The 55,485-nt window shown below is 68.0% G+C and carries 48 protein-coding genes, 2 tRNA genes, 2 rRNA genes and 9 pseudogenes (2 of these 61 only partly in view); 33 read left to right on the forward strand and 28 right to left on the reverse strand.

All coding sequences use genetic code 11. The features are described from left to right. From CSW63_RS02415 to CSW63_RS02425, 3 genes are all read left to right on the forward strand, one after another. Positions 1-951: ribosomal RNA gene (locus tag CSW63_RS02415) — 23S ribosomal RNA — on the forward strand (it extends 1,835 nt beyond the left edge of the window). A gap of 103 nt (positions 952-1,054) precedes the next feature. Then, positions 1,055-1,169: ribosomal RNA gene (gene rrf / locus CSW63_RS02420) — 5S ribosomal RNA — on the forward strand. A gap of 62 nt (positions 1,170-1,231) precedes the next feature. After that, positions 1,232-1,308: transfer RNA gene (locus CSW63_RS02425), tRNA-Met, on the forward strand. 55 nt (positions 1,309-1,363) lie between these two features. Here the strand turns inward: CSW63_RS02425 and CSW63_RS02430 are convergent. Beyond that, on the reverse strand, positions 1,364-2,845 hold the full coding sequence (locus CSW63_RS02430; RefSeq protein WP_099502898.1) for an inorganic triphosphatase: 1,482 nt from the start codon (positions 2,843-2,845) through the stop codon (positions 1,364-1,366). 95 nt (positions 2,846-2,940) lie between these two features. Between CSW63_RS02430 and bioB the strand changes: the two genes are divergently transcribed. Then, the gene (gene bioB / locus CSW63_RS02435; protein WP_099502896.1) at positions 2,941-3,966 is read left to right on the forward strand and encodes a biotin synthase BioB; all 1,026 of its coding nucleotides are present in this window, start codon (positions 2,941-2,943) and stop codon (positions 3,964-3,966) included. A 133-nt stretch (positions 3,967-4,099) separates the two neighbouring features. After that, positions 4,100-4,269: pseudogene (locus CSW63_RS23625) on the forward strand (hypothetical protein); the annotation flags it as partial. On the opposite strand, the pseudogene CSW63_RS24055 reads toward CSW63_RS23625, so the two are convergent. Together CSW63_RS24055 and CSW63_RS02445 are read right to left on the reverse strand one after the other, a co-directional pair. Next, positions 4,261-4,474 (reverse strand): annotated as a pseudogene (locus CSW63_RS24055) (hypothetical protein); the annotation flags it as partial. The pseudogenes CSW63_RS23625 and CSW63_RS24055 overlap by 9 nt on opposite strands. 78 nt (positions 4,475-4,552) lie before the next feature. Then, positions 4,553-4,704, reverse strand: a pseudogene (locus CSW63_RS02445) (hypothetical protein). Between the two features lie 60 nt (positions 4,705-4,764). Between CSW63_RS02445 and CSW63_RS02450 the strand changes: the two are divergent. After that, positions 4,765-5,229 (forward strand): annotated as a pseudogene (locus tag CSW63_RS02450) (DoxX family protein); the annotation flags it as partial. A gap of 87 nt (positions 5,230-5,316) precedes the next feature. Then, positions 5,317-5,682: a hypothetical protein gene (locus CSW63_RS02455; RefSeq protein WP_062098601.1), complete on the forward strand. Its 366-nt coding sequence runs from the start codon at positions 5,317-5,319 to the stop codon at positions 5,680-5,682. A gap of 578 nt (positions 5,683-6,260) precedes the next feature. Here the strand turns inward: CSW63_RS02455 and CSW63_RS24060 are convergent. From CSW63_RS24060 to CSW63_RS02470, 4 genes and pseudogenes are all read right to left on the reverse strand, one after another. Continuing rightward, positions 6,261-6,360: pseudogene (locus CSW63_RS24060) on the reverse strand (hypothetical protein); the annotation flags it as partial. A gap of 11 nt (positions 6,361-6,371) precedes the next feature. Beyond that, positions 6,372-6,442, reverse strand: a tRNA-Thr gene (locus tag CSW63_RS02460). A gap of 75 nt (positions 6,443-6,517) precedes the next feature. Continuing rightward, positions 6,518-7,111, reverse strand: a complete 594-nt coding sequence (locus CSW63_RS02465) for a Swt1 family HEPN domain-containing protein (protein WP_062095111.1) — start codon at positions 7,109-7,111, stop codon at positions 6,518-6,520. Next, positions 7,108-7,821 carry a DUF5343 domain-containing protein gene (locus CSW63_RS02470; protein WP_127846925.1) on the reverse strand — a complete coding sequence of 238 codons (714 nt, stop codon included), beginning with the start codon at positions 7,819-7,821 and terminating at the stop codon, positions 7,108-7,110. The genes CSW63_RS02465 and CSW63_RS02470 overlap by 4 nt, the downstream gene beginning before the upstream one ends. A gap of 320 nt (positions 7,822-8,141) precedes the next feature. Here CSW63_RS02470 and hisS point away from each other — a divergent pair, with 320 nt between their 5' ends. The 3 genes and pseudogenes from hisS to hisG all read left to right on the forward strand — a co-directional run bounded on the left by hisS (position 8,142) and on the right by hisG (position 11,730). Next, positions 8,142-9,626, forward strand: coding sequence for a histidine--tRNA ligase (gene hisS, locus CSW63_RS02475; protein WP_062095109.1), 1,485 nt, complete (start codon positions 8,142-8,144; stop codon positions 9,624-9,626). Beyond that, a pseudogene (locus CSW63_RS02480) lies at positions 9,607-10,774 on the forward strand (ATP phosphoribosyltransferase regulatory subunit); the annotation flags it as partial. The gene hisS and the pseudogene CSW63_RS02480, both read left to right, overlap by 20 nt. Next, entirely contained in the window at positions 10,771-11,730 is a 960-nt protein-coding gene (gene hisG / locus CSW63_RS02485) for an ATP phosphoribosyltransferase (RefSeq protein WP_062095105.1), read from the forward strand. The pseudogene CSW63_RS02480 and the gene hisG, both read left to right, overlap by 4 nt. 416 nt (positions 11,731-12,146) lie before the next feature. Here the strand turns inward: hisG and CSW63_RS02490 are convergent, their stop codons facing one another. Then, positions 12,147-13,049 (reverse strand): LysR substrate-binding domain-containing protein, encoded by a 903-nt coding sequence (locus CSW63_RS02490; protein WP_062095103.1) that lies wholly within the window; start codon positions 13,047-13,049, stop codon positions 12,147-12,149. 120 nt (positions 13,050-13,169) lie between these two features. On the opposite strand from CSW63_RS02490, the gene CSW63_RS02495 reads away from it, so the two are divergent. Then, a complete protein-coding gene (locus tag CSW63_RS02495) occupies positions 13,170-14,174 on the forward strand; it encodes a sodium-dependent bicarbonate transport family permease (protein WP_062095100.1) in 1,005 nt (334 codons plus the stop codon). Positions 14,175-14,254: 80 nt separating this feature from the next. Here the strand turns inward: CSW63_RS02495 and CSW63_RS02500 are convergent, their stop codons facing one another. Then, entirely contained in the window at positions 14,255-15,010 is a 756-nt protein-coding gene (locus CSW63_RS02500; protein WP_127846926.1) for a hypothetical protein, read from the reverse strand. 244 nt (positions 15,011-15,254) lie between these two features. On the opposite strand from CSW63_RS02500, the pseudogene CSW63_RS24065 reads away from it, so the two are divergent. Beyond that, positions 15,255-15,320: pseudogene (locus CSW63_RS24065) on the forward strand (hypothetical protein); the annotation flags it as partial. Between the two features lie 99 nt (positions 15,321-15,419). Here the strand turns inward: CSW63_RS24065 and CSW63_RS02505 are convergent. The 9 genes from CSW63_RS02505 to CSW63_RS02545 form a co-directional block, all read right to left on the reverse strand. After that, a complete protein-coding gene (locus CSW63_RS02505; protein WP_062095097.1) occupies positions 15,420-16,625 on the reverse strand; it encodes a TonB family protein in 1,206 nt (401 codons plus the stop codon). Then, positions 16,622-16,984: a BlaI/MecI/CopY family transcriptional regulator gene (locus CSW63_RS02510; protein WP_062095094.1), complete on the reverse strand. Its 363-nt coding sequence runs from the start codon at positions 16,982-16,984 to the stop codon at positions 16,622-16,624. The genes CSW63_RS02505 and CSW63_RS02510 overlap by 4 nt, the downstream gene beginning before the upstream one ends. 189 nt (positions 16,985-17,173) lie before the next feature. After that, positions 17,174-19,291, reverse strand: coding sequence for a M13 family metallopeptidase (locus tag CSW63_RS02515; RefSeq protein WP_062095092.1), 2,118 nt, complete (start codon positions 19,289-19,291; stop codon positions 17,174-17,176). Between the two features lie 213 nt (positions 19,292-19,504). Further along, positions 19,505-20,077: an SCO family protein gene (locus tag CSW63_RS02520; protein ID WP_062095090.1), complete on the reverse strand. Its 573-nt coding sequence runs from the start codon at positions 20,075-20,077 to the stop codon at positions 19,505-19,507. Continuing rightward, positions 20,077-20,532: a copper chaperone PCu(A)C gene (locus tag CSW63_RS02525; RefSeq protein ID WP_062095087.1), complete on the reverse strand. Its 456-nt coding sequence runs from the start codon at positions 20,530-20,532 to the stop codon at positions 20,077-20,079. Before CSW63_RS02525 ends, CSW63_RS02520 begins: the two co-directional genes overlap by 1 nt. A 2-nt stretch (positions 20,533-20,534) precedes the next feature. After that, complete coding sequence (locus CSW63_RS02530; protein ID WP_062095085.1) at positions 20,535-21,935, reverse strand: PepSY domain-containing protein; 1,401 nt, start codon at positions 21,933-21,935, stop codon at positions 20,535-20,537. 65 nt (positions 21,936-22,000) lie between these two features. Beyond that, on the reverse strand, positions 22,001-24,070 hold the full coding sequence (locus CSW63_RS02535; RefSeq protein ID WP_099502890.1) for a TonB-dependent receptor domain-containing protein: 2,070 nt from the start codon (positions 24,068-24,070) through the stop codon (positions 22,001-22,003). A 98-nt stretch (positions 24,071-24,168) separates the two neighbouring features. Next, positions 24,169-24,588, reverse strand: a complete 420-nt coding sequence (locus tag CSW63_RS02540; RefSeq protein ID WP_062098019.1) for a DUF2946 family protein — start codon at positions 24,586-24,588, stop codon at positions 24,169-24,171. A 61-nt stretch (positions 24,589-24,649) separates the two neighbouring features. Beyond that, positions 24,650-25,102, reverse strand: coding sequence for a MaoC family dehydratase (locus CSW63_RS02545; protein WP_062098022.1), 453 nt, complete (start codon positions 25,100-25,102; stop codon positions 24,650-24,652). Between the two features lie 55 nt (positions 25,103-25,157). Between CSW63_RS02545 and CSW63_RS23630 the strand changes: the two are divergent. Next, a pseudogene (locus tag CSW63_RS23630) lies at positions 25,158-25,279 on the forward strand (hypothetical protein); the annotation flags it as partial. 39 nt (positions 25,280-25,318) lie between these two features. Here the strand turns inward: CSW63_RS23630 and ybaL are convergent. Next, the gene (gene ybaL / locus CSW63_RS02550; protein ID WP_062098024.1) at positions 25,319-26,995 is read right to left on the reverse strand and encodes a YbaL family putative K(+) efflux transporter; all 1,677 of its coding nucleotides are present in this window, start codon (positions 26,993-26,995) and stop codon (positions 25,319-25,321) included. Positions 26,996-27,066: 71 nt separating this feature from the next. Between ybaL and CSW63_RS02555 the strand changes: the two genes are divergently transcribed. The 11 genes from CSW63_RS02555 to CSW63_RS02610 all read left to right on the forward strand — a co-directional run bounded on the left by CSW63_RS02555 (position 27,067) and on the right by CSW63_RS02610 (position 39,224). Further along, a complete protein-coding gene (locus CSW63_RS02555) occupies positions 27,067-27,315 on the forward strand; it encodes a helix-turn-helix domain-containing protein (RefSeq protein WP_062098038.1) in 249 nt (82 codons plus the stop codon). A 52-nt stretch (positions 27,316-27,367) separates the two neighbouring features. After that, positions 27,368-29,167 carry a cation:proton antiporter gene (locus CSW63_RS02560; RefSeq protein WP_062098026.1) on the forward strand — a complete coding sequence of 600 codons (1,800 nt, stop codon included), beginning with the start codon at positions 27,368-27,370 and terminating at the stop codon, positions 29,165-29,167. A 43-nt stretch (positions 29,168-29,210) separates the two neighbouring features. Beyond that, positions 29,211-30,038, forward strand: coding sequence for a class I SAM-dependent methyltransferase (locus tag CSW63_RS02565; RefSeq protein WP_062098028.1), 828 nt, complete (start codon positions 29,211-29,213; stop codon positions 30,036-30,038). A gap of 111 nt (positions 30,039-30,149) precedes the next feature. Further along, complete coding sequence (locus CSW63_RS02570; protein ID WP_062098030.1) at positions 30,150-30,791, forward strand: TetR/AcrR family transcriptional regulator; 642 nt, start codon at positions 30,150-30,152, stop codon at positions 30,789-30,791. Continuing rightward, a complete protein-coding gene (locus tag CSW63_RS02575; protein ID WP_062098032.1) occupies positions 30,788-31,768 on the forward strand; it encodes an HlyD family secretion protein in 981 nt (326 codons plus the stop codon). Before CSW63_RS02570 ends, CSW63_RS02575 begins: the two co-directional genes overlap by 4 nt. Further along, positions 31,765-32,685, forward strand: coding sequence for an ABC transporter ATP-binding protein (locus tag CSW63_RS02580; RefSeq protein WP_062098034.1), 921 nt, complete (start codon positions 31,765-31,767; stop codon positions 32,683-32,685). Before CSW63_RS02575 ends, CSW63_RS02580 begins: the two co-directional genes overlap by 4 nt. Beyond that, positions 32,682-33,836, forward strand: a complete 1,155-nt coding sequence (locus tag CSW63_RS02585; protein WP_062098036.1) for an ABC transporter permease — start codon at positions 32,682-32,684, stop codon at positions 33,834-33,836. The genes CSW63_RS02580 and CSW63_RS02585 overlap by 4 nt, the downstream gene beginning before the upstream one ends. Positions 33,837-34,172: 336 nt before the next feature. After that, positions 34,173-35,381: an OmpA family protein gene (locus CSW63_RS02590; RefSeq protein WP_099502888.1), complete on the forward strand. Its 1,209-nt coding sequence runs from the start codon at positions 34,173-34,175 to the stop codon at positions 35,379-35,381. Positions 35,382-35,867: 486 nt separating this feature from the next. Then, positions 35,868-37,751 carry a ribonucleoside-diphosphate reductase subunit alpha gene (locus tag CSW63_RS02600; protein ID WP_062096127.1) on the forward strand — a complete coding sequence of 628 codons (1,884 nt, stop codon included), beginning with the start codon at positions 35,868-35,870 and terminating at the stop codon, positions 37,749-37,751. 165 nt (positions 37,752-37,916) lie between these two features. After that, positions 37,917-38,795: a lipid A-modifier LpxR family protein gene (locus CSW63_RS02605; protein ID WP_062096125.1), complete on the forward strand. Its 879-nt coding sequence runs from the start codon at positions 37,917-37,919 to the stop codon at positions 38,793-38,795. 84 nt (positions 38,796-38,879) lie between these two features. Continuing rightward, the gene (locus CSW63_RS02610; protein WP_062096123.1) at positions 38,880-39,224 is read left to right on the forward strand and encodes a hypothetical protein; all 345 of its coding nucleotides are present in this window, start codon (positions 38,880-38,882) and stop codon (positions 39,222-39,224) included. A gap of 3 nt (positions 39,225-39,227) precedes the next feature. Here the strand turns inward: CSW63_RS02610 and CSW63_RS02615 are convergent, their stop codons facing one another. Then, positions 39,228-40,949 carry a serine hydrolase gene (locus CSW63_RS02615; RefSeq protein WP_062096121.1) on the reverse strand — a complete coding sequence of 574 codons (1,722 nt, stop codon included), beginning with the start codon at positions 40,947-40,949 and terminating at the stop codon, positions 39,228-39,230. 77 nt (positions 40,950-41,026) lie between these two features. On the opposite strand from CSW63_RS02615, the gene CSW63_RS02620 reads away from it, so the two are divergent. Further along, complete coding sequence (locus CSW63_RS02620; protein ID WP_137803505.1) at positions 41,027-41,416, forward strand: hypothetical protein; 390 nt, start codon at positions 41,027-41,029, stop codon at positions 41,414-41,416. Here the strand turns inward: CSW63_RS02620 and CSW63_RS02625 are convergent. From CSW63_RS02625 to divL, 6 genes are all read right to left on the reverse strand, one after another. Then, positions 41,405-42,670: a patatin-like phospholipase family protein gene (locus tag CSW63_RS02625; RefSeq protein WP_062096119.1), complete on the reverse strand. Its 1,266-nt coding sequence runs from the start codon at positions 42,668-42,670 to the stop codon at positions 41,405-41,407. The two genes, CSW63_RS02620 and CSW63_RS02625, sit on opposite strands and share 12 nt — an antisense overlap. 16 nt (positions 42,671-42,686) lie before the next feature. After that, positions 42,687-43,388: a hemolysin III family protein gene (locus tag CSW63_RS02630; protein WP_062096118.1), complete on the reverse strand. Its 702-nt coding sequence runs from the start codon at positions 43,386-43,388 to the stop codon at positions 42,687-42,689. A 118-nt stretch (positions 43,389-43,506) separates the two neighbouring features. Beyond that, positions 43,507-44,277, reverse strand: coding sequence for a sulfite exporter TauE/SafE family protein (locus tag CSW63_RS02635; protein WP_062096117.1), 771 nt, complete (start codon positions 44,275-44,277; stop codon positions 43,507-43,509). A gap of 68 nt (positions 44,278-44,345) precedes the next feature. Continuing rightward, positions 44,346-45,392: an aspartate-semialdehyde dehydrogenase gene (locus CSW63_RS02640; RefSeq protein ID WP_062096116.1), complete on the reverse strand. Its 1,047-nt coding sequence runs from the start codon at positions 45,390-45,392 to the stop codon at positions 44,346-44,348. 97 nt (positions 45,393-45,489) lie between these two features. Beyond that, on the reverse strand, positions 45,490-45,567 hold the full coding sequence (locus tag CSW63_RS02645) for a hypothetical protein (protein WP_127847006.1): 78 nt from the start codon (positions 45,565-45,567) through the stop codon (positions 45,490-45,492). Positions 45,568-45,694: 127 nt separating this feature from the next. After that, positions 45,695-48,004, reverse strand: a complete 2,310-nt coding sequence (divL, locus tag CSW63_RS02650; protein WP_062096114.1) for a cell cycle protein kinase DivL — start codon at positions 48,002-48,004, stop codon at positions 45,695-45,697. A gap of 183 nt (positions 48,005-48,187) precedes the next feature. On the opposite strand from divL, the pseudogene CSW63_RS02655 reads away from it, so the two are divergent. The 3 genes and pseudogenes from CSW63_RS02655 (at position 48,188) to CSW63_RS02665 (ending at position 49,676) form a co-directional block, all read left to right on the forward strand. After that, positions 48,188-48,588: pseudogene (locus tag CSW63_RS02655) on the forward strand (metallopeptidase family protein). Further along, entirely contained in the window at positions 48,585-48,992 is a 408-nt protein-coding gene (locus CSW63_RS02660; protein WP_062096113.1) for an SWIM zinc finger domain-containing protein, read from the forward strand. Before CSW63_RS02655 ends, CSW63_RS02660 begins: the two are co-directional and overlap by 4 nt. Positions 48,993-49,052: 60 nt before the next feature. Continuing rightward, on the forward strand, positions 49,053-49,676 hold the full coding sequence (locus CSW63_RS02665; RefSeq protein WP_062096111.1) for a class I SAM-dependent methyltransferase: 624 nt from the start codon (positions 49,053-49,055) through the stop codon (positions 49,674-49,676). On the opposite strand, the gene CSW63_RS02670 is transcribed toward CSW63_RS02665, so the two are convergent. After that, positions 49,673-50,389 carry an NAD-dependent deacylase gene (locus CSW63_RS02670; RefSeq protein ID WP_082749471.1) on the reverse strand — a complete coding sequence of 239 codons (717 nt, stop codon included), beginning with the start codon at positions 50,387-50,389 and terminating at the stop codon, positions 49,673-49,675. The genes CSW63_RS02665 and CSW63_RS02670 overlap by 4 nt on opposite strands. 153 nt (positions 50,390-50,542) lie before the next feature. Between CSW63_RS02670 and CSW63_RS02675 the strand changes: the two genes are divergently transcribed. Both CSW63_RS02675 and CSW63_RS02680 read left to right on the forward strand, forming a co-directional pair. Then, positions 50,543-51,670: a ferritin-like domain-containing protein gene (locus CSW63_RS02675; RefSeq protein WP_062096107.1), complete on the forward strand. Its 1,128-nt coding sequence runs from the start codon at positions 50,543-50,545 to the stop codon at positions 51,668-51,670. Positions 51,671-51,863: 193 nt separating this feature from the next. After that, positions 51,864-52,409, forward strand: coding sequence for a lipocalin family protein (locus CSW63_RS02680; RefSeq protein WP_062096105.1), 546 nt, complete (start codon positions 51,864-51,866; stop codon positions 52,407-52,409). 79 nt (positions 52,410-52,488) lie between these two features. Here CSW63_RS02680 and phyR read toward each other — a convergent pair whose 3' ends face one another. Then, the gene (gene phyR / locus CSW63_RS02685; RefSeq protein ID WP_062096103.1) at positions 52,489-53,289 is read right to left on the reverse strand and encodes an anti-anti sigma factor/receiver protein PhyR; all 801 of its coding nucleotides are present in this window, start codon (positions 53,287-53,289) and stop codon (positions 52,489-52,491) included. Between the two features lie 227 nt (positions 53,290-53,516). On the opposite strand from phyR, the gene CSW63_RS02690 reads away from it, so the two are divergent. The 3 genes in view from CSW63_RS02690 to CSW63_RS02700 are tightly spaced (each overlapping or abutting the next) and all read left to right on the forward strand, a layout consistent with a single transcriptional unit that may run on beyond the window. Then, positions 53,517-53,702 carry a NepR family anti-sigma factor gene (locus CSW63_RS02690; RefSeq protein WP_082749470.1) on the forward strand — a complete coding sequence of 62 codons (186 nt, stop codon included), beginning with the start codon at positions 53,517-53,519 and terminating at the stop codon, positions 53,700-53,702. Next, a complete protein-coding gene (locus CSW63_RS02695) occupies positions 53,699-54,310 on the forward strand; it encodes a sigma-70 family RNA polymerase sigma factor (protein WP_062096101.1) in 612 nt (203 codons plus the stop codon). The genes CSW63_RS02690 and CSW63_RS02695 overlap by 4 nt, the downstream gene beginning before the upstream one ends. Then, positions 54,307-55,485, forward strand: partial view of a sensor histidine kinase gene (locus CSW63_RS02700; RefSeq protein ID WP_062096099.1) — the 5' portion only. 528 nt of this gene lie beyond the right edge of the window; the window shows 1,179 of its 1,707 coding nt (coding positions 1-1,179); the start codon lies at positions 54,307-54,309; the stop codon falls past the right edge of the window. The genes CSW63_RS02695 and CSW63_RS02700 overlap by 4 nt, the downstream gene beginning before the upstream one ends.

Consider the following 55,485-nt stretch of genomic DNA (forward strand, 5'->3'; position numbering starts at 1 on the left):
AAATTCCTTGTCGGGTAAGTTCCGACCTGCACGAATGGCGTAACGACTTCCCCACTGTCTCCAGCATAGGCTCAGCGAAATTGAATTCCCCGTGAAGATGCGGGGTTCCCGCGGTCAGACGGAAAGACCCTATGAACCTTTACTGCAGCTTCGCCTTGGCGTTAGCAGCAACATGTGTAGGATAGGTGGGAGGCTATGAAACCGGGGCGCCAGTTCCGGCGGAGCCATCCTTGAAATACCACCCTTATTGTTGCTGACGTCTAACCGCGGCCCGTTATCCGGGTCCGGGACATGGCGTGGCGGGCAGTTTGACTGGGGCGGTCGCCTCCCAAAGTGTAACGGAGGCGCGCGATGGTGGGCTCAGACCGGTCGGAAATCGGTCGTCGAGTGCAATGGCATAAGCCCGCCTGACTGCGAGACTGACAAGTCGAGCAGAGACGAAAGTCGGCCATAGTGATCCGGTGGTCCTGCGTGGAAGGGCCATCGCTCAACGAATAAAAGGTACTCTAGGGATAACAGGCTGATTTTGCCCAAGAGTCCATATCGACGGCAAAGTTTGGCACCTCGATGTCGGCTCATCACATCCTGGGGCTGGAGCAGGTCCCAAGGGTTCGGCTGTTCGCCGATTAAAGTGGTACGTGAGCTGGGTTCAGAACGTCGTGAGACAGTTTGGTCCCTATCTGCCGTGGGTGTACGAGACTTGAGAGGATCTGTCCCTAGTACGAGAGGACCGGGATGGACACACCTCTGGTGGACCTGTCATGGCGCCAGCTGTGCAGCAGGGTAGCTAAGTGTGGAATAGATAACCGCTGAAAGCATCTAAGCGGGAAACTAACCTCAAAACAAGGTCTCGCTGAGAGCCGTGGAAGACCACCACGTTGATAGGCCGGGTGTGGAAGTGCGGCGACGCATGGAGCTTACCGGTACTAATAGCTCGATAGGCTTGATCGTTCTTCAGTCAAACCCATGCACAAGCATGGCTCTACTTCAGACACTGATGTCTTCTTCACAATCACTGCCCTCGAAAGAGGGCTGTCGATATCCTTTTCGCTGACCTGGTGGCTTTGCCGGGGGTTCCCCACCCGATCCCATTCCGAACTCGGTCGTTAAGTCCCCCTGGGCCAATGGTACTTCGTCTCAAGGCGCGGGAGAGTAGGTCGCCGCCAGGTCCGCCAAAAGGATATCAATCACAAGTCCACGAACCCTCCCTCACAATCAACAAACACCCTGACGCGGGGTGGAGCAGCCCGGTAGCTCGTCAGGCTCATAACCTGAAGGTCACAGGTTCAAATCCTGTCCCCGCACCCAGTGGTCTGATCGTAAGCAAACCGCCTTCGGGCGGTTTTTTGCGTTTAGCGTTCCCTCACCATAACGGATCGGCCGCTACGAGATGGCTCAGCGCTTCCCGGGCGGCCTGGACTAGCTCAGCCTCCTCGTCGGGGAGTACGACCCGGGCGGCGTTGAGAGCGAGCGCGGGGTCCCCATGAGCTGCGGTGTCCACCAAGGCCTTGCGTACAGCGCGATCGTTCAAAGCCCCCAACGTGTCCTGGACCGCCTTGGCGGCTTCGAGCAGACGTTCCGCCCGACGCGGATGTTCAGGAAACAGCGCCGCGAGGTCCTCGAGGGCGTAGCGCAGGGTCTTACCCTTCAGGCGCAGCTTGTGCCGTCCATGCGCGTCGAGCTCGTCGAACCGCTTGGCGGTCTTGCGGATCCGCCGGCTGTGACGGGCGAGCGCTTCGGCGGCGAAGACCCTGGCGGACTCGTTGCGCCGATCGGCGAGGCCAGGATCAGACGTCCAGGCGCCGGCTTCGAGCCAGGCGGCGGCGTCCAGCAACACACCCCGCGCGCGCGGGCTCTCCAACGCCGCTTCCATGCGCAGGTAGGCGCTGGCCCGGGCGGCGTTCAGGCCGCGTTCGAAGGCGTCGCGGCCCTCGAAGATCGCGCCCTGGGCCGAGCCCTCCCACACCTCGCCGATGAAGACGTCGAGATCGCGCGCCGCGTCCAGTTCGCCGGCCAGCCAGGCGAGTTCCGTGTCAAGCGCGCGCGCGGCGTCGTCGCCGGCGAGAGGCTTGAAGATCTTCAGCATCGCCCGCAGGCGGCGGGTCGCGACGCGGGCCCGGTGTACGCCATCGGGGGCCGGTCGTTCGCGCAGGGCCTCCAGCGCCGCGCAGAGCTGGGCCAGGCCCGCCTGGCCGATCGTCTGCAGGGCCTCGCCCACCGTCGCGCCGGTGGCCAGGGCCACCGGGCGGCGACGCGGCGTCGGCGTCGCGTCCCCGGCCGCCAGACTATAGCCGCGCTCGGCCTTGCTGATCAGCGACAGGCGCAACGGCGCATGCCGGGCCAGGGTGCGCGCCAGATCGAACAGCGCCTGCGCCTCGCCCGCCTTCAATTCGAGCTCGAGCTCGCAGACGACCGCGTGGCGGTCCCCGGCGCTGAGCTCGCCGCGATCCAGCGCCACCTCGATCAGTGTCTCGCCGACGCGGACGAGGCGGATCACCCGCTCTACCCGCGTGGTGAACACCGGCGCCAGCGCCGCTTCGGCCAGTATCTGGGCCACCGGCGTGCGGGCCAGGGCGCCGCGATCGGGGGCGGGGCCGGCGATCGTCTCCTCCCATTCGCCGCGCGAGAACACCCCGCCGGCCGAGGCCGATTTCAGGGTCTGCTTGCGCCCGCCCTCGCCGTCGCGCACCCGCAGGCCAAAGCCGGCCCGGCGCAGCGCATGATCGGCGGTGTCGTAGTAGGTGGCGTCGAGCTGGCGCACCGCGCCCTCGCCGTCCAGGGCGCCAAGGATCGCCTCGGCCGCCTCGGGCGGGATCAGGAACTTCAGCTCGATCTCGCGATCCATGATCGGAGCCTCTTCAACCGCCGCGCCCGGCCCGTCGCCATGACCTCTAGCGGAACTCTTGCCAACCGTCATGCGTCGGTCCAAACGTCCCGGCCATGAGTGAGATCAACGCTTCCCCCTGCCACGACTGGACGCTTGCCGAGGTCGAGGCGCTGTTCGCCCTGCCGTTCATGGAACTTGTGTTCCAGGCCGCCAACGTCCACCGCGCCCACTTCGATCCTTCCGAGATCCAGCTGTCGCAGCTGTTGTCGGTCAAGACCGGCGGCTGCGCCGAGAACTGCGGCTATTGCAGCCAGTCGGCCCACTTCAAGACCGGCCTCAAGGCCGAGAAGCTGATGGCCGCCGACGACGTGGTGGCCAAGGCCCGCGCGGCCCGCGACGGCGGCGCCCAGCGCTTCTGCATGGGCGCAGCCTGGCGCGAGCTGAAGGACCGCGACCTGCCCAAGCTCACCGAAATGATCGGCGAGGTGAAGGCCCTGGGCCTGGAGACCTGCGCCACGCTCGGCATGCTGACCGCCGACCAGGCGAAAGCCCTGAAGGCCGCCGGCCTCGACTACTACAACCACAACCTCGACACCGGTCCCGACTACTACAAGGACGTGGTGACCACGCGCACCTATCAGGAGCGCCTCGACACCCTGGCCCATGTGCGCGACGCCGGCATGAGCACGTGCTGCGGCGGCATCGTCGGGATGGGCGAGCAGCGCCGCGACCGCGCCGGCCTGCTGCACCAGCTGGCCACCCTGCCGGCCCACCCCGACAGCCTGCCGATCAATGGCCTCGTCCCGGTCAGCGGCACCCCGCTGGGCGACAAGGTCCTGTCGGAAGGCAAGGCCATCGACGCCATCGAGTTCGTCCGCACCATCGCGGTCGCCCGCATCGTCTGCCCCAAGTCCATGGTCCGCCTGTCGGCCGGTCGCGAAGGCATGAGCCGCGAGCTGCAGGCCCTGTGCTTCATGGCCGGCGCCAACTCGATCTTCGTCGGCGGCAAGCTCCTGACCACCCCGCTGCCCGGCCAGGACGAGGACAGCGCCCTGTTCCAGGACCTGGACCTCAAGCCCATGGGCGGCGCCGTCCGGGTCGAGGCCAAGGCCGACGCCGGCCTGGTGGCGGCGGAGTAGGGCGGCCGCTCAATCCTCCCCCTGGCGGCGGAGGTGTCCGCGCAGAGGACGGAGGGGGAAGTCCTGCTGACCCCCCTCTGTCGTCCCTTCGGGCCGACACCTCCCCCGCTGGGGGGAGGATTTGCGACATGCGTCCGCCGCTTCACGCGATCACTCGCTGAAGGTCTGGAAAGGGACGCGGAGCGCCGGACATCCGTCCGGAGTTGATTGATAAATACCGTTTCGACGAAGCCCGACGCTCCGCGCAGCCGTTGTCCGCCAGCGTCCCGGGAAGGTGGCCCTGTTCAGGCCTTGTCGGGACCCGGGCGCTTCCGTTTCCGGCAGCGCCCGGTGATCGAAGAGGGACGAACCCTTTCCCTCGACCACGCCGACGGCGGGCGGGCCTGACCAGCATCAGGTCCCCGGACCGTCCGAGTAACCCCCTCGAACCTGTCCCCGCTCGACCGCCCCCCGCCGCCGCAAATGGTCGCTGGCCATGCGCCCTTTCCTCGCGACGAGGTGAGACCAGTATGGGGCGGGTCTCAACGCCGGGGACAAGTCTGGGCGTAAAAGTGAGAAGCGATTGATTTCATTGAGATCGTCTTCGTCAATTCCGAGCGTTCACGCCCGCCAATCCCCATAACCCGTGTCATCCCGGGCGGCGAAGCCGACCCGGGACCCAGGGGTTGCAAGAGCGCCGCGCTTCGTCACCCCCTGGGTCCCGGCGCTCCGCGCTGCGCGCTGCGGCCGGGATGACACGGTATGTCTGGCGGACGTTGTGCGTCTCTCCTCTCCCTTTGGGAGAGGGATTTCTCCGCGCTCCCCTGTCGGCTTTCGCCCGCCTCGTCCGTCCTTGGCCAAAACGGAGAGGCCCACCGCATGCGCGAGAAGATCATCCCCTGGGCCGGCTGGATGCTGACCGGCGCCTTTTCCCTGTTCATCGCCGGGGCGTCGATCGCGCCCAAGCTGCTGCATCACCCGGCGGCGACCACCACCTTGCAGGCCCTGGGCTGGGACCCGCGCCATACGCTGATGATCGGGCTGGTGGAGCTTGCGTGCCTGGTGCTTTACCTCGTTCCGCCCACGCGCCTCTTGGGCGCGGTGCTGTTCACCGGCCTCCTGGGCGGGGCGATGGCGACCCAGATCCGGGCCGCGAGCCCGCTGTTCAGCCACACCCTGTTTGGCCTGTATCTGGGTGTCTTCCTGTGGGGCGGCCTGTGGCTGCGCGACCCGGCGCTGCGGGCGCTGTTCCCGGTGCGGCGGGGCCCGCGCCTCGACGGCTGAGGCGCGCGCGCCCCCCCTGGCCCCTGCGCCGTTTGCCGCTAACCTGCCAGCCCAACGAAGAGAGACGGCGGGAGGGGCCGAACCGACATGGCGCGCTGGATTTTCAGGATCGCGGCGATCTATGGGCTGATCGCCCTGACGCCGCTCTATTTTCTGGAGGCCCGGGTTGCGGCCCCGGCCCCGCTGCTGGCCCATCCCGAGCACTTCTACGGCTTCATTGGCACCGCCCTGGCCGCCCAGGTGATGTTCCTGGTCATCGCCAGCGACCCGGCGCGCTACCGGCCGCTGATGCTGGCCGGCGTGCTGGAGAAGCTGGCCTTCGGGGTTCCGGTCTGGTGGCTGTGGACCCAAGGCCGCGTCATCGCCCCGACCCTGGTGTTCGCCAGCATCGACCTGACCCTGGCCGCCCTGTTCCTGTGGGCCTGGCGCCGCACGCCGAAGACGGCGGGGTAGGGGAGAAGCGGCCGGAGGGGACGTTCTGCTGGTCCGCCCCTTCCCGTCAGACCGGTTCCCTCTCCCAGCGGGAGAGGGTGGCCCCGGCGAAAGCCGGGGTCGGGAGAGGGGTTACGCGGTCTGCCGCCCTGCCGGCGCGCCGTCGGGCGCCGTACCCCCTCACCCCGACCCTCTCCCCATGGGAGAGGGCTTCACACCCGCCAAGCCCGTCGTCATCCCACGTTTCATGGGCGGGACCCATTTGTCCGCCGCACGGGCGGAGATCACCCGCGCTCTCATGTGTGAAAGCTGAACCATGGGTCCCGCGCTTAAAGCGCGGGATGACGGTGTTTATGATTGGAAAGGTCAGTGAAAAGCCGACCGCCTTGAGGTCGGGCCAAGCCTTACATCTCTTGGAGGCTGCAGCGTGCTGGACGGGCCGGGTGGGTCAAGAGACCCGGTTCCCTCTCCCAGCGGGAGAGGGTGGCCCCGGCGAAAGCCGGGGTCGGGAGAGGGGTTACGCGGTCTTCCGCCCTGCCGGCCCGCCGTCGGACGCCGTACCCCCTCACCCCGACCCTCTCCCCATGGGAGAGGGGGCTGGGCGGCGGCGCGAAGCGCAGTACTTGAGCAACCGGGGTCTGCCAAGCGATCGTCTCGCCGTGAGATATAAGGAGGGCGCGTCGCCTTCCGGGGCGACATCGAAGAGGTGTCGGAGAGTGGCAGGGCTCGAACCTGCGACCCCCCGATTACCGATCGGGTGCTCTACCGCTGAGCTACACCCTGATAGGAGCGTTGCACGCCCCTGTCTCCTATATGGTGTGCATGTAGCATTCCGCAAGCTCAGCGTGCTGCAGTCCTATTCCATTAATTTGTACCAGTCTCGGATGGCGAGCTTCAATCGGATCGCTTCCTCCTCTGGGAGGAAGTTACAATGCGCGATCGGTCCTCGAACCAAGTTCAGGCGATTGATGACCCGAAGTACTCGATTTCGAGTTGCGTTTGAGAACATGCCTGAGAATGTATCCCAGTTATCCCGGACAATCTCGCCCAACTCACCGAATGTTGTGTAGTCTATTAGCCTGTCCGACCTGGGTGGTAGGCCTTCTGAAGCTTCTCGGTCGTAGTTCTTCTGAGCGTTATCTCGCACGGCTTGAGGTACAGCGGTTTTCCACCACTCACGGCCTTTCGCGTCGATCATTGTGGACTCGATAAGGTCCCGCATGTCATTTTCGAGCGCATAGAAAAGCTTGTAGAACTCGCTCATTCGCTCCGCATCTTGCAGCGTCTCAAAATCCACTTGCTTAAGGTAGTCTGCTACCAGTGAGTCAGCTTGTGCTTCGAGCGCTCCCCGAGTTTTCCCTACGCGCTGCTCCGAGAAGGCGGAGCGTAATCCATGAGTAATGATTGCGCTTTTTAGAATAAAAAGCTCTATGTCGCGCTCGATGCTCATCGTAGAAGATTGTCGCGAAGGCTTTTGAATATGGCATTGAATACAGCAATATTCTCTGTCTCAGGTAGAACAATGTTTATCTGATACGAAAGGCCAATCTTTCCCCTGAAGGGAGGGTTGTCTTCGTGATTGGTCTCTCCGGTGCTATCGCGGCCATTTTCCTGTTTGGATGGGTCGTCGTTCTGGGAAACATCCCCCGAGATGAAGCCTCTTATTGCATCGAAAGACGCATACATGAGGCGAACGATGGAGTCCGTCTTCTTTAGGCCGGTAATCTCGACAATTGTGTCTTTTACCGAGGCTTCGTCTGCTTTGTGAATATATTCGTTGCGCTTAAAAAGTTCGCCGAAGGCATTTTTCAGTCCTTCGTAGGCCGCTTGAGACCGGCCGCTATCAGTTTTAAATTTTGAATAGAGGATAGTAGGCGTTCCATCTGCATTGATGAACTGCATCTTTTTCAAGAATGGTGGGACAGCCCGGGCGGATCCGCCTGTCAATTTGAGTATGGTTTCCATGTAGTTCGCGCCAAAATTATCTGGGCGCTCGGCAGGTATTATTAGTTCTAGCGCCTTCTTCAAGACGCCTGGAGACGTGCTGTAAGGAATGCCGCCTTTAATCTCGCGGCGCTCGGATTTTTCTTTGCCGTTCTCAGTGCTGTCAGATTGGTCCGAACTAACCTGCTCGGAATTTTCGCCTGTGCCTTTAGCCATCTCCGTCTCCCTTGGATTGAGCATAGCTAAAGTGAGCGTTGCTGCAATGTTACTTTGCGCGGAATGCGGGAGGTGGTTTGGGGGTACATCTTGTTTGTCTAACAACCACCCTTCCCCCCACGCCCCATCTCCGCTACACCGCCCCCGCAATGACCCGCACGCCGCACCATCACGGCCACCACCACCATCCGACCTCGCCTCGCGGGATCGGCCGGGTCCGCGCGCTCTAAAGCCGAGCGTACCCAGCCAGAGCCCCGCCTAGCGGATGGGGCTTTGTGACAAGCGCCATCCGTCGAAGCCTAGATCACCAGGACCGACGAATGACCGACACTCCCGACACCAACACCGACTTCCGCCCCGAGGCCCGCGCCCCCCGCGGCTTCGCCGACAAGCGCGCGCGCGACCTGCGGGCTGAGCGGGCGATCCTGGAGGCGGTGTCGGCGGTCTATGAGCGCTACGGCTTCGAGGCGCTGGACACCGGGGCGTTCGAATATGCCGACGCGCTGGGCAAGTTCCTGCCCGACAGCGACCGGCCCAATGAGGGCGTCTTTGCGCTGCAGGACGACGATGATCAGTGGATGGCGCTGCGCTATGACCTGACCGCGCCGCTGGCCCGCTTCGCCGCCCAGACCTGGGAGACCCTGCCCAAGCCCTTCCGCCGCTACGCCTATGGGCCGGTGTGGCGCAACGAGAAGCCGGGGCCGGGGCGCTTCCGCCAGTTCATCCAGTGCGACGCCGATACGGTGGGCTCGGCCCGTCCGGAGGCCGACGCCGAGATCATCGCCATGGCCGTCGAGGGGCTGGAGGCCGCGGGCCTGCCGCGCGGCACGGCGGTGCTGAAGATCAACAACCGCAAGCTGCTGAACGGCCTGCTGACCGCCGCCGGGGCCGACAGCGCCGGCCAGAAGCTGGCCGTGCTGCGCGCGGTCGACAAGCTGGACCGCCTGGGCGTGGACGGCGTGCGCCTGCTCCTGGGCGAAGGGCGGCTGGACGAGAGCGGCGACTTCACCAAGGGCGCGGGGCTGAAGGGCAAGGCCGTCGACCAGGTGCTGGACTTCGTCCAGGCCGGCTCGAAAGGCGGTCGTTCGGCGACGCTGGACAATATCGCCCGCGTGGTGGCCGGCTCGGCCGAGGGCGACGAGGGCCTCTTGGAGCTGTCGCGGATCGACGCGGCCCTGACCAGCCTTGGCATCGCCGACGACCAGGCCTTCATCGATCCGTCGATCGTGCGGGGGCTGGAATACTACACCGGCGCGGTGTTCGAGGCCGAGCTGCTGCTCAGCACCACCGACGAGAAGGGCAACAAGGTCACCTTCGGCTCGATCGGCGGCGGCGGGCGCTATGACGATCTGGTGGCGCGGTTCACCGGCAATGTGACCCCGGCGACGGGCTTCTCGTTCGGCGTGTCGCGCCTGGCGGCGGCGCTGCGGGCGGCCGGGCGTGAGCCGGGCGGGTCGGCGCGCGGGCCGGTGGTGGTCATCGCCTTCGACGACGCGCACATGCCCGAATACTTCAAGGTGGTGGGCGAGCTGCGCGCGGCGGGCATTCCGGCCGAGGTGTATCTGGGAACCTCGGGCATGCGGCCGCAGATGAAGTACGCCGACCGTCGCCTGTCGCCGGCGGCCATCATGCTGGGCGGCGACGAGATCGCGGCCGGCACCGTGACGATCAAGGACCTCGATCTTGGCCGCGAGCTCGCCTCGGGCGTGGCCGACAACGCCGCCTGGAAGGCCGAGCGTCCGGGCCAGCAGACGATCCCGCGCGGCGAGCTGGTGGCCGCCGTCCGCAAGATCATCGGGGGTTGAGGGTGAGGCTCGAGCGTTCCATTCCGGCCGACGCGCTGGACGCCATCCGCGCCCCTTTGCTGGACGCCGGCGCGGTGCTGACCGACGCCCCGGTGCTGCAGCCGCTGGGCCTGCTGCTCGACTTGGCCGGCGAGGCCATGCGCTCGCGGCTGTTTGTGGTGTCGGGCGAGGCGGGCGAGGAGGCGTGCCTGCGTCCCGACTTCACCGTCGCCGTGGCCCGCCAGCACTTCGAGGGCGGGGGCGGGGCGGGCCGTCGCCGCTATGAGGGCAAGGCCTTCCGCGTGGCGCCGCGCGGCTCCGACCGCGCCGAAGAGTTCCTGCAGCTGGGCGTCGAGGCCTTCGAGGGCGGTGACCGTATCGCCGCCGACGCCGAGATGGCGGCCCTGGCCTGGGCCTCGGCCACGGCGGGCGGGCGCGAGGATCTCTCGCTGGTGCTCGGCGATGTGTCGCTGTTTTCGGCTTTCGTCGACAGCCTGGATCTCGCGCCGCCGCTGGCCGCGCGCCTGAAGCGGTCGTTCGCCAAGCCGCGCCAGCTGAAGGCCGAGCTCGACGGGGATGTGGCCGCGCCGACCGGTGAGCAGTCGCGCATTGCGGCGCTGCTCGCGGGTCTGCCTGAGGCCGAAGCCGCCTCGGTGCTGCAGGAGCTGTGGTCGCTGGCCGGCATCGAGCCCGTCGGCGGTCGCCGTCCCGCCGAGATCGCCCGCCGCCTCGTCGAAAAGGCCGACGCCGCCAAGGCCGGGCGCCTGGATCCCGAGCCCGCCGCCAAGGTCCGCGCGTTCCTGGCGGTCTCGGACCGTCCGGACGCGGCCCTGTCGGCCATCGCGGCCCTGGCCGGTCCCAAGGCGGGCGCGCTGAGCGCGGTCCTCGACGGCTGGCGCGCGCGTCTGGCCGGCATGGCGCAGCGGGGCGTGGCCCTGGAGCGCGCCACGCTGACCGCCGCCTTCGGCCGGGCGTTCGGCTACTACGACGGCTACCTGTTCGAGATCCGCTCGGCCTCGCTGGGCGACGAGCGCCCCGTCGCCGCCGGCGGCCGCTATGACGGCTTGCCCCTTAAGCTAGGCATTGGCAAGCTGGGCGTTGCGACCGACACCGGCGCGGTCGGCTTCATGATCCGCCCCGCGCGGGCCTATGCGGGAGGCGGCGAATGAGCTCCGCACCGATGATCTTCGCCATTCCCTCCAAGGGCCGCCTGAAGGACCAGGTCGAGGCCTGGCTGGCGGACTGCGGCTTCAAGCTTGAGATGACCGGCGGCGCGCGCGGCTACTCGGCCGAGCTGTCGGGCCTGCCGGGCGTGTCGGTGCGGCTGCTCTCGGCCGGCGACATCGCCGCCGGGCTCGACTCGGGCGACCTGCATCTCGGCGTCACCGGCGAGGATTTGCTGCGCGAGCGCGGCGACGACATGGACAGCCGGGTGATGCTGCTGCGCGCCCTCGGCTTTGGCCGCGCGGACCTGGTGGTGACCGCGCCGAAGAACTGGCTCGACGTCGACACCATGGCCGATGTCGACGAGGTCGGGCACGCGCATCTGGCCCGCACCGGCCGCCGCCTGCGGGTGGCGACCAAGTACGTCACCCAGACCCGCGCCTTCTTCGCCCGCCACGGCGTCGCCGACTACCGCATCGTCGAAAGCAGCGGCGCCACCGAGGGGGCTCCGGCCGCCGGCGCCGCCGAGCTGGTGGTCGACATCACCACCACGGGCGCGACCCTGGCCGCCAACGGGCTGAAGATCCTGTCCGACGGGGTGATCCTGAAGAGCCAGGCCCAGCTGACCGCCTCCCTGACCGCCGGCTGGAACGGCGAGCAGCTGGACGCCCTGCGCCGCCTGCTCTCGGTGGTTGAGGCCAAGGGCCGGGCGGGCAAGCTCGCCACCCTGGTCTGGCCGACCGAGCAGGACCGCGCCGCCCAGGACGCCGTCGCCGTCTATGTCGCCCGGGGCGGCTCGCGCCGCGCCAACGGCGCCCTCCTGGCCACCGCCGACCTGTTCGACGCCGCCGCCGCCCTGGCGGAAGCCGGAGTCGAGCCGGTGACGGTCTCGCGTCCGGACTACGTGTTCGAGTCGCGATCGGCCGTGCTGGATCGCTTTATCGCGGCGCTCGAAAAGTAGGATTTGACGGTTTTGTCAAAAATAGAGGGTGAATCTCGACGTAAATTCGACCCGAGCGTCCAAACAACAGCGGTTGTGTCAAAAATTCAGCCAACCCGTTGAGAAAAAGGCGATGGCCGCGTTGACAGCGTCACGAATTTGACGTTTCTACACACTGCAAGGACGAAACGAGCCCAACAGAGAGCTCCCGTTCTTCGGCGTTTCGGGGAGGAAACGCCCGCCTAGATCGAATGATCGAGAAAATAGCCAGCCCGTCGCGATTATCCCCCGCGGCGGGTTTGGTGTATCTGGGGCCTGCAAACCACTTTTGACGAAAGCGTCAAAAGTGGTTTGCAGGCCCCGACGCGACGGCCCGCTCCGCAATCCTCCGGCCGGGATGACGAGGGGAAAAGATCTCAGCAAACCCGGTGCGGACCCTACATCGCCCGCGCCTTGGCCGGCGGACCGGCGGGCTGCGCGCGTTGACGGTCCAGGGCCGACAGGATGTGGTCGGCAAGCCGCTCGGCGGCCGGCGGCGGCGTCCCCCGCGCCTTCAACAGCGCGATCTCGGCGTCCTCCAGCCGCGGCAGGCCTTCGGACAGGATGGTGAGATCGTCCGGCGCCATCTCGCGCGGTAGGACGCTTAAGCCCAGACCGCCCCGCAGCGCCGCCAGTTGTCCCGCCAGGGAGGGGCTGGTGTAGGTGGCGCGCCAAGCTCGCCCGGTCGCCTCCAGCGCCGCCACCGCGCGCTTGCGATAGACGCAAGGGGCCGGCGCGGCCACCAGCGGGACCGGGCCCTCGCGCCGCGCCATCTCGGGATCCAGCGCCACCCAGACCAGCGGCTCGCGCCAGACCCGCACGCCAAGGTCCGGCCCCAGCGGCTCGCGCTTGACCAGAGCCAGGTCCAGCGCGCCTTCGCCGAGGCGATCCAGGAGGTTCAGGGTCAGGTCGCAGGTGACGGTCAGGGCGATGCGCGGATGGCTGCGGGCGAACGAGCTCAATACGGCGGGCAGATGCTGGGTGGCGAAGTCCTCGGGCGCGCCCAGCCGCACCTCGCCCTCGATCTCGTCGGCGCCCAGACTGGCCAGGATCTCGTCGTTCAGGCGCAGCAGGCGGCGGGCCTGGGGCAGGAAGGCCGCGCCCTGTTCGGTCGGCGCTACATGGCGCGGATCGCGCGACAGAAGCGGCTGGCCCAACTGCTCCTCGAGGCGCCGCACCTGCAGGCTGACCGCCGACTGCGACCGCCCCAGACGCTCGCCCGCCCGCGTAAAGCTGCGTTGCTCGCACACCACCAGGAAGGCGCGGACAAGATCGAGGTCCAGATTGGTGCGGCGCGGCATGGCGGCTCCATAATGAGCATTCCTCATCATGACTATATCAGAAATCAACAAGGGAAATCACTAGTCCGCCGGTAGAGGAGCCCCCGCGCCAAGCGGCGCTGTTTCCGAAGGGGGCGTTTCGTGGATCTTCTCAGCCAGACCTTATCGGCGGCGGCCGGCAATCTTCTGCAGCCGGCGGTGCTGTTCTTCGCCCTGGGCCTGATCGCCGCCCTGGCGCGCTCGGATCTGGCCTTACCGAAGGAGGCGGCCAAGACCCTGTCGCTGGTCCTGATGCTGTGCATCGGGTTCAAGGGCGGCGTCGAGGCGCGCGCCCACGGACTGGACGCCGGCTTCATGAAGGCTGCGGGCCTGGGTCTGACGCTGAGTTTCCTCTTGCCGCTGCCGGCCTACGTCCTGCTCAAGCGCATGGGTCTGAACACCATCACCGCCGCCGCCACCGCCGCGCACTACGGTTCGGTGTCGGTGGTGACCTTCGCGGCGGCGCAGAGCTATCTCGCGTCGATCGGCCAGGCGGCGGGCGGGTACATGTCGGCGGTGCTGGCGCTGATGGAGACGCCTGGCCTGCTGACCGCCATCACCATCGCCGCGATCGCCACCCGCGACGGCGCGCACGGCAAGGACCCGGATCGGGTCTCGGCCGGCAAGCTGGCCCACGAGGTGCTGCTGAACGCGGCCAGCGTGGTGCTGATCGGCGGCTTCTTCATCGGCCTGATCACCGGCCACCAGGGGGGCGCCAAGCTGGCGACCTTCACCGGGCCGGTCTTCCAGGGCGTGCTCTGCGTGTTCCTGCTGGGCCTGGGGGTTCGGGCCGGCCAGCAACTGGCCGCCGCGCGAGGCTTCAAGCTTAGCCTGCTGGCCATGGGGATCGTGCTGCCGATCCTGGGCGGTTCGGTCGCGCTCGTCCTGGGCTGGCTGGCCGGTCTGCCGGCCGGCGATCTCGCCGCCCTGGCGGTGCTGGCGGCCTCGGCCTCGTACATCGCCGCCCCGGCGGCCATGGGCATGGCCCTGCCCAAGGCCGACGCCGGGGTCTATCTGACCCTGTCGCTGGGGGTGACCTTCCCCCTCAACCTGATCCTCGGCATCCCGCTGCTGGCCCTGGCGGCGGCCCAACTGGCGGGAGGGTAGGATCGTCCCGGCGCCGCGCATCGCCACGCGGCGCCGAAACGGGTTCGAGGACCGCCGGGCTGGCCGAAACGAAGGAACGCCTAGCGGGTCCAGCCCAGGAAATTGTCTGGATGGGACGCGAAGCTGTCCGAACCCAATTCTCGGCTGTTCCGGGCGCGTGTCTCCCGGAGCCAGGGCAGATGGGTCTCGATCCCCGTCGTGGGCGGCTCATGGACGATCTGGATTTTCAGCTTCACCGAAACGGGATCGCCTTTCGCGGTGAAGATCTCTTCGGGCTTCACCAGTCGCCCCGAAGCTGGATCCGCCGGATTGGTGAACATCGCGAAGGCGGGGAAAAGGTCCGGCGGCACTGATACGGGCTCGGTCGGCGCGCGGCTTTTCGCCGCCTCCAAGCCCGGACTGCTTCGATCAACCCACGAAATGTCGATATCGGACACGCGCCCCAAGACGTGCACGCCATCCCATTGGTAAAGGCTTGAGATGGTCGGGTTCGGCAGGCCCAGCCCGTTCCAAACGGTCATCGCGAAGACGCTTTGGTCGTCCTCGATGAGAACCGGAATGGCTTGCCCTCTCAGGTAGCGACTTATCCTGCTGCCCGGCATAGCGGGGACTTCGGTCGCATCGAACTGCCAGACGCCAGAGGGAAATGATTTCCCTTGAGGGGTTTCGACCTCGAATAGCAGCTTCAGCCGGACGGTTTGGTCCACCCGCCTGCTGCAGCCCGACAATCCGGTCGCAAGAACGGCTCCGGCGGAGAGCAGGGCTCGCCGCGAAAACCCCTTGCTCGCATCGCCGACGGCGGCAAGCAGCGCTGGCTTTATCAGTGCAGAACTCAAGCGCCCCTCGCTCCAGCCAAATCGTGAATTCGAAGCGTCGCAAGGGATCGCCGGCAACGCACCGGCTCAACCTACGGCCGGGCTGGACTTCGAGATAAGGCTAATCCGGCGGTCGATATCAGGCCAGCTCGAATGTCGCGGAGATTGCAAGTCGCCCAAGCTCGCCCTTCCGAGCGCGGAATGGCAGAGTTCGAGGCGAAGGCGGATCTCTGGAGAGCATAGACACCCCTCTGCCGCACTCCCGCCCAAGGCCGACGCCGGCGTCTACCTGACCCTGGGCATCCCGCTGCTGGCTCTGGCGGGAGGGTAGGATCGTCCCGGCGCCGCGCATCCCCACGCGGCGCCGAAACGGGTTCGAGGACCGCCGGCCTGGCCGGCGGTCCTCTCATAGCCCGGGAGCTGAGACTGGTTAGGTCGGGGGCGCCGCGAAGCGGATCGGAATGACGACGCGCCCGCCGTCGACCGGTTTGCCGTCGCGGGTGAGGGGGCTCATCTGGAAGATGGTCCCCAGTTGCAGCGCCGCAGCGCCGAAGCCATAGGCGTCCTCGCTCTCGCGCAGCACCTTGCAGGCGGTCAGTTGGCCCGTTGCCGTCACGCGGCAATCGATGACGGCGAAGCCTTCGGCCTTGGCCGCCTTGGCCGCCGCCGGATAGAAGCGCGCCATATCCTGGGCGGTCGGCTTGACGACCCAATTGGGCTGGGTGATCGCCGGCGCCGGACGGGCATCGGCGGCCCACACGGCGCCGGCGCCCGCGAAGCCGACCAACGCCGCGATGGCCAGGCCCGCCGCCCGCCTCGCGGGGCTTCTGGTGGGGATGTTCAGCATGATCAGTCTCTCCTTCAGGGGATGAGCGCCGCCGGCCGGCCAATGGCAGCCGAACGGAACGACGCGGGGAGCCAAGAGGGCGTCGAGCAGGGTCTCGGCGTACAACCGGCGCGCCTGCGGACGCTGGGTGAGGACGGCCTCGTCGCAGGCCATTTCCTGGTCGAGGCGCAGACGGCGCGCGCCCAGGTGAACCAGCGGGTTGAACCAGGCCAGGCACTGGATCGCCACGACAAAGGTGTTGATGAGCGCGTCGCCGCGCGCGAGGTGGACGCCTTCATGCGCGAGAACCAGATCGCGGGCCTCGCCCTGGAAGCGGTCGTCGAAATCGGCGGGGACCACGATGCGCGGCCAGGGAGATACCAGCACCATGGGGCCTGCCCCCAGATGTTTGCCGACCAGCAGTTCTACGTCGGTCGGATGCGGCTTCAGTGGCCCCAGCGACTGGGTGAAGCGCGCTTGGCGCAACAGGAAGGCGGCGGCCGCGACCAGGGCGCCCAGCGCCCAGACCAACAAGGCCAGTTGGCCCGCGATCGGTGTCGTCAGGGCCGATGGAACGGCCTCCCGTGCAGCCTTGCCGGCGGTGATCAGGATCGGCGCCAGGGGCGTGGCCTCGATCGGCGCGGGCGCCAGCGCCGCCAGGGCGCAGAGCGGTGGGGTCAGCCACAACAGATAGGCGGGCAGGGCGCCAAAGCGACGACGGACAGGCCCGCGCAGGGCCATCACCGCCAGAACGCCGCCGGCCAGGGCCAGGTTGGCGCCGACCAGCCCCGAGAGGACCGTCGCGCTCATTTGCCGATCCTTTCGACGAGGGCCTTCAGCTCGGCGATGTCCTGGTCGCTGAGCTTGTCGCCTTCCGACAGGTGCATGACCAGCGGGGCGAGGCGGCCGTCGAACAGCCGGTCCAACAGGCCCTGGCTCTCGCCCTGCACATAGTCGCGTCGGCTCAGCAGGGGCGAGTAGAGGTAGCGGCGACCGTCGGCCTTGGCCGCGACGGCCTTCTTCTTGACCAGACGACTGATCAGCACCTTCACGGTGCCTTCGGTCCAATCCTGCGGGCCGCAAACCTGGCTCATGATCGCCTCTGAGGTCAGCGGGCTTTCCCGCCACAGCGCCTCCATCACCACGCTTTCGGCCGTGCTGATCTTCATGATTCACCCCCGATGACAAGTGTCAACAACTCATTGTTGACACTTGTCATCGTTCTCGTCAACCGCGGTTCCATGAGGCGGTGGCCCTCATTGGTGGCCTGATCTATTCCAAGCCGTCGTTCTGCGTGGGACGCAAAAAGGGCCGGTGATCGCTCACCGGCCCCTGATGTCGTGTGACGGCTCGGGTGACTACCAGAGCTTCACGCGGTCTTCCGGCGCGACATACAGCTTGTCGCCCGGCTTGACGTCGTAGGCCGAGTACCAGCCCGGCTGGTTCCGGATGGTGCCATTGACGCGGTAGTAGGCCGGCGAGTGCGGATCAGTGGCGATCTGCTGCTTGAGAGCCTCGTCGCGGGTCTTCTGGCGCCACACCTGGGCCCAGCCCAGATAGACGCGCTGGTCGCCGGTGAAGCCGTCGAGAACCGGCGAGGGCTTGCCCTTCAGCGAGACGTGATAGGCGTCCAGCGCGAAGGCCAGGCCCGACAGGTCGCCGATGTTCTCACCCATGGTCAGGGCGCCGTTGACCTTCACGCCCGGGAAGGGCTCGAAGGCCGAGTACTGGGCGCCCAGCTTGGCGGCCTGGGCGTTGAACTTGGCCGCATCCTCGGCGGTCCACCAGTCGCGCAGCACGCCGTCGCCGTCGGACTTGCGGCCCTGGTCGTCGAAGCCGTGGCCGATCTCGTGGCCGATCACGCCGCCGATGCCGCCGTAGTTGACGGCCGGGTCCGCGTCCGGATGGAAGAACGGCGCCTGCAGGATGGCGGCCGGGAACACGATCTCGTTGTTGACCGAGTTGTAGTAGGCGTTGACCGTCTGCGGGGTCATGCCCCACTCGGTCTTGTCGACCGGCTGGTTCAGGCGTTCGACGTCGTGGCGGTAGTCCCAGGCGCCGGCGCGCAGCACGTTGCCGTAGGCGTCGTTGTCCTTGATCTCCAGCTTGGAGTAGTCGCGCCACTTGTCGGGATAGCCGATCTTGACGGTGAACTTGGCCAGCTTGTCCTGCGCCTTGACCTTGGTCTCCGGACCCATCCAGTCCGAAGCGTCAATGCGCGCCTTCAGGACAGTCCGGATGTCGCCGACCAGCGAGATCATCTTGGCCTTGCTCTCGGGCGGGAAGTAGGCGGCGACATATTCCTTGCCGACCGCTTCGCCCAGCATGCCGTTGACCGCGCCAACGCCGCGCTTCCAGCGCGGGCGCTGCTCGGGCTGACCCGCCAGGGTCTTGTTGCGGAACTCGAACTGGGCGTCGACGAAGCGCTTGGACAGCATGCCCGCGCCGCTATCGATGACCTTGAACGCCTGCCAGGCCTTCAGAGTCTCCAGCGGGGTGTCGGCGTAGATCTTGGCGAACTTCGGGAACGAGGTGTTCGTCGTGACGATGAAGCGGTCGATCTTGGGCAGCTCGGTGCCGATCAGATAACGGTTCCAGTCATAGCCGGGCGTCATCGCCTGCAGCTCGGCCAGGGTGGCGGGGTTGTAGGTCTTGTCGCGGTTGCGGCGCTCGACGCGGGTCCAGGTGGCTTCGGCGAGCTGGGTTTCGAACGCCAGGATGGCCTTGGCGTTCTCAGCGGGCTTTTCCCAGCCGGCCATGGTCAGCATCTTCTCGACATAGGCCAGATAGGCGGCCTTCTTGTCGGCGAAGCGGGCTTCCAGATAGTAGTCGCGGTCGGGCAGGCTGAGGCCGCCGGTGCCGGCGTAGACCGCGTAGCGTTGCGGGTTCTTGGCGTCCGTCTGGATGCCCAGGCCGATCAGCGCGGTGTAGGGCGTGGTCGAGGCCTTGCCCATCAGGGCCGTGAACTCGTCCTTGGTCTTGACCTTCTTGATCCCGGCCAGCCAAGGCGCGAGCGGCTTGGCGTCCAGCTTTTCGATGGTCGCTTCGTCCATGTAGGCGCGGTAGGCGGCGCCGATTTTGGCCTTGTCGCCGGTCGCGGCCTTGTCGGCGGCGGCGGCTTCGATGATCGCCCGGGTGCGGGCTTCGGACAGTTCGGCCAGGAAGTCGAAGGCGCCGTAGCGGGTGCGGTCCGACGGGATCTGGGTGCGGGCGTCCCAGGCGCCGTTGGCGAACTTGTAGAAGTCGTCGCCCGGCTTCACCGAGGTGTCCATGCCCGAGATATCGAAGCCCCAGGTCCCGTAGCGCGGGGACTCCAGCGAGGTCAGATCGGCCGACGCGCTGGCGGCCACGGAGGGCAGCAGCGATTGCACGACGCAGGCGTCGTCGATGCAGGGGTGCTCGTCGCGCGCTTGCGCCCCGAACGCCGAGAGGGACAGGGCCGCGAACGCCGCAGCGCCGAACCAGACTTTTTTCATGGAATTCGCATCCGTTGGTGTGAGCCGCCGGCAATCTGCTACGGCGCGAAAACTTTACCCCCTTAAAAAAAGTTCATGTGACCCATTTTTTGAATCGCGGGTTTCGCGCGCGCGCCCGAAGCCAAGGGCGTGAACGCGAAAAGGCCGCCGGCGTCGGGGAACGCGCGGCGGCCTCACGCGGCGTGCGGTGACAGGAAGGATTTGCCTTGCGGCTTAGTTCACAAGGTCGCGGAGCTGGGCCAGGGCCCGCTCGGGCGGCGACTGGTAGGCGATCGGCGAGACGAACCGCCCCTTGGCGTCGAACAGATAGATCGCCGAAGAGTGGTCGATCGTGTAGCCGCCGCCGTCCAGCGGGACCTTCTGATAGTAGACGCGGTACGCCCGGGCCGTCTTGGCGATGGCCTCCGGCGTACCGGTGAACCCCCGGATGCGCGGGTCGAAGTTCGACAGATATTCCCGGAGCTGAGCGGGGGTGTCGCGTTCGGGGTCGACGGTGATGAAGACCACGTTCAGCTTGTCGGCGTCCTTGCCCAGCGCCTTCAGCCAGGCGGTCAGCTCCGTCATCGTGGTCGGGCAGACTTCGGGGCAATAGGTGAAGCCGAAGAAGACGGCCGTCGGTTTGCCCAGCAGCGACTTCTCCGTCACCGGCCGGCCGTTCATGTCGGTCAGCTGGAACGGCCCGCCGATCTTGATCAGCGCGCCGGCCGTCTCGCGCGCGGCCTTGTCGCCGCAGGCGGAAAGCGGCGTGGCGACCAGCAGGGCCAGGGCCAGGGCGATCGCCCGCATCAGTGATGCATCCCCGACATCGCCGGCATGGGCGGGGTCTTGACCACGGCGGTGACCTTGACCGGCTTGGCCTTCTGGAACTTGAGCGTCAGCGGCACCTGGGCGCCTTCCTTCAGGGCGATCTTGGGGGCGATGACCATGATGTGGTCGGCGCCAGGCTTCAGGGACACAGCCTTACCGGCCGGCAGGGCCAGGCCGTCGGTCAGCTTGCGCATCCGCATCACCCCGCCGTCCATCGACATGGTGTGGATCTCGCCACGGTCTGCGGCGGTGGTCTCGACCGCCACCAGACGGTCGTCGACGCTGGCGGTCAGGGTGACGTAGCAGCCGCCAGCCAGGGCGCCGGTGGGGGCCGGGCGGCACCAGGCGTCCGCGGCGACGACCTTGGGCGCGGGCGCGGCGGCGGTCATGGCCAAGGCGGCGGCGGAGACGGCGAGCAGGGTCAGGGTCTTCATGTTCAGGCTCCGGTCTGGGCGCGCGGCGTGATCAGCCGGCGCAGGGTAAGGTCAAAGAGGAGCGCCGCAACCAGCGACGCCCCCACCAGGGGGTAAAGAAGGGCCAGCGGCAGGACGATCGCCAGCAGGCCGGCATAGGCGCCGCGGTGGGTCGGACGCGCGGGCGCGGCGAGACGACCCTTGGGGCGACGCTTCCACCACATGACGATCGCCGAGACGCCCATCAGCCAGATCGCGACGCAGCCGGCCAGCATGACCAGCTTGTTGACGAGGCCGAACTGCTGGCCCTGGTGGACGGCGATGCCCCACTCGATGGCCTGGGCCGCCGGCCCGAAGTCGCGATAGCCGATGTCGGCCAGCACATGGCCGTCGCCGCCGTCGAGATAGACCGTGCGGGTCTGTTCGACCTTGTCGGGCATGTAGGCGGCGGTCCAGGTCCCGGCCGGGGTCTTGGGCAGGGACAGGGTGAAGCCGTCCGTCAGGCCGCCGGCGCGGGCCCGGGCGACGATGGCGTTGGCGTCGAGCGGCGCGGGCGGCTCCATCATCATCATGTGATGGTCGTGATCGTTCATGCCGGCCATCTGGGCCTGGGCTTCCGAAGGCGGCGGAGCCTTGGCCTGTAGGGCCCAGGGCACGCCCGTCGCCTCCTCGACCGGGGCCGGCTTGCCGTGGTGCTGCTCGGCGACCGGCGGCTTGGGACGGCCCCAGCCGGCCTGCGTGGTGAGCTGGCGGACCTCCTTGCCCCAGAAGGCCGACCACGGCATGCCGGTGACGGCGAGGAACAGGATCACGCCGCTGGCGAACACGCCGGTCACCGCGTGCAGGTCGCGCCAGAACAGGCGCTTGGCGGGCCGGCTGCGAACCGTGACGACACCGCCCGCCTGGCCACGCGGCCACCACAGGAAGATCCCCGTGGCGACCAGCACGATGGTCCAGCCGGCCGCGACCTCGACCATTAGGTTCATCACCGGTCCGGCGATCTCCAGGCTGTGCAGGTGTTTGACCAGCCCCATGACGCCGCCGGGCTGGGTGGTTCCCAGCACGGCGCCGGTATGCGGATCGACATAGGCGGTCTGCTTCTCGCCGTTGGCCTCGACGGTGACCTGGACCGAGCGGTCGTAGCGGGCGGGCAGGACCACCTGCCTAGCCTCGCCACGGGTGGCCGCCTCGGCGGCGGCGATCCAGGTGGTGGGCTTGGTCTGCCCCGGTCCTTCGGCGACGACCACCAGCGGACGATGGACCAAGGCGGTCAGTTCGTCCTTGAACAGATAAAGCCCCCCGGTCAGGGCCATCAGCATCAGGATCGGCAGGACCAGCAGGCCTGCATAGAAGTGCCAGCGCCAGAAGGCGCGATAGACCTCGCCGGCCGGGGCGGTGGTCTCGGGATTATCGATCGCGGTCATCGCGATGCTCCGGGCTTGAGGCGGCGGCCCTTGCGAACCGCCGCCCCGTCGTGATCAAGGGAGGGCTAGAACGTGACCGTCACGCCGCCGAACACCGAGCGGCCGTCGCCGGGCCAAAGGGTCGCGGTCGAGGCGGTCCAGGCGATGGCGGCCTGGGTGTTCGAGACATAGGCCTTGTCGGTCAGGTTCCGCGCTTCGAGGAACAGCGAGACGGCGTCATTGACCTTCCAGCCCGCGTTCAGGTTCAGGATCGCGTAGCTCGGCGCCGTCTGGGTGTTCTTGTAGTCGATCCACTGGTCGGTGGCCGACCACTCCACCGACGGCGCCACGAACCAGCCGCGCGGATCATCATAGCGGACTTCAGCCCGGTAGAAGGTCTTGGGCACGATCGGCAGGCGGTTGTCGCCGTACTGGACGTCGTTCTTGAAGCGGAAGTCCGAATAGGTCCAGGTCTGGCGGATCCGCCACTGAGGCGCCACGGCCCAGTCCAGCGCCGCCTCGATCCCCTGGTGCAGGGTCTTGTCGGCGTTGAAGGTCGAGGCCGGGATCGACGGGTTCACCGTGTACTGCAGCATCTCGCCCTTCAGCTCGGCGCGATACAGGGTGACGTCATAGGTGAACGGCCCGCGGTGGCCGCGCGCCCCCACCTCGCCGGTCCAGGCTTTCTGAGGCGAGACTGGCGCGAAGCCGGTGTTGGCCGGCGACATCGAGCCGAAGTTCGGCGGCTCGACCGAGCGGGTCAGGTTGGCGAACACCTGGTCGCCCACCGCGTTCTGCCAGAGCAGGCCCACGCGCGGCGAGACCCAGTCATAGGTCTTGTTGGCCTTCAGGTTGAAGGTCGAGGCGACGCCGGGGATCGCGAAGCTGGTATAGTCGCGCTTGGCCTGGCCCCAGGTGGCGCCGGCCACGATCGCGACCTGATCGGTCACGAACACCCGACCCTCGCCGAACACATCGAACGCCTTGGCGTTCTGCAGCGTGCGCGAGGTCGGCGCGCCGCGCGCGCCTCGGACGTTGGCGTAGAAGTTGGAGTCCATGTCGCCGGTGCGGTACCAGGCGCCGAAGAAGGCGTCGGCGCGCTCGCCGCCGATCTCGCCGTCCCAGTCGAAGCGGCCAAAGGCGCCGTAGTTGCGGCTCTGCTGGTCGATGACCTGGAAGATCGGGTGATCCAGGTCCTTCCACACCGCATAGACCGCGCCTTCGAAGACGAGGTTGTCGTCCAGGCGCCAGTCGGCGCGCAGCGAACCGCGCACGCCCCGCTGGTTACGGCCGTTGTCGCCCGCCAGATTGCCGGCGGCCGACTGGCGCGGGTTGGCGTTGAACTGCGCCAGGGTCAGCGAACCGGGGATTTCCTGGTTGATGTTCGAGCCGTTGACGATCAGGCGAACCTCTCGGTCCTCGCCGAACGACCGGCCGATGTTCAGCGAGCCGAACTGAATGTTCTGCTGGCTTTGCGAGCGCCAGCCCTGGCTGGTCTGGTTGGTGCCGGCGACGAAGATGTCCCAATCGCCGATCTGGCGCGCCAGGGCGATGTGTTCGCGGGCGAGACCATAGGAGCCGCCGTCGAGGCGGATCTTGGTCTGGAAGCCGGCGTCCTTCCCGGTGGGGGTGACCATGTTGATCGCCCCGCCCAACAGAGCCCCGCCGAAGCGCAGGGCGTTGCCGCCGCGATAGACCTCGGCGTAGCGGGTGTTCAGCGGATCGGCGATCTGGGTGTCGCCATAGCCGTCCGCCTCGTTCAGCGGCACGCCGTCCTGGGCGATCAGGAGGCCCCGGTTGTGGTTGGCGTTGCCGATGCCCGAACCGCGGATCGAGACCCGGATGTCGCCGCCCCACTTGCGCTGGGCGTAGACGCCGGGGGCGTCGCGCAGCATGTCGTCCAAGGCCAGGGTCTGGCGGTTGATGTAGGATTCCTGGGAGATCACCGAGACGGCGCCCGGAGTTTCCGACAGGCGCTTACGGGCGTCGGCGACGACCGGCGGGTCTTCCGGGTTCGGACGGGCGGTGACGATGACCGACGAGACCTGATTGGCGTCTGCGGCCGGGGTGTCGACGTCGGCCGCGAAGGCGGCCGTTGCAACGGTTAGAGGCGCGATAACGAGGGCGGCCGTGGTGGCCAGCAAAAGAGACTTCATTGGAATACAGCGTCCTTCGGCCGCCAGGCGGCGGCCGTGAATGATCAGGAGCGCGCCGCAGACGGCGCACGTTCACGCTCGATCGCGGGGATCGAGGTTCAGATCAGGACGATGGGCGGACCGGTGGGCGGCGGCGGCGGCGCGGCGAGGCCGCGACCGGGCGCAAGCGCGCGGGTGGGCGGCAGAAGCGGCGCGGCGTAGGCGACGAGATCGACGGCGATCGCGGCGACCACGGACGGCGGCGGAGCGGCCGCGCCCTGGGCCGCGAACGGGCAGGGCGCGTCGTGGCCCGCCTTGTCGCTCTTGTCGCCGTGACGGGCGTCGAGCGCATCTCCCGGCTGGACGACCTTCGCGCCGTCGCCGGTGCAGAGCACCAGGGCGAATGGCAGGCCGTTGCGCGTCTCGGCGCTGGGCATGAAGCCCGCCGGGATCATGACCTTCAGCACGACCGCCAGCAGCGCGAGCGCCAGGAAGGCGTCGCGGGCCAGAAGTCTCGCGGTGGAGGTCAGGCGGGTCACGCGCGGCGCTTTAGCCTAACGCGGTCCGGTTGTCTCGGGTCTGCGCGCCCTTAAGATCGCGTCAGGCCTTGGCCGGGCGACGTCGGCGCGGCACGCGGACCGTGGCCTCGCCGTCCATCACCACCTCGCCGTCGACCAGGGCGGCGCAGCGCAGAACCACCCGCGCGCCCTCGGTGTCGATCGAAGCGACCGTGGCGCGGGCGGTGACGATGTCGCCGATCCGCACCGGCTTATGGAAAGCCAGGGTCTGGCCCAGATAGATCGCCCCGGCGCCCGGCAGGATCGTTCCGACTACGGCCGAACCGAACGAAGCCGACAGCAGGCCATGGGCGATGCGGCCGCGATAGGCGGTCTTGCCGGCGAAGGCCTCGTCCATGTGGACGGGATTGAAGTCGTCCGACGCCTCGGCGAAGCGCTGGATGCGCTCCTCGGTGACGGTGACGTGTTTCTCGGCGGTCATCCCGACGGAGAGCTCCTCCAGGATGTAACCGCCCGTGGGGTGCGGTCCGATCATGTCCGGCGGTTACCGGTCTCGCGGCGCGGTGGCTAGAGAAATGTGATGACGAGCGCGGGTGAGCGCCCCCTCCGTCTCGCTGCGCATGCGCAGCGATCCACCTCCCCCGCAAGCGGGGCAGGAGGGTTGAGCTTCCTCCTCACCCGCAAAGCGGGGGAGGTGGCGCGGCGCCAGTAGGCGATGCGACGGAGGGGGCGCTCACCCGCGCCTTAGGCCTCAATGCGCCGCCGCCGGCGGCTTCTTCCTCGGCGCGCGCGCCAGCATGCCCCGGGCGATCTCGTCCTCGCCGATCAGGGCGTGGGTGGCGCCCGCCGTCTTGAGCAGGGCGACGTCGGCGTCGGTATAGGCGCGGGCGATGATCTCGCAGCCGGGATTGGCGATGCGGGCCTGCTCGATGATCCGCGCGGCCTCGAAGGGGCTCGGCACGGCGACGAACAGGTGGGTGGCCTTGTCCAGGCCCGCCTTGAGCAGCACCTCGGGCTTGACCGCATTGCCGCCGACTGTCTCGAAGCCGGCCTTGCGCAGGTCCTCGGCGCGCTCGGCGTCGTCCTCGATCACGACCAGCGGCGCGCGGCCCTTCAGCCCCTCGGCCACGGCCTTGCCCACGCGGCCATAGCCGACCAGCAGGGCGTGCGGTTGCGTTGCGGCCACCAGCGGCGGCTCGCCTGCGGCCGCGCGCTCCTTGGCGATCATGCCGGGCAGGACCTTGTCCAGCATCGCAAACAGCAGCGGGTTGACCAGGATCGACAGGATGGCGCCGGCCAGGATCAGGTCGCGGCCCTCCGGCGGCAGCAGCTTCAGTGAGACGCCAAGACCGGCCAGGATGAACGAGAATTCGCCGATCTGGGCGAGGCTGACCGAGATGGTGAGGGCCGTGCTCATCGGGCGGCGGAAAGCCAGCACGATAATCAGGGCCGCAATCGACTTGCCCACCACGATGATCGCCAGGGCGGCCAGCACCGCGACGGGCTCGCGCAGCAGCACCATCGGGTCGAACAGCATGCCGATCGAGACGAAAAACAGCACGGCGAAGGCGTCGCGCAGCGGCAGGGTCTCGTTGGCGGCCTGCTGGGAGAGCTCGCTCTCGGCCATGATCATGCCGGCGAAGAAGGCTCCCAGGGCGAACGAAACGCCAAACAGCGCCGCCGAGCCGAACGCGACTCCGAGCGCGATGGCCAGCACGCCGAGGCGAAACAGCTCACGCGAACCGGTGTGGGCCACGCGGTGCAGGATCCAGGGAATGACGCGCCGGCCGACGATCAGCATCAGGGCCACGAAGGCGACGACCTTGCCGATCGTCAGGGCGAAGGCGCCCAGCACGCCGCCGGCGGCCGCGCCGCCCTTGGCGTGCTCCATCGGCGCCTCGCCGCCCAGCACGCCCGACAGCGCCGGCAGCAGCACCAACGCCAGCACCATGGCCAGGTCCTCGACGATCAGCCAGCCGACGGCGATCTTGCCGCGTCCGGTCTCGACGAGGCGCCGCTCCTGCAAGGCGCGCAGCAGCACCACCGTCGAGGCCACCGACAGCGCCAGGCCAAACACCAGGCCCGCGCCGACGCTCCAGCCCAGCGCGACCGCCAGGCCCAGGCCCATCGCCGTCGCCGCCGCGATCTGCGCCACGGCGCCGGGAATGGCGATGGTCTTCACCGCCAGGAGGTCCTTCAGCGAAAAGTGCAGGCCGACGCCGAACATCAGCAGGATGACGCCGATCTCGGCCAGCTGCGGGGCCAGCTCCTGATCGGCCACATAGCCCGGCGTAAACGGCCCCACCAGCACGCCGGCCAGCAGATAACCGACCAGCACCGGCAGCTTCAGCCGGTTGGCGAGGGCGCCGAAGATGAAGGCCAGGCCCAGGCCCGCGACGATGGTGGCGATCAGCGAGGTATGGTGCAAAGGCTCTCCTTGACGGTCATCTCTTTCGGGCGTACTCAACCAATATGGGCGACGGAGCCCGGGTGTGCCAGATGCCTCACGCAAAAATTCTCCTGCCCGCCCAATGTCGGGCCGCTCGCGGACTGATCAACTGGTCTCAGGGCGAGCTTGCGGATCGGGCGGGGGTGTCGCGCAGCACGGTCAAGGACTTCGAAACCGAGCGCCACGCCTTGCACCACAGCACCGAACGGCTGCTCATCGAGGCGATCGAGGCGGCGGGCGTGTCGTTGATCGCGGGTGATGAGGCGGGACCTGGCGTCCGGTTCAAGAGACCAGTCTAGCGTAAGAGTCGGACTTTCGTTCCGGCGCAGTCGTGGCAAAAGAGGAGGGCGCGTGGCGCACGAGGTTTCCCCAGAGAGCTACAAGGACCTGGTCCTGTTCCTGGCGACCGCCGGCATCGTCGCGCCGATCTTCAAGCGCCTGAAGATCAATCCGATCCTGGGCTATCTGCTGGCCGGGGTGATCCTGGGGCCCTTTGGTCTGGGCCGGTTCATCCACCTCGCGCCGTGGCTCGACTATGTCACCGTCGACAATCCCGACGAAATCGCCCAGCTGGCCGAGTTCGGCGTCGTCTTCCTGCTGTTCATGATCGGCCTGGAGCTGTCGTGGGAGCGCCTGCGGCTGATGCGCCGGTGGGTGTTTGGCCTCGGCGCGGTGCAGGTGATCGGCTGCTCACTGGCTCTGGGCGCGGGCGGGATGCTGCTGGGCCTCGAGCCCGTGGCGGCCCTGACCATCGGCGCGGCCCTGACCCTGTCATCGACCGCCATCGCCGTGCCCGTGCTGGCCGAGCGCCGCCGCCTGCACTCCGAGGCCGGCCGGGCGACCTTCTCGGTGCTTCTCTTTCAGGATTTGGCCGTCGCGCCGATCCTGATCACCCTGGCCATTCTTGGGCGCGGCAACGGAACCTTCCATCTTCAGGACCTGCTGGCCCTGGCCCCGGCCGCCGTCGGCCTGGCGGCGATCGTTCTCGTCGGGCGGCTGGCCCTACGCCCGATGCTGAAATCGGTCGCCAAGGCCAAGAGCGAAGAGATGTTCATGGCCGCCTGTCTGCTGGTGATCATCGGCGCGGGCCTTGTGGCGGCGCTTTCGGGACTGTCGATGGCGCTGGGCGCCTTCGTGGCCGGCGTGCTGCTGGCCGAGACCGAGTATCGCCACGAGGTCGAGGTCAAGATCGAGCCGTTCAAGGGCCTGTTGCTCTCCCTCTTCTTCGTGTCGCTAGGCATTCGGCTGGACCTGTCGCTGCTGGCGGCGCAACCGGCCACGATCCTGGCGACGGCCCTGGGGCTCCTGGTGCTGAAGACCGCCGTGGTGTTCGGCAGCGGGCTGCTGATGGGGCTGAACCGCCGCGCCGCCATCGAGGCCGCGCTGATCCTGGCGGCCGGCGGCGAGTTCGCCTTCGTTCTCTTGGACAACGCCATGAGCGCCCAGGTCGTGGCGCCGGCCATCGGTCAGGCGGTTTTGGTCTCGGCGACCTTGACCATGTTCCTGATCCCGGGGCTGGCGGCGCTGGGCGGCTATCTCGGCCGCAAGAACGCGCCTCTGCCCGTCAGCGAGGCCCCACCCTCCACCGCCAACGAGCCCGACCGCGTCGGGCCCGAACCGGCCGGCCAGGTGCTGGTCATCGGCTATGGCCGCGTAGGCAAGCTGGTGGGCGAAATGCTGGGTCGTCACGACCTGGTCTGGATCGCCGTCGAGCGCGACGCGCGCCTGGTGGAGCAGGGTCGCCGCGAGGGCGCGCGCATCTATTACGGCGACGCCTCGCGTCTTGAGCTTCTGGAGCGGTGCGGCCTGGCCACGGCCCGGGCGGTGGTGGTGACCATGGACGCCTTCGAGGTGGCCGAGGCGGTGGTCGCCGCCGCGCGCGGGGCGCGCCCGGACGTGCCGATCGTGGTCCGCGCCCGCGACGCCCGCCACGCGGCGCGCCTCTATGAGCTGGGCGCCACCGACGCGGTGCCGGAGACCATCGAGGCGTCGCTCCAGCTGTCCGAAGCGGTGCTGGTCGACATCGGGGTGCCGATGGGGCTGGTCATCGCCTCGATCCACGAGCGCCGCGACGAGTATCGCAAGAAGCTGAACCGTCCCGACGCCTTGGGCGGTCGCCGTCGCCGTCTGCGGGACGCCAGCTTGCGCTGACGCGTCGAGCACGTACCTATCGCCCGTGAACGGGAGATGGCGGATGAGCGGCGTAACGACGGATATGGCGGCCTATTGGGACCGCGCCGGACGGGTTTGGGTCGAGCAGCAGGCGCTGCTGGACCGGCTTTATCAACCGGTCGCCAAGGCTGTCGTGGATCGCGCCGACCTTCGCGCCGGCGAGACGGTGCTGGATGTCGGCTGCGGCGCCGGCGCGACCACTTTCGAGGCCGCCTGGCGCGTGGGCCCGCAAGGCCGGGCCGTCGGGGCTGACATCTCGGGCGCGTTGCTGGAACTGGCGCGACGTCGTGCGGGCGAACAGGCCCTGGAGGGGGTCGATTTCGTTCACGCCGACGCCCAGACCCATGCTTTCGGCCAGGGTTTCGACGCGATCGTCTCGCGCTTTGGCGTGATGTTCTTTCCCGACCCCGTCGCCGCCTTCGCCAATCTGCGCCGCGCGCTCAGGCCCGACGGACGGCTGGCCTTCGCCTGCTGGCGCGGTCCGGAGGACAATGCGATCGCCCAGGTCCCGCTGGAGGCCGCCGCCCTGTTCCTGCCCGAGGCGCCGAAGTTCGAGCGCAACGCGCCCGGCCGCTTCGGGTTCGCCGATCCTGAGCGGGTGCGATCCATCCTGGCCGAAGCAGGATGGCGCGACATCGCCATCGAGCCTCTAGACGACCCGACGCCGGTCACCTTCGACGAGTTGATGACCATGAGCCTTCGCGTCGGGCCGCTAAACCCGATCCTGTCTCAAGCCGACGACGCCCTGAGGGCGCGCATCCACGACGCGGTGGCCGCCGCGCTGGCCCCCTATGTGGAAGACGGTTTGGCGCGGATGAACTCGGCCTGCTGGCTGGTGACCGCACGTTGAGCGTCAAGGGCGTCGTTTGACCTGCGCCGGTGGGCCAGCCCCTGAGGCCTGAAAATTGGACTCTCGCTCAAGCTCTTATATAACTTCTCGGTCATTTACCGGGGGGCGAGGATGCAGGCGGGGTCTCCAAGGTGGCGGCGGCGAAGTCAGGCGCGGCCCGGCGAGATCGTTCAGGCGGCCCTGGACGTGTTCGCTGAGAAGGGCTTCGCCGCTGCGAAGCTGGATGAGATCGCCAGCAAGGCGGGCGTCTCGAAGGGCGCGCTCTATCTCTATTTCGAGACCAAGGAGGACATCTTCCGCGCGGTCGTGCGCGAGGCGGTGGTTCCCAATATCGACATGGTCGAGGCTATGCTCGCCCAGGCGACCATTCCCTTTCCCGACCTGCTGCGGCTGGCCTTGGCGCGGATCGAGGCGGTGGTCGAGACCTCCCGCCTCGGCGCGGTGGCCAAGCTGGTCATCGGGGAGTCGCGGAACTTTCCGGAACTGGCCCGGGTCTGGCACGACGAGGTGGTCAGTCGGATGCTGGCGGCGATGTCCGGCGCGCTGGAACGGGCGCAGATGCGCGGCGAGGTTCGCCTGGGCGACCCTCGCCTGCAGGCGTTCAGCATCGTGGGGCCTATCCTGCTGGGCGTGATCTGGCAGGAAACCTTCACGCCCGTCGGGGCCCCGCCGGCTCCGCTTCAGAGTCTGATCCGCCAGCATGGCGAGACCATGATCGCCGGCCTCGCGCCCCGCGCCGGAGTCTCGTCATGAAGCCCTCCGTGGTGGTCGCCGGCGTTGTGGCGGTTGGTGTGGTTGGCGTTCTCGGATGGCGCCTGCTGGGCCCGGACAGTCATCGGCCGCCGCGTCTCTCCGGTTATGTCGAAGGCGAGACGCTCTATGTCGGCGCCGCCAATGCGGGTCTGGTCAGCGCGGTGGCGGTGCAACGGGGTGATCGGGTCGAGCCGGGCCAGCCTCTGTTCGCGCTGGACGCGGTCCAGCTGACCGCCGCGCGCGACCAGGCCGCCGCCCAGGCGGCCATCGCCAGGGCCCAGCTACGCGACGCGCGCAAGGGTCAGCGGCCCCAGGAGCTGGCCGTCTATGACGCCGAGCGCGCGGCCGCCGAGGCGCGTGTCGCGGAGGCCCAGGCCGAGTATCGACGGGTAGAGCCGCTGGTGGCCAAGGGCGTCTACGCCCGGGCGAGGCTGGACCAGGCCAGGGCCGCTCTCGACACGGCGCGCGCCAGCGCCGTCGCCGTGGGCCGTCGCAAGGATGTCGGGATCCTCGGCGCGCGTCCGGACGCCCTCGCGGCGGCCGAGGCGGCGGTGGCCGTCGCCGAGCAGAGCCTTGCCGCCGCCCAGAGCCGCCTGGACCAGATCAGCCCGCGTGCGCCCGCCGCCGCGCGCGTCCAGGACGTCTTCTACCAGCCTGGCGAATGGGTCGCCGCCAATCAGCCGGTCGTCGCCCTTTTGGCCGATGACCGCGTAAGGCTGCGCTTCTTTGTTCCGGAGGCCGAGATCAACCGCTACCCGGTCGGGACGACCGTCCGCTTCACCTGCGACGGCTGCCGCGCGCCGCGCGCCGCGCGGATCAACTATGTCTCCCCCCGCGCGGAATTCACCCCGCCGGTGATCTACAGCCGCGAGGCGCGTCAGCGGCTGGTGTTCCTGGTCGAGGCCCGGCCCGAGGCGGGGCCGCCCCTGGCCCCCGGGCAGCCCGTCGACATTATCACGCGCGAGGCGGGGCGATGATTGATCTCGCCGTCGACGTCTCGGGCCTGAACAAGAGTTTCGGGCCCCGTCACGTGGTGCGGGATGTCGCGATCCAGGTCGGGCGGGGGCGTATCACCGGCTTTCTCGGGCCCAACGGCTCGGGCAAGACCACCACCTTGCGCATGCTCTGCGGGCTGCTGACGCCCGATAGCGGCGCGGGGACGGTTCTGGGCCTGGATTTCCGAAGAGACGCCGAAGCGGTCAAGCGACAGACCGGCTACATGACGCAGAAGTTCTCGCTCTACGAGGACCTGTCGATCGAGGAAAACCTCGATTTCGTCGCCCGCGTCCATGAGCTGGACCGTCGGCGCGAGCGGGTGCGCGACAGTCTCGAGCGCCTCGGCCTGACCGCGCGGCGCAAGCAATTGGCCGGAAGCCTGTCCGGTGGCTGGAAACAGCGCCTGGCGCTGGCGGCCAGCATCCTGCACGCGCCGCGCCTGCTGCTGCTCGACGAGCCGACCGCGGGCGTCGACCCCAAGGCCCGGCGGGCGTTCTGGGACGAGATCCACGCCCTGTCGGCGGAGGGTCTGACCGTGATGGTCTCGACCCATTACATGGACGAAGCCGAGCGCTGCCACGACATCGCCTATATCGCCTACGGGACGCTGATGGCGCGGGGAACGGCCGATGAGGTCATCGCCGCGTCGGGTCTCGTCACCTTCCGGGCCGAGGGCGCGGGGGCCGACCGGCTAGCCAGGGACCTCGCCTCGGCGTCCGACGGGATCATGGCCGCGCCGTTCGGCTCGGCCCTGCATGTCAGCGGAACCGACCGGGCGGCGCTGGAGGCGGCGATCGCGCCCTACCGACGAGCCCCCTTCGTCTGGACCGAGGTGCGGCCCACCCTGGAGGACGTGTTCATCCGTCTGATGGGCCAAGCCTCGGACAACGTTCAATGACCCACGCGGCGCCTCGGCTGTCGGTCGCGCGCATCCTGGCGGTGCTGATCAAGGAGTTCATCCAGCTCACTCGCGACCGTCTGACCTACGCCATGATCCTGGTGCTGCCGATCGTGCAGCTGATGCTGTTCGGCTACGCGATCAACAACGATCCGCGACACCTGCCCACGGCGATCCTGGTGCAGGACCAGGGGCCGATGGCGCGGTCGACCGTCTCGGCCCTGGTCAACAGCGGCTATTTCGAGATCGTTCGCACGGCCGCCTCGCCGGCCGAGCTGGACGAGGCCCTGGCGCGGGGCGAGGTCCAGTTCGCGCTCACCATCCCCGCCGACTTCACGCGCAAGGTGGTGCGGGGGGAGGGGGCGAAGGTTCTGGTCGAGGCCGACGCCTCCGATCCGGCCGCCACCGGCGGGGCGATCGCGGCGCTGGGCAGTCTGCCGCGCACCGCCCTGACCCACGATCTCGTCGGCGCGGCGGCGCAAGGCCGGCAGGCGGGGGCGAGCGCCGATCCGTTCGAGGTCGTGATCCACCGCCGCTACAATCCCGAGGCCATAACCGCCTACAATATCGTACCGGGTCTTCTGGGTGTGATCCTGTCCATGACCTTGGTGATGATGACCTCGCTGGGCGTCACGCGGGAGTATGAGCGCGGGACCATGGAAACCCTGCTGGCCACGCCGGCCCGACCGATCGAGGTGATGATCGGGAAGCTCGCGCCCTATGTCGTGGTCGGGCTGGCGCAGACGGCCATCATTCTGGTTCTGGCCAAGGTCCTGTTCGCCGTGCCCATGGCCGGCGGCTGGGGCGCCCTGACCCTGGGCGTGCTGCTCTTCATCATCGGGTCGCTGGCCCTGGGGTTTCTGATCTCCACGCTCGCCCGCACCCAGCTCCAGGCGATGCAGATGTCGTTCTTCTACATCATGCCGTCGATCCTGCTGTCGGGCTTCATGTTCCCTTTCCGGGGAATGCCGACATGGGCGCAGGCGCTGGGCGGCCTGATCCCGGTGACCCACTTCCTTCGGGTCGTGCGCGGCGCGTTGCTCAAGGGGCTCGACATCGCGCAGCTCTGGCCAAGTCTTGCGGCCCTGGCGCTCTTTGTTATCGCTATCTCCGCCCTGGCGATGGCGCGCTACAGGACCACCCTCGATTAGGTCGGTCCACAGGCCGGTGTCACATAAGTGAAGCGATCATGCGGAATTTGCGCAAGGTTTCGCGAATGCTTGGGTGTTTCCTGGGTTCTAGGCCTTGCGCGCGACCGTTTCACGTGCGAACCCAGCGGAGCTGACGCTTATGTTCCGTGGAAGTCGGTGGGCACGCTCGGAAGACGATTCTGAGGGGCGGTCTTGTTTAGCTTTCCTGCGGCGTTGCGCAGGGGCGAAACCTGACGAGTGTGTCTTTGCTGACACTTTCCCGTGGCGTTCGCCTTGGTATAACGATGCTCGGTCGGTCTCCCCGGCCTGGGCAGGGCAATAGAGGGCTCTTCAACAATGAAACTCAACCTCCTGGCGGGAGCTGCTCTGGCCGCGGTGTTCGCCGCGTCGGGCGTTTCGGCCCAAGAGACCGGCTGGTACGGCGCGGTCGACCTCGGCCAACACTGGCCGCAAGCGCTGACGGCCGAGTCTGACGCGTTCGCGCCGGACGGCGCTTCGTATCACTGGACCTGGAAGACCGAGAAGGATTGGACCGGTTTCGTCCGTCTGGGCTACCAGTTCAACCCGAACTGGCGTGTTGAAGTCGAAGGCGGCTATCGCCCCGGCGACTTGGTCGGCGTTCGCGGCAACGCCGTTCGCCAGCAACCCCAAGGTCTTTGCACCCCGGGTATCACCCGCACCTCCACCGCGCCGAAGTGCGGCTCGCCGGACGGTTCGATCGACTCCTGGACCCTCATGGCGAACGTCCTTTATGACTTCGCTCCGAACTCCTGGCTGAACCCCTTCATCGGCGCGGGCGTTGGCCTGAACCGTCTGGACGTCAAGACCCTGGGTCAGTTCAGCGGCGTGCAGGCTCCGATCACGACCCTCAACCCGGCTGTGCAGAACCTGACCGTCGATGACGACGATCTGGCCGTTGCCTGGCAGGCCATCGCCGGCGCCTCGATCAAGGCCACCGACAAGCTGAAGATCGACGTCACCTATCGCTACCTGACGGGCGCTGACCACAAGTGGCAGTCGCTGGGTTCGGGCGCGCTGCAGCCTGGCGCTTTCGAAGGCCAGTACCGGGACCAGTCGCTGACCGTGGGTCTGCGCTACTCGTTCGCGTCGCCGCCCCCGCCGCCCCCGCCCCCGCCGCCCCCGCCGCCCCCGCCGCCCCCGCCTCCTCCGCCTCCGCCGCCGCCGCCGCCTCCGCCGCCGCCGCAGTATGAGGCCCGCGAGTTCATCGTGTACTTCCCGTTCGACCAATCGGTCCTGACGCCGGAAGCGCAATCGGTGGTCATGGAAGCGGCCAAGTACTCGAACGACGGTAAGGCGACGAAGATCATCGTCGTCGGCCACACCGACACCTCGGGTTCGCCGAAGTACAACGCCAAGCTCTCGGAACGTCGCGCTCGCGCCGTCGCCGACGCTCTGGTCTCGCAAGGCGTTCCGCAGAACGTCCTGGGCGTGGACTGGAAGGGTGAAAGCGCTCCGGCCGTCGCCACCGGCGATGGCGTGAAGGAACCGCTGAACCGCCGTTCGACGATCTCGATCAACTTCTAAGATCGAATCGACTGCATATAGGGGAGGGCCCGGCGGCGACGCCGGGCCCTTTCTCTTTGCGCGTGTGTTTCAAGAGGTGGGGGCGCTCTGCAGAGGGCTCGGCGTCCTGCCTCTCGCGCGGAAACCGGGCGTTTCCGGGCGCTTGCGCGGCCGAACGCGCCGCCGACCCGAACACGCATTGTGCCGGCCCCGCCACCCAGCCTTGTGCTCGACCTGTGGGTGAACGGTGTTGTCCGGGGACGGACGCCCCTGGCTGTCTTGCGGCCGTCTGTCGCGGGTGAAAAAAGTTCGTGGAGGCAACCCCTTGTCCCGCCTATGCAAGTTGTCGGCGTTCACAGGTTGTTAACGAAAAACTCGGTCCAGGGGCGTTGACGAGTCATTCACCAGTGTGGCCCCATATTTGGGTTGAGGGGGCTCCTCAGCCACAAGATATAGCGGCTGGCGAGGATATTTCCTTCTCCGGAACACGCTGATTGAGCATGGATTTTGGTCATGAACGGCAGTGAAGCGGTGAAGTCGAGCGTCCGAAAAGAGGCCCGTCTGGCGGCGATCAAGCCCGCCAAGCGCCCTCAGCTGGCGCTGGTGCGCAAGGTCGAGGTCGACCGTTCGCGCGACGCCCTGTTGACCGACTTCGGCAAGACCACCCTGGAAGACCGCTACCTGCTGCCGGGCGAGAGCTACCAGGACATGTTCGCCCGTGTGTCGACGGCGTTCGCCGACGACGCCGACCACGCCCAGCGCGTCTACGACTATATGAGCCGCCTGTGGTTCATGCCGGCCACCCCCGTGCTCTCGAACGGCGGCGCGGATCGCGGCCTGCCGATCAGCTGTTTCCTGAACGCGGTCAACGACAGCTTGGACGGCATCCTCAGCGTCTGGAACGAGAACGTCTGGCTGGCGGCCAATGGCGGCGGCATCGGCACCTACTGGGGCGGCGTCCGCTCGATCGGCGAGAAGGTGAAGGGCCAGGGCCAGACCTCGGGCATCATCCCCTTCATCCGCGTGATGGACTCGCTGACCCTCGCGATCTCGCAGGGTTCGCTGCGCCGCGGCTCGGCCGCCGTCTATCTCGACATCCACCACCCGGAAATCGAGGAGTTCCTCGAGATCCGCAAGCCGTCGGGCGACTTCAACCGCAAGTCCCTCAACCTGCACCACGGCATCAACATCACCGACGAGTTCATGTTCGCGGTGCGCGACGGCAAGAAGTTCGGCCTGCGGTCGCCCAAGACGAACGAAGTCCTGCGCGAGGTCGACGCCCGCGCCCTGTGGCAGAAGGTCCTGGAGCTGCGCCTGCAGACCGGCGAGCCCTACCTGATCTTCTCCGACAGCGTGAACAACGCGATGCCCTCGTTCCAGCGCGAGCTGGGCCTGAAGGTCCGCCAATCCAACCTGTGCAGCGAGATCATGCTGCACACCGGTACTGACCATCTGGGCAACGAGCGCACCGCCGTCTGCTGCCTGTCGTCGGTCAACGCCGAGACGTTCCTGGAGTGGCGCGACCATCCGACGTTCATCGAGGACGTCATGCGCTTCCTCGACAACGTGCTGCAGGACTTCATCGACCGCGCGCCCGACGCCGCCGCCACCGCCGCCTACGCCGCCATGCGCGAACGCTCGGTGGGCCTGGGGCTGATGGGATTCCACAGCTTCCTGCAGAGCCAGAATGTGCCGTTCGAGAGCGCCCTGGCCAAGAGCTGGAACATGCGGATGTTCAAGCACCTGCGCCGTGAGGCCGACAAGGCCTCGATCAAGCTGGGCGAGGAAAAGGGCCCTTGCCCGGACGCCGCCGATCGTGGCTCCAAGGAGCGCTTCTCGCACAAGCTGGCCATCGCCCCGACCGCCTCGATCTCGATCATCTGCGGCGGCACGTCGGCGGGTATCGAGCCGATCCCAGCCAACATCTACACGCACAAGACCCTGTCGGGGTCGTTCGCGGTCAAAAACCCCTACCTGGAGAAGCTGCTCGAGGAGAAGGGCCACAACACCGACGCGGTGTGGGGCTCGATCCTGGAGAACGAGGGCTCGGTGCAGCACCTCGACTTCCTGAGCCAGGACGAGAAGGACATCTACAAGACCGCTTTCGAGCTGGACCAGCGCTGGGTGATCGAACTGGCCGCCGACCGCACGCCGGAAATCTGCCAAAGCCAGTCGGTCAACGTCTTCCTGCCGGGCGACGTCGATAAGTGGGACCTGCACATGCTGCACTGGATGGCCTGGGAGCGCGGCGTGAAGAGCCTGTACTACCTGCGCTCCAAGTCCGTGCAGCGCGCCGCCTATGCCGGCGCCGAGGACAAGGCCGACGCTGCGACCGGCGGCTTCGACGTCCCGGAAAAAACTGATTACGACGAGTGCTTGGCCTGCCAGTAACGGTGGCCATGAGGTTCTGATGAGGGCGGCGCGAGCGATCGGGCCGCCCTTTTCACATTTCGGGAACCGTATCGGCGCACAGTGGCTTCAACCTGCGCGCATTCGCCGCCGTGACAGCCGGTGTGATGCGCTTAGGGTGAAGTCCATTGGGTCTGGGGAGGCCACATGCGGACGGTGGGGAAATACAGCGCGATCTGGCTGGCGGCCGCCGGCTTGACGACGACCAACGCCGCCGCCCAGACGGCGAACCCCTATTCCTTCGAGGTTAGGCCCGAGCCAACGCGCACGCCGGATCTGGCGCTGCAGGACGGCGCCTTCGCCTTCAGCCCCGGTGCGGCGAAGGGCGACGTCCGGGTGCTTGAGGCCGACCGATATTACCCCGGCGCGGGTCCTGTGACGTGGCGATCCAGTGCTGTGGCCTACCAGGGCGCGGCGGGAGGGCCGATCAACCAGATCCGCGTATCCGTGGCCAACGTGCCCCGCATCGCCAACACCGCGCCGCTCTCCCTCGTCCGTCCCGGCGCCGAGGCCTACGATCTTCAGGACATCGATGTGACGCTGACACGCGGCTGGCCTTCGGCGGTCGCCCTGGCGGGCCGCAAGTACGCGCTGGATGTCACGCCCCATGCCGGCGTCGGCTTCGGCGGCGCCGGCGGTTCGGCCGAAGCCGGCGCCACCGTGCGCCTGGGCAAGAAGCGCAACATCGGCGACCGGGTGAACGACGCCCTGGGCGTCCGCGAGGGCGCCTCGGTCTTCGGCGATCGCGGCCGCTGGTACATCTATGCTGCGGCCAGCGGGCGGGCCGTGGGCCTCAACATGCTGCGCGGTCAGAACGGCGATTGGACCCGCGCGGGCCTCTCGCAAGACGTCACGAGCCGCCTGATCGGCGACAGCCAGGCTGGCGTCGCCTGGCGCAAGGGGCCCATGCAGGCCTCGCTCGGCTACATCCACCGCGAGATCCGCGCCAAGGAAGGGATCATGGGTCTGGCGACCCAGAAGGACGACGTCGTGGCCCTGTCGTTCAGCCTTAAGCCGCATTGGTAGGGCGCTGACCGCCCGTCGGGCTTGTGTTTCTGGCCGCTTTCATGCAGCAAGCCCCGGTCCGTCCCTGAAACCGTCAGCGAGCCCATGAGCGACAGCGAGCCCCCGCGCCGCAAGACCCTGAGCCTCAAGAGCGCCGTCGCCGCCCCCGGCGGACCGCCGCCGCTCGAGCGCATGGTCAAGTCGTCGACCAAGACGGTGTTCGTCGCCCCCCACGTTGCGGCGCCCCCGCCGCCGCCCCCTGCGCCCGCGCCGGTCGGCGACTGGAAGTGCAAGCCGTGCGGTACGCGCTTCGATCCGCCCACGGATCTCGCCGACGAGGATTCCGTCCGCTGCCCCTCGTGCAACGCCCGCCTGGGTCTGGCCTCCGACTTCCGCGCCGATCCGCCCAACGTCGCCAAGCTGCGCGCGCGCTGGCTGAAGAAGGCGTAGAGTTTAGGGCAGGCGCGGCGCCGACAAGTCCCGGCCGCCTTGGTGGAGCGTCAGGCTGGTGGCCTTGCCATCGGCGCCCAGGGTGAAGGTCGCGTTGGCGGGTACGACGGTCCAAACCACCTTGGTCGGACCTTCCGGAAACACCTCGAACTCGGGCTGACCGGTCAACTGGGCGAACAGGCCTTGGTCCCGGCGCGTCACGGTCATCACCACGCCGGGCGCTAAAGCGTAGCCGCCGACCAGCGCCTCCATCTGCTGGACGGACAGGGTCGCGACCTTGGCTGGGCGCGGCGGCGCGGGCGGCTCGGCGCCGTCGGCCAAGCGCTGCGCCGTGGTGTTCTGGCCGTTCTGATGCAGCGTCACCGCCGTGCCGCGCCCTTGGGCGTCGACGGTGAAGGTCAATTGGGCGTCAACAACCTTGAGGAAGAAGGTCGTCGGGCTTTCGGCGAAGATCTCGACCGCCGGCTGCCCGGTCAACTGACCGATCATCCGCTGGCCGTCGCGGCGGATGGTCATCACCACGCCCGGGGCCATGGCGTAGCGGCCGACCAGCTTGTCGAAGGCCTCGGCCGGCAAGGGGACTGCGACCCGGGTCTTGGGGGCGGTCTTAAGCGGTCGACCGGCCAACAGGTGCAGCCCGATGTCGTCCACGCCCATGGCGCTGGCGGCGTTGCCGAGCACCACCACGCCCCGTCCGGTCTTGCGATTGAAACCGACGAAGCTCTGAAAGCCCATGGTGCCGCCGGAATGGGTGACGATCTCGCCGTCGGGCGGCGACCAGACATGCCAGCCCAGCGCCACGGCCACCTCGCCGCCGACCGGACGCCGGGGGACCAACTGATCGGCCATCGCCGCCTGCAGAGGCGTATCGGCGTAGCCCAGTTCGGCGGCCAGCAGCTTCAGGAGGTCTTCGGCGGTCGAGCGCAGCGCGCCCGCGCCGGCCAGACTGGGCAGGTCCCAATGAGGCGTAACCTCCAGCGCCGCATTGTGGCCGCTTGAAGAGCGGGTGGCTTGGGTCGGCGACAGGGCGATGGCGGTGTCGGTCATCCCCAACGGCGCCAGCACCCGCTCGCGCAGCACGGTCGCGTAGTCGCCGCCGGCGCGATAGGCCAAGGCCCGGCCCAGCAGGCCCACCCCAAGGTTCGAGTACTCATAGGCCGCGCCGATGTCGCGAGGCAGGGTGTAATCGCGCAGGAAGGCGTCCAGCTGGGCCTCGGTATAGTCCGCATAGGGGTTAAGCGGGTCCTTGGGCGCCATGTTGGTCGGCAGGCGCGGCAGGCCCGAGGTGTGCGTGGCCAGGTCGATCAGGGTGATGGCCTTGCCGTTGCGGGTCGGCACGACGGTTCCCGGAGGCAGATGCTTGGCCACCGGATCGTCCAGCCTGACCTCGCCGCGCCGGACCATGTCGGCCAGCAGGAGGCTGGTCAGCACCTTGGTGACGGAGCCGATCTCGAACAGGGTCCGACCGTCGACCGGCCCACCGCCGGCCCCCATGAGGCCGTGGGCGATCACCCGCCGGCCACGCGCGTCGATCACCCCGACCACCATGCCCCGGTTCTGGCGATCGGTATCGACCCGCTGGGCCAGGATCTGCCGAATGGCGGCGTCGGGCAGTTCGACCGCAGCGACGGGCTTTGTGGGGCCCGGAGCGCCTTGCGCGACGGCGCTGAGCGGCGTGAGGCCCCCAAGGGCGGCCAAGACGAGATGAAGAAGAAGCTTGCGCATGGGCGTTCCCAACTCGGGGGCGGTGCACTGTCCTCGTCGGTGATCGACGTGGCCAGATCGTTGAGCCGGATCGTCAGGTGATCTGTCCGGTTGCGTTCAAGTTGCTCGTGAGGCGTTTTGTTGCCATCAACCTAGGGTTGTCAGATCAAATCAACACGCGTTGTTTGGAGGACCCCATGCGTATTCTCTGCCTAACGAGTCTCGCGCTTGCGATCTCAGCGACATCGGCCATCGCCGCGCCGATGGGGCCCACCGACGGCCCGTCGCGTACGCCTGTTGCGGTCTATCCGCCGGCAACCAACGTGAAGATGACGGCCAAGGGCGAGCGAGAGTTGCTGGCGCAACGCGCCGCCCGAATGATCAATGGCGGTCACTGCAAAGGTGCGCTGCGGATGGCCTTGCGCGAGCGCGATTTTCTAATGGCCGATCGAATCCAAGACAACTGTCGGACGATCTCAGGGCTCTAGCGGAGCGACGTCCAGCGGTTTCTCATCGCGCACCACCAGGCCGGTCCCAGCCGAGACCGCCTGCGGGACCTGCTTTCTGAACAGGCCGCGCCAAAGGCTCTGTTCCTCCACGGCGTTGGACCAGACCGCGCCGGTCGCCGCCTGCTCGAAGCCGGCGTCATAGATGCTGCGCATCAGGCCGGTCTCGAACTTCAGCAGATTCATGCCCTCGAAGGTGTTGGGGATCGAGGCCACGCTGAGCGGGAGGTTGTGGCGGGCGCAGAAGCCGGCGGCCAGGCTGAGCGCCTGGCGGTAGGAGAACCGCAGCATGGTCTCGAAGCTGCGCGCCATGATCGACGCCACGCCGGGCGGCGTCGACTGGGTGGACGGGTCCAGAACCGTGTTGACGATCACATGCACGCGGCCGCGGCGCAGGCGCGAGCCCAGGTTGCGCCAGTGCAGCAGGGCGTCAGGCATCAGGAACAGCGGCGCGGCGACGCCGCCGTCGACATGCATTTCCTGGTACATCTGGCCGTCGGCCTCGACCTCGATCAGCTTGGGCGGAAAGATGCCCGGCACCGAGGAGGAGGCGACCAGCAGGGCGCGGAACAGGCTCAGCGCTTCGGGGCCGCCTTTGCGGGCGATCTCGCCCATGTCCCAGACTACCGCGCGCTGGCTGTCGAGATTGGTGGTGGCGATCAGCAGGCGGCGGCCCTTGGCGTGCTCGGCGGCGATGGCCTCGATCATCTCCTGGTCGACGAAGGTCTCGACCAACACGTCCAGCGACTCGCCCTTGAACAGGCTGGCGCTGAGCGCGGGCGCCAGTCGCCGAAGGCTCAGCAGTTCGGCGGCGTGACCGCCGGTATAGGCGTCGGTCAGGCGCTCGTCCCAGGCCGAGCCCAGGAAGGCGAGCGGCGCGATCAAGGCGCCCGTGCTGACGCCAGTGACGATCGCGAAGTCGGGCCGGGTTCCGGCCTTGGAGAGGCCCGCCAGCACCCCCGCCCCATAGGCGCCGCCGGCCGCGCCGCCGGACAAGGCCAGAATGTTGAACTCGTCACGGCCCAGAAGCGAGCGCATCGGCGTCAGGCGATCGGCGGCCTGGCGCAGCGCGTCGTCGGCCTGGTCGACCGTCAGTCGCACGCGCGGGAAGCCCGCCGCCTCCACTGCAAGGTCAGACGGCGGCGTGGGCAGCCGCTTGCCGCGCAGCGGGTCGTTGGACTTCCAGTCCCGGAAGAAGCCCTGAAGGCTGAAACTGCCGGCCGGGTCCTTGTCCACGCGTCGTTTCTCCGGATCAGTGCGCGCCGGCCAGCACCACGCCAACCAGCACGGCCGCATAGTGCAGGCCGGCGCCGCCGATGACGTGGCCGTGCCAGATGGCGCGGCGGAACTTGAGGCGCCGCATCAGGTAGAAGACGGTCCCGGTCGAATAGACGATCCCGCCGATGGCCAGAAGCAGCAGGGCCACCCAGGACAGGCCGTCGATCATCGGCTTGATGGCCACCAGAACCAGCCAGCCGAGGGCGAGGTAGAGCCCGACCCAGAAGCGCTTGTCCAGGCCCGGCAAGAACAGCTTGGCCAGCACGCCGATCCCGGCCACCGACCAGACCGCCGTGGTCATGCCGATGGCCCACCAGCCGTGCAGGTTCTGGGTGGTGAACGGGGTGTAGGAGGCGGCGATCATCACGAAGATGCCGGCGTGATCAAAGCGGCGCAGAAGCGGGCGCCAGCGCGCCTTGGCGAAGTTGTACGCCGTCGACAGCGAGAGCATCAGGATGAGGCCCACCGTATAGATGCTGACCGCCGCGACCTGGCCAAGATTGCCCAGGCCGAAGGCCAGGCCCAGCAGGATGCCGCCGCCCATCAGCGCGAACGCCAGGCCCGCCAGGTGCACCACCAGGTCCGCGCACTTGGCGGCCGGGGTCGGATAGTGCCGACCCGGCTTGGCGACGACGAGATCGGTCGTGGTCTGAGTGGTGGTGGTGAGTTCGGTCATGGCCCGGCCCCGATGGCTTGCAGTACGCGCGAAGCATAAGTTCGTTCCGCGACATATAAGCGTCGATCATCGTGGCCGGGAAAGGGCGGCGGCGACACGATGGCGCGGAAAAGCGCGCTCAGGCCAAAAGGCCGCGGGCGCCGTCGACCATCAACTTGCCGCCCACCAGCACCAGCAGCACGTAGATCACCTTGTAGAAGCCCTCGGACGGTACGCGGCGCACCAGCCACACCCCCGCCCAGGTCGACCCGATCGCCAGCGGCAGCAGAACGCCCGCAGTGGCCAGCACCTGCGGCGTCAGGTGTCCCAAAGCCGCGTAGGCCGGGACCTTCATCCAGTTGACCACGCCGAAAAAGATGGCGCTGGTGCCGATGAACACGTCGCGCGGCAGCCGCCGGGGCAGGACATAGATCTGGAAGGGCGGGCCTCCCGCGTGAGCGATCTGGCTGGTGAAGCCCGCCGCCGCGCCGCACAGCGCGCCCAGCCAGGGGCGGCCCGGGCCCGGCGCGACCTGCTCGCTGGCCTTGACCGCCCGTTCGGCCCAGAGGCGCTGCAAGGCGAAGACGACCGAGATCGCGCCGACCGCCAGCTCGACGGCGGCTTCGTCGACCAGCGCCGCCAGGGCCCAGCCCAGGAGGATGCCCACCGCCGCCGCCGGCAGCATCAGGAGCAGGATTCCCCGATCCCAACTCTTCCGGAACGACCAGACGCTGACCACGTCCTGGACCAGCAGGATCGGCAGGGTGATCGACGCGGCCATCACCGGCGAGACCGCCAGGGTCATCATCGGCACCGCCACCACGCCGATCCCCGCAAAGCCGCCCTTGGCCAGACCCAGCAGGATCACGGCAGGAATGGCCACGGCGTAGAAGAAGGGATCGGTGAGCATGGCGGGGTGTTAGCAGAGCCATCGCGGGCGGTCTCCCTTCCCCCCTTTTTCGGGGGAAGGGCGGCGCGTTAAGCGTCCAGCATGACCTCGGCGATCTGTACCGCGTTCAGCGCCGCGCCCTTGCGCAGGTTGTCGCCGACGACGAACAGCGCCAGGCCGTGCGGCACGGTGGGATCCGGACGCACGCGGCCGACGAAGACCGGGTCCTGGCCTGTGGCGGCCAGCGGGTTCGGCACGTCGTCGATGACTACGCCCGGCGCGGCGGCCAGCAGGTCCAGCGCCTCGGCCATCGAGACGGGGCCGTCGAACTCGGCGTTGATCGACAGCGCATGACCGGTGAACACCGGCACGCGCACGCAGGTGCCGCTGACCGGCAGGCCCGGGATCTCGAGGATCTTGCGGCTCTCGTCGCGCAGCTTCAGCTCTTCCTCGGTGTAGCCGTCCTCGCCCAGCACATAGTTCAGCGGCACGACGTTGTAGGCCAGCGGCACGGCCCACTTGCGGGGTGCGGGCAGGGGCGCGGCGTCCGGCGAACGGGCCAGGCCGTCCAGATCCCCGGCCGCGCCGGCGCGCAGCTGCTCGGACAAGACCTCGATGCCCTCCATGCCGCCGCCCGATGCGGCCTGGTAGGTGCTGACGGTCAGGCGCTTCAGCCCCGCCTTGTCGTGCAGGGGCTTCAGGACCGGCATGGCGGCCATGGTGGTGCAGTTGGGATTGGCGACGATGCCCTTGGGGATGTTCGAGAGGGCGTGCGGATTGACCTCGGCCACCACCAGCGGGACGTCCGGATCGCTGCGCCAGGCCGAGCTGTTGTCGATCACCACGGCGCCGGCGGCCGCCGCCTTCGGGGCCAGTTCGCGCGAGGTCGAGCCACCGGCCGAGAAGAACACGATGTCGAGCCCTGCGAAGTCCGCGGTGGCGGCGTCCTCGACCACGATGGTCTGGCCCTTGAAGTCGACCTTGCTGCCGGCCGAACGGGCCGAGGCGAATAGGCGCAGCGAGGCGAGGGGGAAATCCCGCTCGGCCAGCAGTTCGCGCATCATGCCGCCGACCAGGCCGGTGGCGCCGACGACGCCGACGTGGGGCGGATGGGATCGGGAAAACTTGAAGCTCATGGATGGCGTCTCCGGAAGGTGTGGAGCGCGGGGAGCTTGTGGTCTCTGGAAGTGAGAGCCGCCCCGCGCATCGGCGGGGCTGGTTCGAGGATGCCGCTTAGATCGCGCGCACGCCCGCCGCCCCACCGAGGTGGGCCGTTTTGCGGGTAATAGTTTTGGTCGCGGCGAAGGACATCGGCAGCGCTTCTAGCGGCGCCGATGCGTTCCGTAAAGGCCTTCGGAGGCACAAGGATGCGGCGATGCGGCCTTTTCCGGTTCGGGCGGGCAATAAATTGCTTCGCCGCCCCGTCTGGACCGACCGGCTAGAACCCGAGTTCGGGCTGCATGGCGCCCGGCTGCTGGGTTTCGGGCAGGTGGCAGGTGAAGGTCGAGCCATTGCCCGGCTCGCTCTCTAGCGCCACCCAGCCGCCGTGCAGCTCGACCAGCGCCTTGACCAGCGCGAGGCCGAGGCCCGGCCCGCCGCGATCGCGGCCGACGAAGCGGTCGAAGATGTGGGCCTGGACGTGGAACGGCACACCCCGGCCGGTGTCGGAGACGTCCAGCCGCACTTCCCCCAGCGCACGGCGCGCCGACAGGGTGACCCGGCCGCCGGGCGGGGTCTGGCGCAGGGCGTTCTCGACCAGGTGGTCCAGGGTCTGGGCCAGGCGCTTGCCGTCGCCGCGGATCAGGCCGACCTCCTCGTCGCACTCGACGGCCAGGGTCACGCCGCCCAATTGAGCGTCCTTCAGGGCGCGCTCCTGGGCGTTCAGCAGCAGGTCGGAGACCCGAATGTCCTCGATCTCCAGCGCCATCTCGCCGGCGTCGATCTGGGCCATGTCCAGCACGTCGTCGATCGAGCGCGCCAGCTGGGTGGCGGCGGCGCGCACGGCCGCCACGTGATTGCGGCCCCGCTCGGAGATGCCGTCGGCCCGCTCCAGCAGTTCGGAGTAGCCGATGATGGTCGTCAGCGGCGTGCGCAGCTCATAGGAGACGTTGCCGACGAAGTCGCGCTTGAGGCGCTCGGCCTCGGCGAGGGCGGCCGAGCGGTCGGCGAGGGCGCTCTGGAGGTCGCGGGTGTCGGTGACGTCGGCGAAGGCGATCAGGGTCGCGCCGTCGGGTAGCGGCCGGCTCTGGTACAGCACGATGCGGCTGTCGGAGGTCCGCACTTCGCCCGAGGTTGGGGCGCGCATCTGCGGATCGGGATCGGCGACCCGGCCCTTCAGCTCGCGCCAGAACGACAGGTCGTGCAGGCGCGGCACGCACAGCTCGACCACGCCCTCGAAGTCGCCGGCCGCTTCCAGGGCGTGGGGGGTGACGTTCCAGAAGGTCTCGAAGGCCTCGTTGTGCAGGCGCAGGCGGCCGTCCGAGCCGAACACGGCGACGGCGTCGTTCAGCTTGTCGAGCGTCGCCTGCTGCACCTGGATCAGGGCGTTATACTGGGCCTTCAGGCGCAGCTCGCCGGTGATGTCGGAATAGATCAGCAGCATGCCGCCCAGCGGGTGCGGCTGGCGGACGACCTTCAGGGTGCGACCATCGGGCAGGTCCCACAGGTCGTCGGCCTGCGGACCGAGGTGCTCGTAGCGCGCCAGTTCGGCGGCCTTCCAGCCGGCGTAGTCGATGGTCTCGGGCAGGCGGCGGCGCTGGCGCAGGCGGTCCAGCACCTCGCCGTGGGTCGGGCGGTCGGCCAGCCACGCCGGCTCAAGGCCCCAGAGCTCGGCGAAGGCGGTGTTGTGGTACGACAGACGGCGCGTCTGGCTGAAGATCGCCACGGCCTCGGCGATGTGGTTCAGCGTCTCGTCGTGGGCCTCGACATGCTTCTTGAAGGCGTCGCGGACGTCCTCGATCTCGGTCACGTCGGCGCAGAACACGCCCACGCCGCCGCCGTCCAGCGGCTGGGCCGACAGGCGGAACGCGCGGCGACGGCCCTCGACATTGATCCAGCGCAGCGCCTCGCGACGTTCGCCCTTGCTCGCGGCTTCGACGACCACGGCGTCGGCGCCGCGATCAAAGCTCTTGCCGGCCAGGGCCGAGCCCTGAGCTGAGCCCGCGCCCACGGCGCGTACGAAGGCGGCGTTGCCCCAGATCGCCTGGCCGTCGGCGCCGGCGATCCAGCACGGCTCGACGACGCTGTCGACGAAAGCGGCGAAGCGGGCGGCGGTGGGCAGGCCCGAGTCCGCGCGGTCGATCGGCGTCAGACGCAGCCAGGCCAGCGCGCCGGCGGCGCGGCCTTCGACCGAGACGAGGCCGCTGGGGCCGCGCACCTCGAACACGCAGGGCTCGCCCCGCTCGAACAGGGCCGATAGCTTCTGGGCGTAGTTCGGATCGGCGTCGCCGAGCGCCGCGACCACGGCCGAGACCTCGGCGGGCGCGCCCAGCGCCTTGGCGCACGCCGCCAGGCCTTCGCCCCCGGCGACGAGAGCGGCTTGTCCGGCCTCGACCGCGACCACGGTGGTGTCGAAGGCGTCGAGCCAGGCCGGGGCGTCGTCAGAGCCGCCCTGCTGGATCAGGCGCGTCTTGAGCGCAGCGATGCGCGCCTCCAGGTTCCGTCGCTGCCCGTGGGACCACAGGGCGACGGAAAGGGCGAGACACACCGCGCCGGCCGCCGCCGCGAGGATCAGGTCGTACGAAGTCATCAGGCGCGTCGCTACCCCAGCGGGTCCTCGAATCAGAATCCCAGATTAGTCGGGCCGTGACCAGAGGGCGATCAAGCTCGGGTGTGGCCCTGCGTCGCGTTTTCTGCGTTGCGACGGACGATCTGTCGTCCGAGATGGCGGCGAGCCTATGGCGATCACCGCCAATCGCTCTATGTGAGCCTGATGACCTGGTCCGATCGCCTCGCCCCATCGCTCGACGATTTCGCCGTCCTGGCCAAGCAGGCCTTCGACGACCTGCCCGCCGAATTCCGCCACCTCGCCGGCGAGGTGGTGATCCGGGTCGACGACTTCCCCAGCGAAGAGGTCCTGGACAGTCTCGGCATCGAAGACGCCTTCGAGCTGACGGGCCTCTATCAGGGCGTGGATCTGAGCAGCCGCTCGGTGCTGGATTTCGGGGCCGAGCCGTCGCGGGTCTTTCTCTATCGCCGGCCGATCCTGGACGAATGGGCCGAACGCGGCGACGTCAGCCTGGGGGATCTGATCACCCATGTGCTGATCCATGAGATCGGCCACCATTCGGCCTGTCGGACGACGACATCCACCGCATCGAGGACGAGGCATGAGCTTCTTCGACACCGAAGCCTGGCGCGAACGCATGGACGAGCGCTGGTTCGACACGGGCGTGGCCATGGCCGAGGCGGGCGCGGTCGATCTCGTGTCGATCGAGGACGACAAGGTCACGGCCCACGTCACCGGCAGCGTCGGTGATCTTTACGTCGTCCAGCTGTGGGCGCCTGCGGGCGAGGGGACCTGCACCTGCCCGGGCTTCGAGAAGTTTGGCGCGTGCAAGCATCAGGCGGCGGTCGTCAGCGCCGCCAACGCCGCCGATCTTGGTAAGGTTAAGGACCGGATGGCCCGGCTGCGCGATGGCCTGGCCCTGGACAGCCGCGAGGCGCTGGTCGAGCGGCTGGCCGAACTGGCGCGTCTGCAGCCGGCGGTGCTGGCGGCGCTGGAAGGGCGCGCCTGATCCGGCGTGTCTTGACCGCAGGCCCGCCGGGTCGCTCTCCTTGCGCGGGGAGGACCAAACATGGCCAGCTGGTACGAGCGCAATATCCTGCCGAAGCTATTGTGCTGCGCCTGCGGCGCGCCGGCGATCCAGGCCCAGCGACGTCGTGTCGCCCCGCGCGCCGAGGGCGAGGTGCTGGAGCTGGGGATCGGCGGCGGCCTCAACCTCGCCTACTATGACCCCGCCAAGACCACGCGGGTGACGGGCGTTGATCCCTCGCCAGAGCTGCGGGCGATCGCCGGGCAGGCGCCGCGTCCAGATGGCCTTGTTGTCGACATCCAGGCCGGCGAGGCCGAGCGTCTACCGTTCGGCGACGCCAGCTTCGACACCGTGCTGTGCACCTTCACCCTGTGCTCGGTGCGGTCGCCAACAGCGGTTTTGGCCGAGGCGCGGCGGGTGCTGCGCCCCGATGGACGTTTCCTGTTCTGCGAGCATGGCCTGTCGCCCGACGCCGAGGTCTCACGTTGGCAGCGCCGCCTGGAACCGCTGTGGAAGCGGATTGCCGGCGGGTGCCACCTGACGCGTCCGGTCGCGAGCGCTGTCGCGGCGGCAGGCTTCCATTTGGACGAGGTCGAACAGCGCTACATGCCCAAGACGCCCCGACCTCTGGGTTGGTGCGAATGGGGCGTGGCGCGGCTGGCCTAGAGTTTGGCCAGCAGCCGCTCCACCCAGGCCGGCACGACCTCGGTGGCGGGGCCGTAGAGCTTCTCGTCGAAGACGTAGGCGTTGGCCGACGGCTCCAGATTGATCTCGCAGGTCGCGATCCCCATCGCCCGCGCCTCACTGACGAAACCGGCGGCGGGATAGACCGAGCCCGAGGTGCCGATCGAGACGAAGAGGTCGGCGCGCGAGAGGGCGTCCTCGATCTCGTCCATGAACAGCGGGATCTCGCCGAACCAGACGACGTGGGGTCGGGCGCCGCCGTCGCGTCCGCAAGTCGCGCAGACGGTGTCGGGCGACAGCGGACCCGGGTCCGGCCAGGTCGCCTCGCAGTGATGACAGCGCGTGACGGCCAGCTCTCCGTGCATGTGGACGACCCGCCGGCAGCCAGCCTTCTCATGCAGGTCGTCGACGTTCTGGGTGCAGAGAAACAGCGCCCCGCCCCGTGCGGCCAGGCCCGCCTCCAGGCGCGCCAGGGCTTCATGCGCGGCGTTCGGCCGGGCCTCGGCGAGGTTGGCGCGACGGGCGTTGTAGAAATCGCGCACCAGGGCCGGATTACGGGCGAAGCCCTGCGGGGTCGCGACCTCGTTCAGGTCATACTTCGTCCAGACGCCGTCCTTGTCGCGGAAGGTGCCCAGCCCGCTCTCGGCCGAGACGCCGGCGCCGGTCAGAACGAACAGGTTCATGATCCCTCCCAATACGCTCGTGAAGCGAACCTGACGGCGGCGTCATTTTTCATTTGACCGCGATCAAGTCTTGAGTTGACACTGTTTAGATAGCCGAAGGTCCGCGCAAGACGGACCTCGGCGATCCCAGATCCCAGTCGATCGGCCGAATTAGGGAGCGCCGCCATGACGGACAAGAACATCACCAAGGACGCCATGTACGACGCGGTGGCGCCGGACGATTTCGAGTCGATGCTCGAACTTGACCGGTACAACAACCGCTCGACCGCGTTCGACAAGATCATCTCCGCGACCCACGACCACTTCTGGGATCCGCTGGACAAGGCCTATATTGATTTCGACGAGCCGTTCGACATGGAGAACCAACCGCTGGTTCCCGAGGAAATGGTCATCGCCCTGTCGACCGACTATGTCTCGAACCATCTGTCGGACCCCAAGCAGCGCGTCCGGTTCATCAACCAGTCGGTCTTGCGGAACTTCTCGTCGATCCTGCACGGCGAGCAGGGTGCGCTGAACCTGTCGGCCAGCCTGTGCCACGTGCTCAAGGACCAGGGCGCCCAGGAGTACGCCGCCAACCAGACCCGCGAAGAGGCCCGCCACGTCACGGCCTTCGCCAAGTACATCAAGGCGCGCTGGGGTCGTCCGGTCGAGTGCGGTCCGGCCCTGAAGACCCTGCTGGTCGAGATCATCGGCTCGCCCGAGGTCTACAAGAAGATCATCGGCATGCAGATGCTGGTCGAGGGCCTGGCCATGGGCGCCTTCGCCACCTTCTACAACAACATCAACGACCCGGTCGGCAAGAAGCTGCTGCAGCTGGTGATGACCGACGAGGCCTTCCACCACAAGTTCGGGAAGATCTGGGCTGACCGCACCGTGCCCAAGCTGTCGCCAGAGGAACACGCGATCATCGAGGACTGGGCGGCGCACTGCTTCCAGACCCTGTTGTTCAACCTGGTCTCGCCGCACCAACAGCTGGATCTCTACCGTGAATTTGGCCTGGATCCCGACAAGGTGGTCGAGGAGTACGGGAAGATCATGACCGACGACGTGCGTCGGGAGAACATGAAGGAGCAGACCAACATCTTCCGGGTGCTGGTCAAGACCCTGCTGAACGCCGGCATCATCACCGACCGCACCAAGGCCTTCTACGCCATGTATGTGGACTTGGCCGAGCTGAAGAGCGAAGGCGAGCGGATGGTCGGCGACGACATCGCCGAAGAAGGCATCCGCTATCTGCAAGCCATCAACTTCAAGGATCGGCCGGTCGCGCCGGTCAGCATCGCGGCCGAGTAAGAGCGCCCACACCTCTCGACGTCGCGCCGCCCCGCCGGAACTCCGGCGGGGCGGTTGTCGTTTTGGACCGACTCTTTTGTTTTCGCATCGTTTTGCGGAAAGCCGGTTTCCACTTTTCCGCACGATGCGTCAGCCGCCGACATCCGCCGGACCTCTCCGCGCGTACCGGCACGCTAGGTTTCCTGGAGGTTCCATGCGCACGTCGCTGCTCGCCCTGCCCCTCGCTCTTTCGCTGGCCACGACCCTGGGCGCGTGCGCCTCCGGGCCGGTCGGCAACCCCAACCCGCCGCAGCCGGCCAAGTCGGTCGAGCTCGATCGCTATCTGGGCAAGTGGTACGAGGTGGCGCGCTACGACATGCGCTTCCAGAAGGGCTGCGAGGGCGTCACCGCCGAGTATTCCAAGCGTCCCGACGGCCTGATCCGTGTGCTCAACACGTGCCGCCAGGATGCGGTCGACGGTCCGGTCCGCACCGCCGAGGCCAAGGCCAAGGTCGTCGACACAGTTACTAACGCCAAGCTCAAGGTCAGCTTCTTTGGCCCGTTCTTCGGCGACTACTGGATCATGGACCACGCCGACGACTACAGCTGGGCGATCGTCGGCGAAGGCTCGGGTCGCTATCTGTGGCTGCTGTCGCGCCAACCGCCATCGGACGCGGACCGGACGGCGCTGACCGCGCGCGCCAAGGCGTTGGGCTATGACGTCGGCATGCTGCGCCCGACAAAGCAGCCGCCGCGCTGATCGTACTCGCCGAGGCCCCCAAAGAAATACGGCCTCCCCTGCGGGAGGCCGTTTCCGTTAGCAGGTGGTCCTAAGACTTTCAGGCCGCCTTGCGGGTGCGGCGCGGATGGAAGAACAGCGCCTGACCGATCGCCGCCTTCACCGTTTCCGGCTGGAACGGTTTGGTGATCAGGAAGGTCGGCTCCGGTCGCTCGCCGGTCAGCAGGCGTTCGGGGAAGGCGGTGATGAAGATCACCGGCACGTCCATGCGGCCCAGGATGTCCTTGACCGCGTCGATGCCCGACGAGCCGTCGGCTAGCTGGATGTCCGCCAGAACAAGGCCCGGCGTGCGGCGGGCGACCGCCTCCAGGGCCTCACCACGCGTGGCGGCGATGTCGGTGACCTCGTGGCCCAGTTCGCGCACCAGGGCCTCGATGTCGGCGGCGATGACCGGCTCGTCCTCGATGATCAGCACCTCGGTCGCCAGTTCGGCGTCGATCTCGGCCTGGGCGTCGGCGATCAGGCGTTCCACCTCGCCGAAGTCGCAGTCCAGGATCTGGGCGGCCTCGGTGGGGGTGAACCCTTCCAGGGCCGTCAGCAGGAACGCCTGGCGCGAGCGCGGCGCGATGCGCATCAGGCGCTGGGCGGCGTCGTCGCCGGTCAGCGAGGCCTCGTCGCGACGCGCCTCAAGCTGGGCGCCGGAGCTCAGCCAGATGGCATGGAAAACCCGATACAGCGCCACGCGCGGCGACAGATCGGCGTCAAGCGACAGCTCGCCGGCCGCCAGGGCCTCCAGCGCGACGCGGACATAATGGTCGCCCGTTGTCTGATCGCCGGTCAAGGCGCGAGCGTAGCGGCGGATGTAAGGCAAATGCGGCGCCAGACGAGCAAGAAGACTCATGACCCCTCCCGATTCGATGTCTTCAAAAACCTACCAACGAACGGTGAAGCTACGCCGTTCCGTCGAAGGTCGATAACGCCCCCTCAACTGGACGGTTCCGCCGCGCGCGGATTTTTGCCATCTTATGCCCAAGCTTATGGAACCGGGTACGGAAAACCACGTTGTCGTCTGGCGGAAAGACATTCGGCCAAAGGGGGCGGGCGCCGATAAGCTTCGGCGTCGAGGACATGATCGAACACGTACCCATGGAAGACAAACGCAAGAGCGCTGCGGCGCTTGACGAAGCGCGACTTCGCCAGCAGGCGATCGGAGTTCGCCTGCGCCAGATGTTCGACGAAGTCGTCAACGAGCCGGTGCCCGACGAGTTTCTCGACATCCTGCGCAAGGCCGAGCCGCCGGCGGGCGAAAAATGAGCGCCGACCAACCGTATGTTGGGCGTTCGGCGCCCGACCCGGTGCGGGACAATGCGTTCAAGCGCGAGCTCGTCACCCTGATCCCGCATCTCCGGGCCTTCGCGCGCACCTTGACCGGCGACCCCACCGCCGCCGACGATCTGGCGCAGGACGCCATGATGAAGGCGTGGGACGCCCGCGGCAGTTTCCAGATGGGCACGAACATGAAGGCCTGGACCTTCATGATCCTTCGCAACCAATTCTACTCGGAAAAGCGCCGCAGCTGGCGCCAGAGCCAGCTCGACCAGGAGGCGGCCGAACGCACCTTGGTGGCGGTGGACGACCCCGAGGCGCCGGTGGCGCTGGATGAGCTGCGTCAAGGCCTGACCATGCTGCCGCCCGAGCAGCGCGAAGCGCTGATTCTGGTGGGCGCGGGCGGGTTTGCCTACGAGGAAGCCGCCGAGATCTGTAACTGCGCGGTCGGCACGGTGAAGAGCCGGGTCAGCCGGGCGCGCCGGGCGTTGCAGGCGATCCTCGAGACGGGAGCCTATGACCGCGACGGGGCGGCGGCGGGGGATGCGATGCGAGCGATCCTGGCCGACGCGGAGCGATTGAGCTCGCCGCGGTGAACGCCCTTTCCGGCCGCGCCGCGCGCGCCGCCAATTCCATCCGTGTGCGTCTGGCCCTCGCGCTTTGCGTGGCGCTGTTGCCTGTCCTCATCCTGGGCGGGCTGCAGTCGATCTTCGCCTTCCGCGCCGAGGCCGACGCGCGTCGTCAGAGCCTGGAGCTGGCGGCGGGTCACAGCGCCACGATCGCCCGCGCCCGCATAGAGGCGGCCGGGGTGCTCCTGCAGACCTTGGGTCCGGGCTCGGTGGGTCTGGAGTGCGCCCAGCGGCTGGCCGATGTTCGCGCCCGCCTGCCCGGCTACGCCAACCTGATCCGCTTCGACGCGCGCGGACGGGTGGCCTGCGCGGCCGCGACCACGCCCTACGACACCCAGCGCGGCGCACGACCCTGGTTCCAGGCGCTGCGCAGCGGGGAGGACATGATCGTCGCCGCTGCGCCGGGCGCCGTCTACGCCGACGAGCCGTCGGTCCTCGCAGCGGTTCGGGCGGGAGGTCCCGACCGGTTCGACGGCGCGATGGCCGCCGTGCTGACCTTGCGCGAGCTCAAGCTGCAGACCACGAGCCGGTTCATGCCCAACGGCGCGGAGGTGGCCCTGGCCGATTCCAACGGCCGCGTCTTCGCAACCACCAACCCCCGGGCGTTCGGCGAGCCGGACCGTGGCTGGAGGGACATCGCCGCGCGTGACAAGTCGGTGCTGTGGAGCGGCGAGGATCTGGCGGGGCGTCACCGCAACTATTCGGCCGCGCCGCTCGTCGACGACAAGGTGTTCGTGATCCTGTCGGCGCCGTCGCCCGGCTTGCTGTCATGGGCTTCGATTAATCCGATCTCCCGCCTGCTGCTGCCGCTGCTGGCCTTCGCCCTGGCGCTGGGGGCGGTGCTTTACGCCGCCGAGCGGGGCGTGATCCGCTGGATCGTCTACCTGCAACGCGTGGCGGCGATCTACGCGCGGGGGCGCTTTACGGTGCGACCGCTACAGGCCGAGCGCGCGCCGCCGGAGATCCGCGAGCTGGCCAACACGCTGGACGCCATGGCCGGCGCCATCGTCACCCGCGACGCCTCGTTGATGGACAGCCTGGCCGAGAAGGACGCGCTGATGCGCGAGATCCATCACCGGGTGAAGAACAATCTCCAGATCATCACCTCGCTGCTGAACATGCAGCAGCGGGCGCTGGCCGAT

It is taken from the genome of Caulobacter sp. FWC26, assembly GCF_002742645.2.
Classification (GTDB): Bacteria; Pseudomonadota; Alphaproteobacteria; order Caulobacterales; family Caulobacteraceae; genus Caulobacter.

Bases quoted from the DNA above. Each gene is read 5' to 3' on its own strand.
- CSW63_RS02430 (WP_099502898.1), bottom strand. From the start codon at position 2,845: ATGGATCGCGAGATCGAGCTGAAGTTCCTGATCCCGCCCGAGGCGGCC.
- bioB (WP_099502896.1), top strand. From the start codon at position 2,941: ATGAGTGAGATCAACGCTTCCCCCTGCCACGACTGGACGCTTGCCGAG.
- CSW63_RS02455 (WP_062098601.1), top strand. From the start codon at position 5,317: ATGGCGCGCTGGATTTTCAGGATCGCGGCGATCTATGGGCTGATCGCC.
- CSW63_RS02465 (WP_062095111.1), bottom strand. From the start codon at position 7,111: ATGAGCATCGAGCGCGACATAGAGCTTTTTATTCTAAAAAGCGCAATC.
- CSW63_RS02470 (WP_127846925.1), bottom strand. From the start codon at position 7,821: ATGGCTAAAGGCACAGGCGAAAATTCCGAGCAGGTTAGTTCGGACCAA.
- hisS (WP_062095109.1), top strand. From the start codon at position 8,142: ATGACCGACACTCCCGACACCAACACCGACTTCCGCCCCGAGGCCCGC.
- hisG (WP_062095105.1), top strand. From the start codon at position 10,771: ATGAGCTCCGCACCGATGATCTTCGCCATTCCCTCCAAGGGCCGCCTG.
- CSW63_RS02490 (WP_062095103.1), bottom strand. From the start codon at position 13,049: ATGCCGCGCCGCACCAATCTGGACCTCGATCTTGTCCGCGCCTTCCTG.
- CSW63_RS02505 (WP_062095097.1), bottom strand. From the start codon at position 16,625: ATGAGCGCGACGGTCCTCTCGGGGCTGGTCGGCGCCAACCTGGCCCTG.
- CSW63_RS02510 (WP_062095094.1), bottom strand. From the start codon at position 16,984: ATGAAGATCAGCACGGCCGAAAGCGTGGTGATGGAGGCGCTGTGGCGG.
- CSW63_RS02515 (WP_062095092.1), bottom strand. From the start codon at position 19,291: ATGAAAAAAGTCTGGTTCGGCGCTGCGGCGTTCGCGGCCCTGTCCCTC.
- CSW63_RS02520 (WP_062095090.1), bottom strand. From the start codon at position 20,077: ATGCGGGCGATCGCCCTGGCCCTGGCCCTGCTGGTCGCCACGCCGCTT.
- CSW63_RS02525 (WP_062095087.1), bottom strand. From the start codon at position 20,532: ATGAAGACCCTGACCCTGCTCGCCGTCTCCGCCGCCGCCTTGGCCATG.
- CSW63_RS02530 (WP_062095085.1), bottom strand. From the start codon at position 21,935: ATGACCGCGATCGATAATCCCGAGACCACCGCCCCGGCCGGCGAGGTC.
- CSW63_RS02535 (WP_099502890.1), bottom strand. From the start codon at position 24,070: ATGAAGTCTCTTTTGCTGGCCACCACGGCCGCCCTCGTTATCGCGCCT.
- CSW63_RS02545 (WP_062098022.1), bottom strand. From the start codon at position 25,102: ATGATCGGACCGCACCCCACGGGCGGTTACATCCTGGAGGAGCTCTCC.
- CSW63_RS02555 (WP_062098038.1), top strand. From the start codon at position 27,067: ATGCCTCACGCAAAAATTCTCCTGCCCGCCCAATGTCGGGCCGCTCGC.
- CSW63_RS02565 (WP_062098028.1), top strand. From the start codon at position 29,211: ATGAGCGGCGTAACGACGGATATGGCGGCCTATTGGGACCGCGCCGGA.
- CSW63_RS02570 (WP_062098030.1), top strand. From the start codon at position 30,150: ATGCAGGCGGGGTCTCCAAGGTGGCGGCGGCGAAGTCAGGCGCGGCCC.
- CSW63_RS02575 (WP_062098032.1), top strand. From the start codon at position 30,788: ATGAAGCCCTCCGTGGTGGTCGCCGGCGTTGTGGCGGTTGGTGTGGTT.
- CSW63_RS02580 (WP_062098034.1), top strand. From the start codon at position 31,765: ATGATTGATCTCGCCGTCGACGTCTCGGGCCTGAACAAGAGTTTCGGG.
- CSW63_RS02585 (WP_062098036.1), top strand. From the start codon at position 32,682: ATGACCCACGCGGCGCCTCGGCTGTCGGTCGCGCGCATCCTGGCGGTG.
- CSW63_RS02590 (WP_099502888.1), top strand. From the start codon at position 34,173: ATGAAACTCAACCTCCTGGCGGGAGCTGCTCTGGCCGCGGTGTTCGCC.
- CSW63_RS02605 (WP_062096125.1), top strand. From the start codon at position 37,917: ATGCGGACGGTGGGGAAATACAGCGCGATCTGGCTGGCGGCCGCCGGC.
- CSW63_RS02610 (WP_062096123.1), top strand. From the start codon at position 38,880: ATGAGCGACAGCGAGCCCCCGCGCCGCAAGACCCTGAGCCTCAAGAGC.
- CSW63_RS02615 (WP_062096121.1), bottom strand. From the start codon at position 40,949: ATGCGCAAGCTTCTTCTTCATCTCGTCTTGGCCGCCCTTGGGGGCCTC.
- CSW63_RS02630 (WP_062096118.1), bottom strand. From the start codon at position 43,388: ATGACCGAACTCACCACCACCACTCAGACCACGACCGATCTCGTCGTC.
- CSW63_RS02635 (WP_062096117.1), bottom strand. From the start codon at position 44,277: ATGCTCACCGATCCCTTCTTCTACGCCGTGGCCATTCCTGCCGTGATC.
- CSW63_RS02640 (WP_062096116.1), bottom strand. From the start codon at position 45,392: ATGAGCTTCAAGTTTTCCCGATCCCATCCGCCCCACGTCGGCGTCGTC.
- CSW63_RS02645 (WP_127847006.1), bottom strand. From the start codon at position 45,567: ATGTCCTTCGCCGCGACCAAAACTATTACCCGCAAAACGGCCCACCTC.
- divL (WP_062096114.1), bottom strand. From the start codon at position 48,004: ATGACTTCGTACGACCTGATCCTCGCGGCGGCGGCCGGCGCGGTGTGT.
- CSW63_RS02660 (WP_062096113.1), top strand. From the start codon at position 48,585: ATGAGCTTCTTCGACACCGAAGCCTGGCGCGAACGCATGGACGAGCGC.
- CSW63_RS02665 (WP_062096111.1), top strand. From the start codon at position 49,053: ATGGCCAGCTGGTACGAGCGCAATATCCTGCCGAAGCTATTGTGCTGC.
- CSW63_RS02675 (WP_062096107.1), top strand. From the start codon at position 50,543: ATGACGGACAAGAACATCACCAAGGACGCCATGTACGACGCGGTGGCG.
- CSW63_RS02680 (WP_062096105.1), top strand. From the start codon at position 51,864: ATGCGCACGTCGCTGCTCGCCCTGCCCCTCGCTCTTTCGCTGGCCACG.
- phyR (WP_062096103.1), bottom strand. From the start codon at position 53,289: ATGAGTCTTCTTGCTCGTCTGGCGCCGCATTTGCCTTACATCCGCCGC.
- CSW63_RS02690 (WP_082749470.1), top strand. From the start codon at position 53,517: ATGATCGAACACGTACCCATGGAAGACAAACGCAAGAGCGCTGCGGCG.
- CSW63_RS02695 (WP_062096101.1), top strand. From the start codon at position 53,699: ATGAGCGCCGACCAACCGTATGTTGGGCGTTCGGCGCCCGACCCGGTG.